The organism is Dendronalium sp. ChiSLP03b, assembly GCF_034531165.2.
Lineage (GTDB): Bacteria > Cyanobacteriota > Cyanobacteriia > Cyanobacteriales > Nostocaceae > Dendronalium > Dendronalium minutum.
The window spans coordinates 57,672-114,901 of record NZ_JAVRBR020000119.1 but is presented as its reverse complement, the minus strand read 5'-3'; the positions used below and the strand labels follow the sequence as shown (position 1 = coordinate 114,901).

57 protein-coding genes, 1 other RNA gene and 2 pseudogenes (2 of these 60 cut by a window edge) are annotated in these 57,230 nt (G+C 42.3%); 29 read left to right on the top strand and 31 right to left on the bottom strand.

What is annotated here, in order from left to right; genetic code table 11:
• Positions 1-240, bottom strand: the 5' portion of a protein-coding gene (locus RMY31_RS26925) for a HAMP domain-containing sensor histidine kinase (RefSeq protein ID WP_322664333.1). It extends 1,041 nt beyond the left edge of the window; only the first 240 of its 1,281 coding nucleotides appear in the window; it begins with the start codon at positions 238-240; its stop codon lies beyond the left edge, outside the window.
• 8 nt (positions 241-248) lie between these two features.
• Positions 249-935, bottom strand: a complete 687-nt coding sequence (locus tag RMY31_RS26920; RefSeq protein WP_322664315.1) for a response regulator transcription factor — start codon at positions 933-935, stop codon at positions 249-251.
• 68 nt (positions 936-1,003) lie between these two features.
• On the opposite strand from RMY31_RS26920, the gene RMY31_RS26915 reads away from it, so the two are divergent.
• Positions 1,004-1,399: a hypothetical protein gene (locus tag RMY31_RS26915; RefSeq protein WP_322664313.1), complete on the top strand. Its 396-nt coding sequence runs from the start codon at positions 1,004-1,006 to the stop codon at positions 1,397-1,399.
• A gap of 205 nt (positions 1,400-1,604) precedes the next feature.
• Positions 1,605-2,741, top strand: a complete 1,137-nt coding sequence (locus RMY31_RS26910; RefSeq protein WP_409878544.1) for a sulfate ABC transporter substrate-binding protein — start codon at positions 1,605-1,607, stop codon at positions 2,739-2,741.
• 274 nt (positions 2,742-3,015) lie between these two features.
• Here the strand turns inward: RMY31_RS26910 and RMY31_RS26905 are convergent, their stop codons facing one another.
• The 3 genes from RMY31_RS26905 to ndhI form a co-directional block, all read right to left on the bottom strand.
• Positions 3,016-4,200 (bottom strand): NAD(P)H-quinone oxidoreductase subunit H, encoded by a 1,185-nt coding sequence (locus RMY31_RS26905; protein WP_322664312.1) that lies wholly within the window; start codon positions 4,198-4,200, stop codon positions 3,016-3,018.
• Between the two features lie 14 nt (positions 4,201-4,214).
• The gene (locus tag RMY31_RS26900) at positions 4,215-4,832 is read right to left on the bottom strand and encodes a DUF4142 domain-containing protein (protein WP_322664310.1); all 618 of its coding nucleotides are present in this window, start codon (positions 4,830-4,832) and stop codon (positions 4,215-4,217) included.
• Positions 4,833-4,910: 78 nt separating this feature from the next.
• On the bottom strand, positions 4,911-5,510 hold the full coding sequence (gene ndhI / locus RMY31_RS26895; RefSeq protein WP_322664308.1) for an NAD(P)H-quinone oxidoreductase subunit I: 600 nt from the start codon (positions 5,508-5,510) through the stop codon (positions 4,911-4,913).
• 263 nt (positions 5,511-5,773) lie between these two features.
• Here ndhI and RMY31_RS26890 point away from each other — a divergent pair, with 263 nt between their 5' ends.
• The 3 genes from RMY31_RS26890 to RMY31_RS26880 all read left to right on the top strand — a co-directional run bounded on the left by RMY31_RS26890 (position 5,774) and on the right by RMY31_RS26880 (position 7,114).
• The gene (locus tag RMY31_RS26890) at positions 5,774-6,019 is read left to right on the top strand and encodes a hypothetical protein (RefSeq protein WP_322664305.1); all 246 of its coding nucleotides are present in this window, start codon (positions 5,774-5,776) and stop codon (positions 6,017-6,019) included.
• Positions 6,000-6,275, top strand: coding sequence for a hypothetical protein (locus RMY31_RS26885; RefSeq protein WP_322664303.1), 276 nt, complete (start codon positions 6,000-6,002; stop codon positions 6,273-6,275). The genes RMY31_RS26890 and RMY31_RS26885 overlap by 20 nt, the downstream gene beginning before the upstream one ends.
• 422 nt (positions 6,276-6,697) lie before the next feature.
• Positions 6,698-7,114, top strand: a complete 417-nt coding sequence (locus tag RMY31_RS26880; protein WP_322664301.1) for a hypothetical protein — start codon at positions 6,698-6,700, stop codon at positions 7,112-7,114.
• A 312-nt stretch (positions 7,115-7,426) separates the two neighbouring features.
• Here the strand turns inward: RMY31_RS26880 and RMY31_RS26875 are convergent, their stop codons facing one another.
• The gene (locus RMY31_RS26875; RefSeq protein WP_322664299.1) at positions 7,427-7,834 is read right to left on the bottom strand and encodes a universal stress protein; all 408 of its coding nucleotides are present in this window, start codon (positions 7,832-7,834) and stop codon (positions 7,427-7,429) included.
• 90 nt (positions 7,835-7,924) lie between these two features.
• Here RMY31_RS26875 and RMY31_RS26870 point away from each other — a divergent pair, with 90 nt between their 5' ends.
• From RMY31_RS26870 to RMY31_RS26845, 6 genes are all read left to right on the top strand, one after another.
• Positions 7,925-9,127, top strand: a complete 1,203-nt coding sequence (locus RMY31_RS26870) for a phosphoglycerate kinase (RefSeq protein WP_322664297.1) — start codon at positions 7,925-7,927, stop codon at positions 9,125-9,127.
• A 131-nt stretch (positions 9,128-9,258) separates the two neighbouring features.
• A complete protein-coding gene (locus RMY31_RS26865; protein WP_322664295.1) occupies positions 9,259-9,903 on the top strand; it encodes an NUDIX hydrolase in 645 nt (214 codons plus the stop codon).
• Between the two features lie 232 nt (positions 9,904-10,135).
• Positions 10,136-11,017: a TauD/TfdA family dioxygenase gene (locus tag RMY31_RS26860; protein ID WP_322664293.1), complete on the top strand. Its 882-nt coding sequence runs from the start codon at positions 10,136-10,138 to the stop codon at positions 11,015-11,017.
• A 654-nt stretch (positions 11,018-11,671) separates the two neighbouring features.
• The gene (locus RMY31_RS26855) at positions 11,672-13,984 is read left to right on the top strand and encodes an alpha-glucosidase (protein WP_322664292.1); all 2,313 of its coding nucleotides are present in this window, start codon (positions 11,672-11,674) and stop codon (positions 13,982-13,984) included.
• Positions 13,985-14,372: 388 nt separating this feature from the next.
• Positions 14,373-14,951: a CAP domain-containing protein gene (locus tag RMY31_RS26850; protein ID WP_322660156.1), complete on the top strand. Its 579-nt coding sequence runs from the start codon at positions 14,373-14,375 to the stop codon at positions 14,949-14,951.
• A gap of 131 nt (positions 14,952-15,082) precedes the next feature.
• Positions 15,083-15,712 (top strand): ribonuclease H-like domain-containing protein, encoded by a 630-nt coding sequence (locus RMY31_RS26845; RefSeq protein WP_322660158.1) that lies wholly within the window; start codon positions 15,083-15,085, stop codon positions 15,710-15,712.
• A 355-nt stretch (positions 15,713-16,067) separates the two neighbouring features.
• Here the strand turns inward: RMY31_RS26845 and RMY31_RS26840 are convergent.
• A pseudogene (locus RMY31_RS26840) lies at positions 16,068-16,514 on the bottom strand (rhodanese-like domain-containing protein); the annotation flags it as partial.
• A gap of 220 nt (positions 16,515-16,734) precedes the next feature.
• Positions 16,735-19,152, bottom strand: a complete 2,418-nt coding sequence (locus tag RMY31_RS26835; RefSeq protein ID WP_322660160.1) for an NACHT domain-containing NTPase — start codon at positions 19,150-19,152, stop codon at positions 16,735-16,737.
• Positions 19,153-19,786: 634 nt separating this feature from the next.
• Here RMY31_RS26835 and RMY31_RS26830 point away from each other — a divergent pair.
• From RMY31_RS26830 to pstS, 4 genes are all read left to right on the top strand, one after another.
• Positions 19,787-20,503: a response regulator transcription factor gene (locus tag RMY31_RS26830; RefSeq protein ID WP_322660162.1), complete on the top strand. Its 717-nt coding sequence runs from the start codon at positions 19,787-19,789 to the stop codon at positions 20,501-20,503.
• A gap of 203 nt (positions 20,504-20,706) precedes the next feature.
• Complete coding sequence (locus RMY31_RS26825; RefSeq protein ID WP_322660163.1) at positions 20,707-21,447, top strand: cytochrome c biogenesis protein CcdA; 741 nt, start codon at positions 20,707-20,709, stop codon at positions 21,445-21,447.
• Between the two features lie 3 nt (positions 21,448-21,450).
• Positions 21,451-22,854 carry a cytochrome c biogenesis protein gene (locus RMY31_RS26820; protein WP_322660165.1) on the top strand — a complete coding sequence of 468 codons (1,404 nt, stop codon included), beginning with the start codon at positions 21,451-21,453 and terminating at the stop codon, positions 22,852-22,854.
• A 68-nt stretch (positions 22,855-22,922) separates the two neighbouring features.
• On the top strand, positions 22,923-23,972 hold the full coding sequence (gene pstS / locus RMY31_RS26815) for a phosphate ABC transporter substrate-binding protein PstS (protein WP_322660166.1): 1,050 nt from the start codon (positions 22,923-22,925) through the stop codon (positions 23,970-23,972).
• A 148-nt stretch (positions 23,973-24,120) separates the two neighbouring features.
• Here pstS and queF read toward each other — a convergent pair whose 3' ends face one another.
• The 5 genes from queF to RMY31_RS26790 all read right to left on the bottom strand — a co-directional run bounded on the left by queF (position 24,121) and on the right by RMY31_RS26790 (position 25,978).
• Positions 24,121-24,534 carry a preQ(1) synthase gene (gene queF / locus RMY31_RS26810; protein ID WP_322660168.1) on the bottom strand — a complete coding sequence of 138 codons (414 nt, stop codon included), beginning with the start codon at positions 24,532-24,534 and terminating at the stop codon, positions 24,121-24,123.
• Between the two features lie 83 nt (positions 24,535-24,617).
• Positions 24,618-25,013: a hypothetical protein gene (locus tag RMY31_RS26805; RefSeq protein ID WP_322660170.1), complete on the bottom strand. Its 396-nt coding sequence runs from the start codon at positions 25,011-25,013 to the stop codon at positions 24,618-24,620.
• A 157-nt stretch (positions 25,014-25,170) separates the two neighbouring features.
• On the bottom strand, positions 25,171-25,554 hold the full coding sequence (locus RMY31_RS26800; RefSeq protein WP_322660172.1) for a phasin family protein: 384 nt from the start codon (positions 25,552-25,554) through the stop codon (positions 25,171-25,173).
• A 25-nt stretch (positions 25,555-25,579) separates the two neighbouring features.
• Positions 25,580-25,676, bottom strand: an RNA gene (gene ffs, locus RMY31_RS26795) — signal recognition particle sRNA small type.
• A 35-nt stretch (positions 25,677-25,711) separates the two neighbouring features.
• Positions 25,712-25,978: a YciI family protein gene (locus RMY31_RS26790; protein ID WP_322660174.1), complete on the bottom strand. Its 267-nt coding sequence runs from the start codon at positions 25,976-25,978 to the stop codon at positions 25,712-25,714.
• 173 nt (positions 25,979-26,151) lie between these two features.
• Between RMY31_RS26790 and RMY31_RS26785 the strand changes: the two genes are divergently transcribed.
• A complete protein-coding gene (locus tag RMY31_RS26785; RefSeq protein ID WP_322660175.1) occupies positions 26,152-26,700 on the top strand; it encodes a 2'-5' RNA ligase family protein in 549 nt (182 codons plus the stop codon).
• A gap of 52 nt (positions 26,701-26,752) precedes the next feature.
• Here RMY31_RS26785 and RMY31_RS26780 read toward each other — a convergent pair whose 3' ends face one another.
• Positions 26,753-26,959 (bottom strand): hypothetical protein, encoded by a 207-nt coding sequence (locus tag RMY31_RS26780; RefSeq protein WP_322660177.1) that lies wholly within the window; start codon positions 26,957-26,959, stop codon positions 26,753-26,755.
• A 168-nt stretch (positions 26,960-27,127) separates the two neighbouring features.
• Here RMY31_RS26780 and RMY31_RS26775 point away from each other — a divergent pair, with 168 nt between their 5' ends.
• Positions 27,128-31,198, top strand: a complete 4,071-nt coding sequence (locus RMY31_RS26775; RefSeq protein WP_409878535.1) for an NB-ARC domain-containing protein — start codon at positions 27,128-27,130, stop codon at positions 31,196-31,198.
• A 55-nt stretch (positions 31,199-31,253) separates the two neighbouring features.
• On the opposite strand, the gene RMY31_RS26770 is transcribed toward RMY31_RS26775, so the two are convergent.
• Both RMY31_RS26770 and RMY31_RS26765 read right to left on the bottom strand, forming a co-directional pair.
• On the bottom strand, positions 31,254-31,481 hold the full coding sequence (locus RMY31_RS26770) for an AbrB/MazE/SpoVT family DNA-binding domain-containing protein (RefSeq protein WP_322659764.1): 228 nt from the start codon (positions 31,479-31,481) through the stop codon (positions 31,254-31,256).
• Between the two features lie 53 nt (positions 31,482-31,534).
• On the bottom strand, positions 31,535-31,903 hold the full coding sequence (locus RMY31_RS26765) for a hypothetical protein (protein ID WP_322659766.1): 369 nt from the start codon (positions 31,901-31,903) through the stop codon (positions 31,535-31,537).
• A gap of 31 nt (positions 31,904-31,934) precedes the next feature.
• Between RMY31_RS26765 and RMY31_RS26760 the strand changes: the two genes are divergently transcribed.
• From RMY31_RS26760 to RMY31_RS26745, 4 genes are all read left to right on the top strand, one after another.
• Positions 31,935-32,183, top strand: coding sequence for a type II toxin-antitoxin system Phd/YefM family antitoxin (locus RMY31_RS26760; RefSeq protein ID WP_322659768.1), 249 nt, complete (start codon positions 31,935-31,937; stop codon positions 32,181-32,183).
• Between the two features lie 2 nt (positions 32,184-32,185).
• Entirely contained in the window at positions 32,186-32,344 is a 159-nt protein-coding gene (locus tag RMY31_RS26755) for a PIN domain-containing protein (protein ID WP_409878534.1), read from the top strand.
• Positions 32,345-32,529: 185 nt separating this feature from the next.
• The gene (locus RMY31_RS26750; RefSeq protein ID WP_322659770.1) at positions 32,530-32,733 is read left to right on the top strand and encodes a type II toxin-antitoxin system VapC family toxin; all 204 of its coding nucleotides are present in this window, start codon (positions 32,530-32,532) and stop codon (positions 32,731-32,733) included.
• 754 nt (positions 32,734-33,487) lie between these two features.
• Entirely contained in the window at positions 33,488-33,883 is a 396-nt protein-coding gene (locus tag RMY31_RS26745) for a hypothetical protein (RefSeq protein WP_322659772.1), read from the top strand.
• Between the two features lie 127 nt (positions 33,884-34,010).
• On the opposite strand, the gene RMY31_RS26740 is transcribed toward RMY31_RS26745, so the two are convergent.
• Positions 34,011-34,283 (bottom strand): ferredoxin-thioredoxin reductase variable chain, encoded by a 273-nt coding sequence (locus RMY31_RS26740; RefSeq protein WP_322659774.1) that lies wholly within the window; start codon positions 34,281-34,283, stop codon positions 34,011-34,013.
• Between the two features lie 543 nt (positions 34,284-34,826).
• Complete coding sequence (locus RMY31_RS26735; RefSeq protein WP_322659776.1) at positions 34,827-36,827, bottom strand: protein phosphatase 2C domain-containing protein; 2,001 nt, start codon at positions 36,825-36,827, stop codon at positions 34,827-34,829.
• A gap of 233 nt (positions 36,828-37,060) precedes the next feature.
• Here RMY31_RS26735 and RMY31_RS26730 point away from each other — a divergent pair, with 233 nt between their 5' ends.
• The gene (locus tag RMY31_RS26730; RefSeq protein ID WP_322659779.1) at positions 37,061-37,492 is read left to right on the top strand and encodes an NfeD family protein; all 432 of its coding nucleotides are present in this window, start codon (positions 37,061-37,063) and stop codon (positions 37,490-37,492) included.
• Between the two features lie 142 nt (positions 37,493-37,634).
• On the top strand, positions 37,635-38,639 hold the full coding sequence (locus tag RMY31_RS26725) for an SPFH domain-containing protein (RefSeq protein WP_322659781.1): 1,005 nt from the start codon (positions 37,635-37,637) through the stop codon (positions 38,637-38,639).
• Between the two features lie 224 nt (positions 38,640-38,863).
• Here RMY31_RS26725 and RMY31_RS26720 read toward each other — a convergent pair whose 3' ends face one another.
• The 5 genes from RMY31_RS26720 to RMY31_RS26700 all read right to left on the bottom strand — a co-directional run bounded on the left by RMY31_RS26720 (position 38,864) and on the right by RMY31_RS26700 (position 45,268).
• Complete coding sequence (locus RMY31_RS26720) at positions 38,864-39,268, bottom strand: Fur family transcriptional regulator (RefSeq protein WP_322659783.1); 405 nt, start codon at positions 39,266-39,268, stop codon at positions 38,864-38,866.
• A 175-nt stretch (positions 39,269-39,443) separates the two neighbouring features.
• Entirely contained in the window at positions 39,444-40,034 is a 591-nt protein-coding gene (locus RMY31_RS26715) for a Crp/Fnr family transcriptional regulator (protein WP_322659784.1), read from the bottom strand.
• Between the two features lie 163 nt (positions 40,035-40,197).
• Positions 40,198-42,045, bottom strand: a complete 1,848-nt coding sequence (locus RMY31_RS26710; RefSeq protein ID WP_322659787.1) for a tetratricopeptide repeat protein — start codon at positions 42,043-42,045, stop codon at positions 40,198-40,200.
• Between the two features lie 142 nt (positions 42,046-42,187).
• Positions 42,188-44,590, bottom strand: a complete 2,403-nt coding sequence (locus tag RMY31_RS26705; RefSeq protein ID WP_322659790.1) for a filamentous hemagglutinin N-terminal domain-containing protein — start codon at positions 44,588-44,590, stop codon at positions 42,188-42,190.
• A gap of 357 nt (positions 44,591-44,947) precedes the next feature.
• Positions 44,948-45,268 carry a hypothetical protein gene (locus RMY31_RS26700; RefSeq protein WP_322659792.1) on the bottom strand — a complete coding sequence of 107 codons (321 nt, stop codon included), beginning with the start codon at positions 45,266-45,268 and terminating at the stop codon, positions 44,948-44,950.
• Positions 45,269-46,194: 926 nt separating this feature from the next.
• On the opposite strand from RMY31_RS26700, the gene RMY31_RS26695 reads away from it, so the two are divergent.
• On the top strand, positions 46,195-48,780 hold the full coding sequence (locus RMY31_RS26695) for a GAF domain-containing protein (RefSeq protein WP_322659794.1): 2,586 nt from the start codon (positions 46,195-46,197) through the stop codon (positions 48,778-48,780).
• Positions 48,781-48,928: 148 nt separating this feature from the next.
• Positions 48,929-49,612 (top strand): hypothetical protein, encoded by a 684-nt coding sequence (locus RMY31_RS26690; RefSeq protein WP_322659796.1) that lies wholly within the window; start codon positions 48,929-48,931, stop codon positions 49,610-49,612.
• Positions 49,613-49,642: 30 nt separating this feature from the next.
• Here RMY31_RS26690 and RMY31_RS26685 read toward each other — a convergent pair whose 3' ends face one another.
• Positions 49,643-50,233, bottom strand: coding sequence for a DUF2808 domain-containing protein (locus RMY31_RS26685; protein ID WP_322659798.1), 591 nt, complete (start codon positions 50,231-50,233; stop codon positions 49,643-49,645).
• Between the two features lie 292 nt (positions 50,234-50,525).
• Here RMY31_RS26685 and RMY31_RS26680 point away from each other — a divergent pair, with 292 nt between their 5' ends.
• Positions 50,526-51,017 (top strand): DUF4149 domain-containing protein, encoded by a 492-nt coding sequence (locus RMY31_RS26680; protein ID WP_322659800.1) that lies wholly within the window; start codon positions 50,526-50,528, stop codon positions 51,015-51,017.
• Positions 51,018-51,101: 84 nt separating this feature from the next.
• Here the strand turns inward: RMY31_RS26680 and RMY31_RS26675 are convergent, their stop codons facing one another.
• From RMY31_RS26675 to RMY31_RS26665, 3 genes are all read right to left on the bottom strand, one after another.
• A complete protein-coding gene (locus RMY31_RS26675; RefSeq protein ID WP_322659802.1) occupies positions 51,102-51,404 on the bottom strand; it encodes a TMEM165/GDT1 family protein in 303 nt (100 codons plus the stop codon).
• A 51-nt stretch (positions 51,405-51,455) separates the two neighbouring features.
• Complete coding sequence (locus tag RMY31_RS26670; RefSeq protein WP_322659803.1) at positions 51,456-51,887, bottom strand: TMEM165/GDT1 family protein; 432 nt, start codon at positions 51,885-51,887, stop codon at positions 51,456-51,458.
• 94 nt (positions 51,888-51,981) lie between these two features.
• Entirely contained in the window at positions 51,982-52,332 is a 351-nt protein-coding gene (locus RMY31_RS26665; RefSeq protein ID WP_322659804.1) for a YkgJ family cysteine cluster protein, read from the bottom strand.
• Between the two features lie 127 nt (positions 52,333-52,459).
• Here RMY31_RS26665 and psb30 point away from each other — a divergent pair, with 127 nt between their 5' ends.
• Entirely contained in the window at positions 52,460-52,594 is a 135-nt protein-coding gene (gene psb30, locus RMY31_RS26660) for a photosystem II reaction center protein Ycf12/Psb30 (protein ID WP_322659806.1), read from the top strand.
• 140 nt (positions 52,595-52,734) lie between these two features.
• On the opposite strand, the gene RMY31_RS26655 is transcribed toward psb30, so the two are convergent.
• Together RMY31_RS26655 and RMY31_RS26650 are read right to left on the bottom strand one after the other, a co-directional pair.
• Complete coding sequence (locus RMY31_RS26655; RefSeq protein ID WP_322659895.1) at positions 52,735-54,921, bottom strand: single-stranded-DNA-specific exonuclease RecJ; 2,187 nt, start codon at positions 54,919-54,921, stop codon at positions 52,735-52,737.
• Positions 54,922-55,066: 145 nt separating this feature from the next.
• Positions 55,067-55,492 carry a hypothetical protein gene (locus tag RMY31_RS26650; protein ID WP_322659808.1) on the bottom strand — a complete coding sequence of 142 codons (426 nt, stop codon included), beginning with the start codon at positions 55,490-55,492 and terminating at the stop codon, positions 55,067-55,069.
• Positions 55,493-55,819: 327 nt separating this feature from the next.
• On the opposite strand from RMY31_RS26650, the gene RMY31_RS26645 reads away from it, so the two are divergent.
• The gene (locus RMY31_RS26645) at positions 55,820-56,506 is read left to right on the top strand and encodes a hypothetical protein (RefSeq protein ID WP_322659810.1); all 687 of its coding nucleotides are present in this window, start codon (positions 55,820-55,822) and stop codon (positions 56,504-56,506) included.
• Between the two features lie 75 nt (positions 56,507-56,581).
• Positions 56,582-56,725: a hypothetical protein gene (locus RMY31_RS26640; protein WP_322659812.1), complete on the top strand. Its 144-nt coding sequence runs from the start codon at positions 56,582-56,584 to the stop codon at positions 56,723-56,725.
• Between the two features lie 26 nt (positions 56,726-56,751).
• Here the strand turns inward: RMY31_RS26640 and RMY31_RS26635 are convergent.
• A pseudogene (locus RMY31_RS26635) lies at positions 56,752-56,918 on the bottom strand (Crp/Fnr family transcriptional regulator); the annotation flags it as partial.
• A 39-nt stretch (positions 56,919-56,957) separates the two neighbouring features.
• A protein-coding gene (locus RMY31_RS26630) for an amidase (RefSeq protein ID WP_322659814.1) crosses the window boundary here: on the bottom strand, positions 56,958-57,230 show its final stretch. The gene runs 1,125 nt beyond the window's last position; only the last 273 of its 1,398 coding nucleotides appear in the window; its start codon lies off the right edge, out of view; its stop codon occupies positions 56,958-56,960.

Here is a 57,230-nt window from a genome sequence, read left to right as displayed (position 1 = left end):
AGGTAAAGCTTCACCACCCAAAATCGGCACATCTTCCAAGCTAATGCGTTGCTGTTCTTGGTAAAGTCCATCTTCAACGCCAGCTGCCATCAGCCGACTTGTATTGTAAAGTTCTCGATCAAATGCCCGTAATTGCTCTTTAACTTCTAAAAAATAAAGTATTACTGCAAAAATCACCAGAATACTACCCATTGAGAGCGTAAACCAGCGAGCTAAATTACGCCGACTGCGGCTGAACATGATAGGAATTAGCGATCGCATGATTCCGGGACAATCAATCGATATCCCATACCATAAACGGTTTGTAGCCAATCTTCTGCTTTTACCATCTGTAGCCGCTGCCGAACTCGATGCACTAACATCGTTATTGCTTTACTATCTGGCTGTGTATTCCATTCCCAAAGTGCTTGTTCGATTTGGTCGTGGCTGAGTACTTGCTTAGGATGTCGCAAGAAATATTCTAGTAACTGAAACTCTCGACCCGACAACTGGACTGTAACTTCCTGGCGCTGTAACGTGAGAGTATTGAGATGAAGCTGTAAATCGGCTAATTCTAGCGTGTCACCTTGCCAGAGCGGTGCGCGCCTTCCCAATGCTCGCACTCTTGCTAACAGTTCGAGCAAATTAAAGGGTTTAACCAGATAGTCATCAGCACCAACATCTAAAGCAGACACTTTATCTAAAATCGTATCCTTGGCTGTGAGAATCAATACCGGAGCCGTTTTTCCTGCTTGGCGATACTGTTGACACAAACTAATACCACTAACTTTAGGCAACATCCAGTCTAAAATCAACAGGTCATAGTCTCTGTCTGTCATTAACCAATGAGCTGTTTCACCATCTTCGACACCATCTACAACATGTCCGACTTTCGAGAGCGCACCATGTAGTGGTTGTAATTGAGTGAGATCGTCTTCTACAAGTAAGATTCTCATTCATCATATTGCTGTACTTTACTTTCTATTTTCCTATGATGAATTCATAATCAAGCTTTCTCAATGTTATGTCTCGACCCCGTTGGCTGCAATTTCTGATTAACTTAGGATTAGAGTTCTGGCTGCCATTACCTTTAATCGGACTGTTTTTTTGGTTGAGTACGGGTTTGATCGCGCATCAAGTATTAAGCTATACCTACGATACAACCGCTCAAATCCACGCCGACTCCAAACATCAAATTCAGTTCTCAGTTTCGCTGGCTGTCATGTCTATTGAAGCCCTAATTGAGCGCAGAGATAAGTTGACTGAAGTCAAAGTTTACACTGCTGATTCGGTTTTAAAGCAGATGGAGTTTGAGTTCCCTGTGACTGAATTTGCTCAAGTTGATGCTGCGATCGCTCAAGCTTTAGGATTACCAGTAACAGCAGTTAAGCAGTTAATACGTTATCGCATCGAAAACTGACCTCACAAACGCAGAGGGGCAGAGGGCAGAAGGGAAGAATTTGTTTTCTCTGTGCCAAAAAAAGTCTCAAGCCTAGATAGAGATGCAATGTCTAAAACTTGTTTAAATTTAGGTTAATAAAAAATTAAGTATTTTTAGCTACTACCTTATAATATCTTTAAACTACAGTAACTTGCTCGTTTTACCGCATTTTAAGGAGAAAATTTTGACAAACAAGCGGCAGTATGCATACGCATTCAAAAAATACATAACTAAACAAGTTGGCACTTATATTGTTCAAGCTTTACAAGCTATAAAGCAGCGATGGTTTATATCTCTATTTTTAGTTGGAGTAATTTTAAGTGTAGCGATCGCTGCCTGTTCTTCAGGCAATGTTGATAATGCTGGTAAGACTAGCGCCGCTTCTGGAGGCGATGTCAACCTAACTTTTGTTTCCTTCTCTGTTACCAACACTGCATACGATCGCATTATTCCCAAATTTGTAGAAAAGTGGCAGAAAGAACATAACCAAAAAATCGTTTTTAAGCAAAGTTATGATGGGTCTGGCGCTCAAACCTTAAATGTAATTGATGGTTTAGAAGCTGATGTAGTACACCTGTCACTTGCTCTTGACATTAATAAACTTGTCCAGACAGGTTTTATTCAACCGGGGTGGGAAAAAGAAGCCCCAAATAATGCAATTGTTACCCAATCGGTGGGTGCGATCGCCACTCGTCAGGGGAATCCCAAAAATATTAAAACTTGGGCAGATTTAACACGAGATGGGGTGAACGTACTGACAGCTAACCCGAAAACATCTGGTGGCGCGCGCTGGAACTTCTTATGTCTGTGGGGTTCCGTAACCAAAACTGGTGGAAACGAAAATCAAGCATTAGACTTTACCTCGAAAGTTTATAAAAATGCACCTGTGTTGCCTAAAACCGCTAGGAATGCCACCGACCTATTCTTTAAAGAAGGTCAAGGCGATGCCTTACTCAACTATGAAAACGAGATGATTCTATCAGCAGCACAAGACAGTGGGACATTTTCCTATATCGTCCCTGATGTAAATATCTCCATTGATAACCCTGTTGCTGTTGTAGACAAAAATGTTGATAAACACGGTACTCGCCAAGTTGCAGAAGAATTTATCAAATTTCTTTACACCCCAGAAGTACAACGAGAGTTTGCCAAAATAGGATTTCGTAGCGTTGATACCACGATTGCCAAAGAATTGGAAAGCAATTTACCTAAAATTAAAACCCTCTTCAAAGCTCAAGATTTAGGAGGATGGGACGAAATTCAGAAAAAATTCTTTAATGAAGGCGCTATCTTTGACAAAATTCAAGCTAAGAAATCTTAAAATTTCAGGAAGGTTTTTGGATATCAGTTTAAGAAAAAGGCAGGAATAATCCCCATAAATAAATGATAAAAGCGATGCCTATGGCGGGCTTCGCCTACGCAGTTTCATATAGGCGCTGGCTACAAGAAATTCCGGCGTTGCATAACAGTGGGATGGATTGGGGTAAGCAGGGGGAGAATTTTAGAAGTTGCTAAATCATCCCGCAACTATGCAACGCCGAAATTCCTAGCCACAGGCATCAATTACCAAGATTGTATGGTCAATTATGTCTAAATTAGCGATCGACTGAACCCATAATCACGTCAATGCTACCTAAAATTGCCACAATGTCGGCGACTTTCACTCCTTGGAGCAGGTAGGGTAAGATTTGCAAGTTAGTGAAATCAGCAGTGCGAATTTTCCAACGCCAAGGAAAGATGTTATCATCCCCAATTAGATAAATGCCTAACTCGCCTTTGCCACTTTCGACACGGACGTAATTTTCTCCTTGAGGAATTTTGAAGGTAGGAGCAACTTTCTTACCAATGTACTGGTAATCAAATGCATCCCATTCTGATTTGCGTCCGCCTGCCATACGTTTGGCTTCTAAATTTTCGTAAGGGCCGCCAGGTAGCCCTTTGAGTGCTTGGCGGATAATTTTCACTGACTCTCGCATCTCGCGCATCCGTACAAAGTAACGGGCCAGGATATCACCGCCTGTTTCCCAGCAAACTTCCCAATCAAAATCGTCGTAGCATTCGTAGCGATCAACCTTCCGCAAGTCCCAAATCACTCTAGAACCGCGTAGCATTGGTCCGGAAAGACCCCAGTTAATCGCTTCGTCCCGGCCAATGACCCCAATACCCTCAGTTCGCGCCCGAAATATTGGGTTATCAGTCAATAAGCGGTCGTATTCATTGATTTTGTTGGGAAAGTAATCACAAAACTCTTCGCACTTAGTTACCCAGCCGTAGGGCAAATCGGCCGCCACCCCGCCAACGCGAAAGTAGTTATTATTTACCATGCGGTAGCCTGAAGCCGCTTCCCACAAGTCATAAATCATCTCCCGTTCCCGGAAAATGTAGAAAAAGGGAGTTTGGACACCTAAATCTGCGGCAAACGGCCCCAACCACAGCAGGTGGTTGGCAATGCGATTGAGTTCTAGCATAATGACGCGGATGTAGCTGGCCCGTTTCGGAATTGGGATACCAGCTAACTGTTCCACAGCGTTAACTGTGACAGCTTCATTAAACATTCCTTCGGCATAGTCCCAGCGGCTGACATAGGGGACATACATGAGGGTGGTGCGGTTTTCCGCAATTTTTTCCATACCCCGATGCAGGTAGCCAAGCACTGGTTCGCAGTCGATGACATCTTCGCCATCCAATGTGACAATCAACCTCAAAACACCGTGCATTGAGGGATGATGAGGACCCATGTTAATTATCATGGGTTCCGTTCTAGTTTCAACTCTTGGCATAAATCACTGTCTCCTTATCGTTGAGTGGGTGGCGTTGAAATGCGATCGCTACTCATTTGCAAGTGTTTCTGTGCTATTGGTATATTTTTGGCAGCAAATCTTCGTAGGTCTGGATCTTGACCAAGTTGTGATTGACGGCGCTGGACAGCCAAGTATTCCATATGCAAGTTCATACCAGCTTCGTTTTTGTATGCTTGGTCAAAACTTGAGCCAGAAAGTTGTGATAGCTTTGCTATTAGGGCTTGATACTTAGGCCCCACATCAGTAGGCGGTGTAATTCCTTTTCGGGTAGCCAACTGTATTAGTTGTTGGTTCACAGGTGTATGCTCCCGGATCATTTGCTGGGCATACTGCCTAACGTTATTGTTTTTAGACTTTTGTAGTGCCAGTTGTGCCAATTGTACTTCTGCTGTTCCCCCCCAGCTAGCTTCTAACACATACAGTCTGTCAAGGTCACTGATATTAGTTTGCTGATTTCTCAGCCCTGGAGTAGGTGTATTATTTGGTGTTATTTGAGCATTTGCTTTTTGATTGAGGTGAGAATAGCTAGTAAATGCGATCGCGGCACTAAGCCCAACAATTCCTATCAAATTGGTAAACTTTTTAGTAAGGCTACGATATTGTGAATTCATTTTATTAATCTCTTGATTGAAACGATGACTGATGACTGGAACTTGAAGCGAGAGTATTTATTTTTTAGAGTTCTCTTATTAATTACGCTCATCATCTTCTTGAGCTTGCTTCAAAATCTCAGATGGAAACCGACCTACTCGATCGGAACCAGGAGGAAGTCCGTGAGGGTCTAACACATCTTTAGATAGATACACCAATTCTCGTAGCGGTGTCACCATTGGATCGTCGGTAACTTTATAAGGTACTCTTCCCAGCGCCACATTGTCGTAGTTTAACTCGTGGCGATCGTATGTAGAAAGGTCATATTCTTCAGTAAATGACAGACAGTTTGTCGGGCAAAACTCCACACAATTACCACAGAAAATACAAACTCCAAAGTCAATACTGTAATGTTTGAGTTGTTTCTTCCTCACTTCTTTATTAAATTCCCAATCTACGACCGGGAGATTAATTGGACAGACTCGAACACAAACTTCACAAGAGATACACTTATCAAATTCAAAATGAATCCGCCCTCGAAAGCGTTCAGAGGGAATGAGTTTTTCGTAAGGATATTGCACAGTAATTGGACGACGACCCATGTGATCGAAAGTAACCGCCAGTCCTTGTCCTATATATCGACCTGCTTGAAAGGTGCGTTTGGCATAATCCTCAACTTGTTTGAGAAAGTTAAACATGAGTACACTACTCTTAGCTAACAGTGCTACTAATCAGCACGGTAATAGCTGTTGTTAGCAGTAACTTCCGTCAAACGAAAGGCTTCATAATTAAGTTTAATTGTGAGTTAAAATACAAACTTTTTACAATAATCCTCAATTTCCCTCACCGCAAATGCGCTGATAGTGCCATTGCCCGTCTTAATAAATTCCGCATAAACACGGTTACGCTAACTTGTGGTTCCGATCAAAACTGCCATTATCCAGTTTATTAGGGTGCATTTATGACTAACCCTGCAATGCCAGCGATCCGAGTTAACCAAGAGAGGGCAAAACAGGTATCTCTTGAGTGGGAGCGAGCTTCATACAGTGAACTCAGTGCTTATTGTTTGCGTATTTTAAGGGAGATAGGATGTCCTGATACTGAACTCCCAGAGAACTTACGGAGTCGCGATCAACAGCTAAACTTTATCACAGGCTTTGCATCTTATGCTTTTGGGGAGGTACTAAATGTCCAAAGCGTTAATTGAAGATATCTTGGATGACTCAGAATGGGCACAAGAGACTGCTTTACCTGCAACAGATAACGATTTGTTGATTTTAACCGAAAAATTTTTAGGATTTGAAATCCCCCCAAACGTTTTTTTGCAAGCTATATCTATTGCTGCTTACGACTGTGCAGCCGCTTTTCGCTACACCGATAACTATTTGGCTGTACTCAAAACTAAAAATAAGCGCAAAAATTTACTTTTGATAGAGTCTTACCGTGGTTTTGAAAATAATTAAAGTGCATTCACACCGCATACCTCGCCCCTCAACAAGTCTTGTCAGAGGGGCTTTGTTTTTGAGGACAAGAGTCAGTAGAGACGCGATTAATCGCGTTTGTTGTCAGTAGTTAGGAGTCAGAGTTTTATCACCCCCTCTAATCTTCTGCGGTCTTTATAGGCAGTTTTCAACCGAATACATAAGTCTGCAACATAGCTAGAAGCGCTCTGAATTGCCTAGAGGCTATTTAGAACGCTTAAAATGCTTAAGTGTATGTTGTGAAGTGACACTATAAAAGCTGTCACGTACGAGCAGCAGATATATGCTTAAAGTACTAGGCTTAAATTAGGAAAATTGAAGTACTTTTGCTACACTCTGATAGTTAAAACTATTAGAGTGTAGTATTTTTTATAGCATATTTAAGAACTGCTTTTGGTGAAATATTGGCAGGATGTCAGGCGATCGCACTCGAGCTTCATATCTCTGATGGAGCTTTTCGCACTCGCCTAAGTGGAATTTACCGGAAGTTTAGTATCAGTGGTAACGGACCAGTTAAATCTAACCGATTATTTCGCTTGCTCACCCAGGAATATCAAAAAGTTAGCCCTCTATCTTCGCAAAGTTTTAATACTTCAGTGGCTAACTTAGACGTATTAGTGCAAAAGGTGCGTCAACAACGTCACGAAAAAATCCAAGACCAGTGCGGCACTATGAGGATGCTGGACATTGCCAAATCAATTAAATTGACGGATATCTACACTGATGTCAACATCTTGGAAAATATACCTAGCCAGCAATGGAGAGAAATTCCAGACTTGCCCTCTAATTTTGGCGAAGGTATCGAGCAAGAATTTCGTTAAATGGTATGACAATGACAATATTGAGTTTGTGCTATTTGCCAACGAAACCCTTGCAATAGATGCAGAGCAAATTATAGCTAAGTATAATCAAGTATAATCTACAATTACTTGATGCTTTTCAGATTGTCATAGCTTTAGCAGTAGGCTGTGGAGCTTTTTTAACCAATGACGTTACATTCAGGGCGATCGCCAAATTGCAAGTATTAGAATTAAATGAATTTATACTCCTGAGCGAGTAAAAATAGTCAAAGCCATTCTAGGCGTGCGTTAATGAAGTAACGCACCCTAAAATTTTCTCAGCACTCAGTACTACTAAGGCACAATCAACACTGGACAAGGGGAAAGGTTAATCACGCGGGTAGTAACACTATCAGTTGCTCCCTCTTCAGTTAAACCCAGTCCCCGACAACCCATAATGATTAAATCTGCCCCGATTTCATCAGCGACATCGCAGATGGTAAATGCTGGTTTCCCTTGCCTCTCCAAGACTTCAGCTTGAATCCCTTGCTGAGAAAATAGAGAACGGGCATTTTCCAGCAGTTTGGCAACTACCTCTGGTGACACCATGGGATCTCCACTAGGTGCATCTGGAGGTGGTTCTTCCACTACAGATAGCAGCACCAAGCGGCTACTATACTTTTGGACAACGTTGGCAACTACATCAGCAGCTTCCCGCGCTTCCCGGCTTTGATCGATTGGAAATAACACTGTCTTGAACATCTCTCTCACCTCCGCACCCCTGACTCCGGTAAAATCTGGATGGTTCTACTTTCAAAACAATAACAAAAAGGCAATCAGGAGGGTCTGGCTGTGTCCAAAAAAACTTTAGCAAGTTTATCTGCTGCCGATATATCTGGTAAACGCGCTTTGGTGCGGGTTGACTTTAATGTGCCTGTGGATGACCAAGGTAACATCACTGACGATACTCGGATTCGCGCTGCTCTGCCAACCATCCAAGATTTGACGCAGAAGGGAGCTAAGGTAATTCTAGCAAGCCATTTTGGTCGTCCCAAGGGTGTGGATGACAAATTGCGCCTGACTCCGGTTGCTAAGCGTCTCTCTGAGTTGTTGGGGCAGGAAGTCATTAAAACTGATGACTCTATTGGCGATGAAGTTGCTGCCAAAGTGGGGGCGTTGCAAAATGGCCAAGTGCTGCTATTAGAAAATGTCCGCTTTTACAAAGAAGAAGAGAAAAACGACCCAGAATTTGCGAAAAAATTGGCAGCTAATGCTGATTTTTACGTAAATGACGCTTTTGGCACCGCACACCGCGCCCATGCTTCTACTGAAGGTGTGACTAAATTCCTGAGTCCTTCTGTGGCTGGATATTTGGTTGAGAAGGAATTGCAGTATCTGCAAAGCGCAATTGAAAATCCTCAACGTCCATTGGCGGCAATTATTGGCGGTTCTAAAGTCTCCAGTAAGATTGGCGTGATTGAAACACTGTTAGAGAAGTGCGACAAGCTAATTATCGGCGGTGGGATGATTTTCACATTCTACAAAGCCCGTGGTTTGAATGTCGGTAAGTCTCTGGTGGAAGAAGACAAGCTAGAACTGGCGAAGTCTTTGGAAGCTAAGGCTAAGGAACGCGGTGTTACCTTCTTGCTACCCACAGATATTGTTTCGGCAGATAAATTTGCTCCCGATGCCAATGCCACCACTGTCAGCATCGAGAATATCCCTGATGATGGTATGGGTTTGGATATTGGCCCAGACTCTGTAAAAGTATTCCAAGAAGCCCTTGGAGATACCAAAACAGTGATTTGGAACGGGCCGATGGGTGTGTTTGAGTTTGATAAGTTTGCCGTTGGTACGGAAGCGATCGCCCGCACCCTGGCCGAAATCGGTAAAACTGGCACAACCACAATCATCGGCGGCGGCGACTCTGTGGCGGCTGTGGAAAAAGTCGGTTTAGCCGAACAAATGAGCCACATCTCCACAGGCGGCGGCGCTAGCTTGGAGTTACTCGAAGGCAAGGTACTACCCGGTATCGCAGCTTTAGACGAAGCGTAAGTAGGGACTGAGGACTGGGGACAAATCAGTGCTGAGCAATGAGTACCGAGTTTCGAGTGGGGAATTTCACTCATAACTCAGAACTGCCTAATACCCAATCCTCAATCCTAGCCCCGATCTGAAAGAAATATATGCAACCTAAATGGTTGGAATGGACGCAAAAGTTACAAGCGATGTCTGACGACAAGCTGCTTCGCATCTACGCACAAAATGGTCTGACTTATTCTGAAGGGCCTTTTGATATCGAACGCTACAAACAATTGCGGGCGATTGCAGCCGAAATTATGGCAACTTACGCTAACGTCGAACACAGCTATATCCTTGATTTATTTGCCCGTGAAATAGGATATGCAACTCCTAAAGTAGATGTGCGGGGTGCAGTGTTTCGCGATGATACTATTTTGTTAGTCAAGGAACGATCTGACGGTTACTGGACTTTACCTGGTGGATGGGCTGATGTTGGCGAGTCGCCCAGTGAAGTAGTTGTGAAAGAAGTATTTGAAGAATCGGGCTATCAGACACGTGCTATCAAATTACTAGCAGTTTATGACAGAAATAGACAGGGACATCCACCATTTCCGTTTTATGTCTATAAGCTGTTTTTTCAGTGCGAACTGATCGGCGGTTCTCCCTCATCAAGTATTGAAACCGAGGAAGTGGGTTTCTTCTCTGAAAATGCACTACCAGAACTTTCTCTAGGACGTGTGACATCCGCGCAAATCACCCGACTTTTCCAGTATTACCGCAATCCAGATTTAGCGACAGATTTTGATTAGGGCTGACTTGAAAAAGCAAGGGAAGAAATGTTTCATTCGTTCTAGTGTACGCAGTTCATGACGGCGACTTCGCTATTTATAAATCTGCTTTTATAGCAAGACTGAACTGATGAGATAACCTAGGTACGACATATTTCAACTTGCCATCATTCTTAAGTGAGATACTACTTAACCACTTTAATATCTACACTAATTTACTATACTTGTTTGCTCCAAAACTAATTGTGTATAAATGACTCCAATTACTCAAGATAAATTAATCCAGCATCACCCAAGACTGGGAGTTGAAGTACTACAAGGTTGCAATCTTACTTGTCTTACAGACATACAGTTACGTGAATTCAAAGAATCACTTTGGGAACACGGTGTTGTCGTAGTCAGACAGCAACACCTGAGTGCAAAACAGTTGGAAGAATTTGCTAGACAGACCTTTGGTAATCTTATGTTTGGTGGCTATTCCAAGACATTAGATCCCGATATCAGTCCAGACCTACAAAGCCAACATGTGAGTATTTTGGGTAATCCTAAGGGGCTTGGTCAAGAACCAGTGGGTAAATATGCCTGTGAATGGCATCATGATAAAGACCGCATCCCACGCATAGAGGGGCTAGATATGAATGCACTATATGTTGTGATGCTCTATGGCGTGGAAATGCCTGGGGAAGATATAGATGGGCAACCTCACACTACTGAATTCCTCGACATGCTAGAAGCGTACAATAACCTAGATCCTCAACATCAGCAGCAGCTAGAGCAGATTTCGATGTATCATATGCCACCAATATTCTCCAAGCAAGGTGATGTAGTAGCAGATATTCCGATGAAAGTGCATCCAATTGTGTCCACTCACAAAGTCACTGGTAAAAAGGGATTATACCTAGGTTCGGACACGGCAATTCCTATTGGTATGGAGGATAGACCAGAAGAAGCAAAACATTTCTGGCTGGATTTATTTCAGACTGTTCTGGACAGCACACCAGTCTACTCCCATGTTTGGCATCCAGGAGATATTGTTTTTTGGGACAACTCACAGGTGATGCACAGAGGTATACCTTATGATGCGACGAAGTATCAGCGGATTGCACTGCGTTTAGGGGTCGTGGCCAATCAATAAATTTAGGGGTAATCCTTAACAATCCGATTAATGTCTGAGAAGGGATAGTATTTCTGTTTGTGTGTTAACAGACCGCCATACTGGTAGATTGTTGTGTTTTGAGTCTGGTCAAAACTATAAGATTCAATCTATTTGGACTGAATACTAAAGAGACTGACATACAGCATTCCCAACCCTATGAGGCAGAAAACAAGTTTGTTCGGGAATCTGCACAATCGCAACTCATGAAGGAAGTTTTGAGGATGGGGACAGTGCGCCTACCTTAAGATTGCCCAATCTATAGGAAATACTATCTGTGCTGTTATTTGGAAACAGAAGTAATATCGTGTCCGGTTAAACACTTATCATTAAGACTACAGAGGGGCAGAGGGGAAGGGTTTTTGTGGCTCTTCTGCATAGATTCGGGAATTATACTAATTAGCCGGACTTGATATAACAAGTCTGCCATCATGCCAAGTCTGAAACTTTTGCTACTGAATAGCTATATCCCACATGCCGCACTCGGAAGTGTCATATTAAAAATGCTAGTCAATTCTGGGGCGATTTTTCGAGGAGTTAGGCGATTTTAGATTTGTATCAGACTATTAAATGCACATAGATTAGATGTGCTTGGTGGTTATATTAAATACAAATTAGTTGTAATTTACAGAACTGATGAAAGCTTCTTGGCAATCTTTGTACCCAGTTACGTATCCGCAATACACTATTGCTTGTAACGGTTGGGCGCTGAAGCGGCTGTTGAGACTCCTAACTGAACCGCTGAAAAAGCTGAGCCGTTGGAAATTGATTTCGCCTGGTAATATTTCGACTTCTGTACCCAGTCAAAGCTTTCAATTGGGAGAATTTACGATTGATTGGCAAGGTAGCAATACAAAACAGCCCTGTTTAAGGATTATCCATCAAAGTAACCAAGCAAAAGTAATATGGCAGACATCCCCCGGTCATAGCTTTGTCAGTGGGGGTGATGTGAGCCTAACTATCACTGAAGAACGAGGTTCTATAGAAATTGACGAACAAAAACAAGCAGAGTTTAGCGATCAAATTGTTGACGGGATTAAGCAAGAAGACGATACCTTGATAATTTATGGTCGTCTCCAAAATCGCCAAAATACTAGCGAGCAACCCCAATATGTCTTAACATTGCGAACTGTTGGGCCAAAGGAACTTGATTTTCAACTGCAAATTGGCAATGGGAATGTGAATGAGACACAGTTGCAATTCATAACCTCCCCAGACGAACACTTTTACGGTTTTGGAGAGCAATTTTCTCAAATCGACTGCAAAGGACAGTGGATACCAATCGTTTGCGAGGAGGGGGGAATTGGTCGTGGCGATCGCGGTCCGAAAACTCTGAATCTCCTAGGTGTCGCTGGTAATAGATTTTCGAGTTATGCACCTATCCCCTACTTTGTAACCAACAAGGGGCGATCGATATTTCTGAATAACACTGAACCCTCAATTTTCAACTTGCGCGATCCGCAGATTGCAACTATCCGGGTTTCATCTAGTTGTATGCAAGGGCGAATGCTTTGCGGCGAGACACCCCTAGATATTATTGAACTTTACACCAACTATGTGGGAAGGATGTCACCGCTTCCCGATTGGTTAAATGATGGGGCAGTGGTGGGTATGCAAGGAGGTACGCAGTTAGTCCGGCAAGTCTGGTCGCAGTTGCGCGAACTCGACACCCCCATTGCGGCATTTTGGCTGCAAGATTGGGTCGGTCAACGCCGCACAATCGCGGGAAAACAGTTGTGGTGGAACTGGCAACTCGACGAAAGCACCTATCCAGGTTGGCAGCAGTTGGTAAGTGACTTGGCAGAGGCAGAAATTGCAGTTGGAGTATATGTCAACCCTTTTCTAGTCGATCGCCCGCACAAATCCAACTCACAACAGCGTAATCTCTACACAGAAGCCTTACAAAAAGGCTTTGTGGTCAAGAAAAATCAAGCCGAACCATACCTGATCGAAAGTACCGATTTCTCCGCAGCTTTGCTCGATCTGACTAATCCAGATGCTTGCAAATGGTTTAAAAATGTCCTCAAGGAGGAAGTGCTAGGCAAAGGCGCTAAATTTTGGATGGCTGACTTTGCAGAAGCAGCACCGTTTGAAGGAATTTATGCTAGCGATGAATCTGGGCTACTTTATCACAACCAATATCCGGTTGATTGGGTAACACTGAACCGAGAAGCGATTCAAGAAGCAGGTAGGGAAGGAGATGCTTGGTTCTTCAATCGAGCCGGATTTTTGAAAACTCCATCTCAAAGCACATGTATGTGGTTAGGAGATCAGAACACTACTTGGGGTATGAATGATGGCATAGCCAGTGCTGTCAAAGGTGCAATCAGTGGTGGCTTCTCTGGGTTAAGTATCAACCACAGTGATATTGGTGGCTATACAAGTATTGCTAACCCGATTCTGGAAGCCATCGGTGTCGGGTTTAGGCGATCGCGGGAACTACTCTATCGCTGGATGGAACTGAATGCTTTCACGCCCGTATTCCGCACCCATGAAGGCAATCAGCCAGATAAGAACGTTCAATTTTATACAGATAAAGATACCCTCACAACTTTCAGTCACTGGGCGAAAGTCTATGCAGCACTGGCTGGATATCGCCAGCAGTTGATGGCAGAAGCCTCAGGGAAAGGATATCCTATGCTTCGGCATCTGATTCTGCATTACCCTGACGATCCGAATGTTTACAAACTTGAAGAACAGTTTCTCTTAGGTAGTGAGTTCTTAATAGCACCAGTACTGAAGCTGGGTAAAAAGAGCGTAAACGTATATTTTCCGGCTGGCGAGTGGGTTCACTTGTGGAGTGGTAAGACCTACAGCATGACAATAGGTATACGACAAAACGTAGCCGCTCCCCTCGGACAACCTGCTGTCTTTTATCGCCAAGGGTCTAAAGCAGCTGAATCAGTTGTGAAGACTCTGAAGGCAAAAAATCTACTCAATGCGCCGTAGGAGGCGGAGGGGCAGGGGGAGCCTCACAAGTGTAGGTTTTTAATCAAGCAATGAGTAATGACTATAAAACTAACGCTCTAATCATCATTTCTTCTACCCCTACACCCTTACACCCCCACACCCTTACACCCTAAAACCAGGGTTTTAGGAACAAAACGTAAAAAACCTACACCTGTCAGAGTGGCTCCCCTTGGGAGAAGACTCGCGCTTCGCTACGCTATGGCAACTTCTCTCCGCAGTGCTGGACTCACCGTACTGGCTCATAACTGACAAAAGATGTGCCAAAATGACATAAATTTATAAATCTTCAATAGTATCCTGTTATATATTCTAAGAACTAGAAGGTAGAGTATAGGTCTAATTAAGTATATACATCGCGTAATTCTCCATGTCCCGACAACCTGCTTTTGGCATAGCTTTAAGTATGCTTGTCCTTGCTAGTGGATTAATGACTAGTCCAATACCGGGTCACAGTTCTACAAAACAAACCACTGACAATCAACCGTTGTCAATTTCTTCAAGTCAGATTGCTACATCGATTACTTTTGAAACTACTGCGTTGGAGAAATCAGTTTTTGACCAAATTAATCGGTATCGGGCTGCTAAAAAACTGCCTAAGTTAAAACTAAATCCAACTATTTCTCGGCAGGCAAGGATTCATAGTCAAAACATGGCTAGGGGTAAAGTCCCATTTAGTCATCAAGGGTTTGAACGGCGAGTTACAGCTATTCCCCTGCGCTTCAACAGTGCAGCAGAAAATGTCGCTTTTAATCAGGGATATAGCAATCCTGCTAGCGAAGCAGTTACTGGTTGGCTTGATAGTCCCGGACATCTGAAGAATATTAAAGGCAATTACAACCTGACTGGGATTGGTGTTGCCGCCAATAAGCAAGGAGAAGTATATCTGACGCAAATTTTTCTCCACAGTGGTACTACTGGTAGTACCACTGCACGAATTAAAAATTAAAATTTGCACAATAATAATGTAGTGTTTAACAAATAGAATTCAGAAGTCAGCAGCCAACAGACAACAGAAAAATATTTATTCTGACTTCTGGCTTCTGCTCATAAGACACTACATTTATTTTTAAGTGATTCATGACATTACAAGATTTTCAGGTTGGCGATCGCGACCTTAGTGATGCTGCCCTCTGTGATTATTTAAAATCTGAAGCGATCGCTGTCGATACTGAAACAATGGGATTGTTACCCCAACGCGATCGCTTGTGTCTCGTCCAGCTATGCAACCCAGAGGGTAAAGTAACAGCGATTCGCATAGCTAAAGGTCAAAAAGATGCCCCAAACCTCAAAAAACTGCTAGAAGCAGCGAATGTCCTTAAGGTATTTCATTTTGCTCGTTTTGACGTTGCTACTTTACGCTACAACCTAGGGATTAGAGTTCAGCCAATTTTTTGCACCAAGATTGCTAGTAAATTAGCCCGGACTTACACCAATCGCCACGGACTCAAAGATGTAGTGCAAGAACTCGAACAAGTAGAACTAGATAAAAGCGCTCAAAGTTCTGATTGGGGAAACGCTGCTAATTTAACTGAAGCACAACTAAGCTACGCCGCCAATGATGTACGCTACTTACTGAGCGTGCGCCAGAAGCTTATAAAAATGCTCAAACGTGAAGATCGTTGGGAACTTGCTCAAGAGTGCTTTCAAGTTCTACCAACGATAGTTTCCTTAGATATATTGCAATTCAAGGATTTATTTGAACATTGAGGGTATTTGTCACTTGTTAGTTGTGAGTCAGCGTGGTCTTGGGGGTTTTCCCCATGAACAACTGACGTTAGCGCAGCGTTAGCGAGTCTTTGAGCGTCACCCGTTCGCCGTTAGGCGTTCCCGCAGGGTAGGGTCAGTTGTTAATTGTTATTGACTGCTGACTAGTGACAATCACTAAATATTATTGTCGATTTTCATTAAAGTCTTTAACACCCTCTTTCAAATTATCACCTGCTTTTTCCAGGTTTTCTTTGGCTTCAGAAACTGCTTCACCTGCACGATTTTTGGCTTCAGAAGCTGCTTCGCCTGCACGATTTTTGGCTTCAGCAATGTCCTTTTTGATAGAAGTACCAGGCTTTGGCTGATTTCCTAAGTGATCTTTAACTCGATCGACTACATTGTAGTCATCCGCGCCTGCGGGAGTTCTAGATTCAACAATCCCTTCTGTTGGCCCGCCAATTGCCTTCCATGCAGCTAGACCGCCTTTGAGTTCTGATACATGCACAAACCCAGCGGAACGGAGCGATTGTGCAGCTTGAGATGTTTGTTCTTCAGTTGCCCCATAAACGTAAATGTCACGGCTTTTATCTATAGTTGATGAGGCTCTGTCTACCAAGTCATCTGTTGGCATTGGCATCGCTCCCATGATATGACCGTCGTTATAGGTTTCGCGATCGCGCACATCAAGTATTGTAAAAGCTGGTTCGCCCCATTCCAAACGAGATTTAAGCACATGAGCATCAGATTGTGCTTCTATTGGGGGCTGTTGAGGAATGATCCCGCCGAGGTTATTGCTATTCATAACTCTTCCTAAATTGAATTGCATTATTAGCAATTTAACGGACTCTACTATTTATATTTATCTTTCTATGGGATGAATACTTTTAAAGTATCTCTTATGATAGATTGCTTCATTATCAGATTTTATGCCACTTAAGCAATAACCCAAAAAACATACTTTTATCACTCTATTTATATATATTTTAAAATTACAATTTTGCTCTGAAAAAATGTTTGATTTTTTAGTTTTGAATATCAGCGATCGCCAATAACAATGCTTCCTCAATCTCCTGCCGTGCCAAGGGAGTTACATTTGCAGCCCTATTGAGACAATCTACTAATAATTTGTTGGCTTCATAATATTGTTGGAGCAACTCTATTTGCTGTTGATTGAACTGCCAATCATGACCAATATTCCGATGTTTAATTAACAAAGATCGCAATTTCTCACCCCAAACTTTACCGTTGGCTTGCCACCAGCAGCGAAATTGCTTAGGATAGCTTTCTATAGGGGGTAATTGTTTTTTAAGTTTTTGCATATCTTTTTTGAATTCAGGTTCCAAAACAAGGTTTAGAGCCTCATCAAAAGCAATACTTAGGGCATGAGCATGGTCTAAAACAAGAGCATCATTGAGCGTCAGATCGACAGCAAAATCAAGCTCACCAGCACATGTAAGAGTACTAGTTAGGAACTCGTCAAGAGCAAGGTCAGAGTTAAAAGCGATGTTGCCAACAAGGGCATACTCAAGCTCATAGCTAGGAGTATGAACAAAGGCATGATGTTGACGGTAAAAACTATCCTCATCTTCTGTTGTTAAAGATGCTGTGCGAACGACATGGGCGAATAAATATTCCGCAGGAGTACGCCTAACGCAAACTAAGTAAAAAGCACGAACAGCCGCTGCTTTGTAGCTGGTAGAGACTGAAATCGATTTATGACGTAACCAAATTAAAAAATCCTGTATTTTATTATCCTTAGCTACTAGCAAGTCAATCTTGCGTTTCATTAAACCTAGGATTTCATTCGCATTAGGTAACATACTAACGGTCAGCAAAAATATATTGTGCCAGTGTGCTTCTGTTATATGAGTGACTAAACTTTTACAACCTTGGTCTTGGGATTCAACTATATTTTTAGCAACAAAATACTCATGCAATGCCAGATGGGAGAAAGAGTAAATTCCTCGTGCCCGTTCTACCAATAAACCCTCTTGCACCTCAATTAGTTGTAGTGCTACTTCACTAACTTCTTGGAATTGAATTGAATCTATACTTAGATTAAGTAATGTGCCTATATAGTTAGTAATTAGTTGCTGAATTTTTTCTTGCGTAAAAAAGTAATTCCCTTGCTCAAAAGTGATAGCAGCAATTTGAGAGAGTAGCTTTTTTTTGCTATGTACAGTCAAATGACAGGGAAATGTCTGTCGTTTTACACCTTTTCTTTCGTCCCATCTTACCAGCAAAATATTTAGTATTTGCTCGTATAGCTTGGTTAAATTAGATGGAAATTCAGCTTTTCCGTGGAATACTAAGCAAATTAGATGTAGCAAGATTGGTGTGGTAGCTAATTCTCTGATTTGCTGATTTTCTGGAAGATTTAGCTGATGAATAAATAAATTTCCTGTGGCTTCTCCATCTTCTCTGGATTTATGAGCAACTGCAACAAACCATTTTTTTACAAAAGCTTCGACTTGTTCGTAGTTAAAATCTGCAACTTCAACTTCAGTAAATCCTTGAAATCTGTACTGTTGAGCAGCAATTCGAGAACTAATAACAAACTGATTTTTGTAGTAAACTTGGGTGAATCTGCGTATTTCTCTGGTAACTCGTTCTGCATTGTCTGATGGCACTTCATCTAACCCATCTAGTAAAATTAACGCTTTGCCCTCAGTCAGTATAGTTGCAGTCGATTCTTCTTCAACACCACAACTGAGAAACTCTTGGCTGATATATTTCAATAAATTAAATTGATTATTTTCTTTGGCATCTTCAGCAAATTCTTTCAATCTGACGAAAATTGCTATGTGCTGCGGCTGAAAATCACCTTTGTTACAAGCGATCGCCAAATATTGTAAAAATGTAGTCTTACCCGATCCTGGCTTACCCAGCACCATCAGCTTCGAGTAACGCGATACAGCTTCTAATCCTGGTAACTTTCTCTGATGGCTGTCTTCTGCAAGTTGTTTAAAGTTAGACTCATGGTTTAAGTCTTGCATTAGGTCGGAAATTTCTAGCCATTGCTGACACGTTAATTCCTCTAAGACGTTGACATTGGTGTAAATATCAAGTACAGAAATTGCCTGAGCAATGTCTAACATTTGCAAAGTGCCGCATTGATCTGGGATTTTGTCTTGGCGCTGTTGGCGAATTTTTCGCACCAATGTATCAAAGTCAACACCATTAGGCTGTACTTTATTAGTTGCCTCAGATACCATATCTTCAGGTAAGCCAGCAACTTTTTGCCAGGATAACCCTAATTGTTGGCAAATTTGCACAAAACAACTGCGGGATACTGACTCACCCGCAAAAAACTTAGACACTGGTTGGCGTGTGATACCTAAAGCTGCTGCTAACTTATATTGACTTAGGGTTTTGTCAGTTAAAGCTGTTTTTGCTGCTTTGATGCCTTCTGGTGATGCTCTCAGTCCTTGACTCGTCATACCTCAGTTGAAATTCTAAAATTTCATACAATATCTTTATATACATAGGTGAATACACTCTAGACGAATACTCTTAGCCTCCCAAAAGAGGCTTCTCCGTCGAGTAGATTTCGAGTAAGGTATTGTGCAGGAGTTATAATTAGGGCGTTCTGTGCGTTTGTTATGACACAGTTGTTTTAAGTTTGTTAGCCTCAACTGGGTAGAGCTCAGCGCAGGCTATTTGTTGTTAAGGGGATACACCTATAAAGTTAAACTTTTCTTAAGTTCAAAGATTTACAATTATACCATTAAATACTAAAAACATACCAAAGTTATACGAAAGTTATACATATGGTATGCATTATAATAGCTGAATTTTTTATAAATTTCATAGAAAATTTAAATGTAGCTAAGTACTACAGTGGCAATGTCTGGAGAAAAGCTGCTTCAAGTCTACGTACTCAACCGAGGTAGACAGGAATCAACATTCCCAATTCCCAAGAAGTATATGCAGCTATAGATTCCTCTAGTACAGCTTTCTCATTAGCCGGACTGTAAAGTGGAAGCCTTTGGCAACACCTACGCTGAAGGCTAGGCTAACGTAGAGTAGCTATACGGACAGTAAATTGCCGGATAAACAATAGGCTAGAAGGTTATGGTGATGGTTCCCGCTACAAGTGCCAAAATTCTGGTTGTTGATGACGATTTTGGCGTTCGCAATTTGATTTATCGCTATTTAGGTCGAAAATATCAAATAGAGTCTGCCGCAGATGGTAAAACAGCACTATCGTTGTTCGATCGCTTCAATCCTGCTTTAGTAATTTTGGATTGGAATTTGCCAGACACCAGTGGTTATCAGCTTTGTCAGGAAATGCAGAGTCGTACTAATGTCTTGGTAATGATATTGAGTGGGCGGACTGCCGAAACTGATAAAATTAGCATTCTGGCGGCAGGTGCCGATGATTTCATGACTAAGCCGTTTAGCCTAGCAGAAGTTGAAGTCAGAGTACAAGCCCTTTTAAGACGCATACGCAGCATTAACCCTTCTCCTACACAGCGCCTCGTTTTCAAACAGCTAGCAATTAACCCAGATGGTCGAGAGGTGACACTTAATGATAAGCCTCTCACTTTAACAGCTTTGGAATTCAATATTTTACATTTTCTGGCGAGTCATCCAGGTCAGGCATGGAGTCGTCCCCAGCTCATCCAAAAAATCTGGGGTTGCGACTATGTGGGAGATGGACGAGTAGTTGATGTGCATATCGGTCAGCTTCGCAAAAAGATGGAAGCTGATACTAGCGTACCTGAGTTTATTAAAACTGTTCGAGGCTACGGTTACAAGTTTGAATTGCCGGAATCAACTACAGTTTAAACCTTTGACATCAGGATTACTTGATAAAAGTATTTACTTAGATGCGAAAGTTACTTATAAAAGCGATCGCTCAAATCTTAGCTTAACTTTCCCGCAATAGTGCGGCGTTGGCGGGGTAAGCTTGGGAGGAAATTCAAGAGCGTAGATATAATAAAATACGCTAAAATGCAAGCAGAGTAAGCATTCCCGCTCATAAATTCCTCATGCTTGAGAACCTGCAAACCCGACTTTATCAATTAGAACAATTTGCCAATACCCTGGTTTCTTACCAACTGACGCACCTGAGCTTGCTTAGTATTGGCATAATTTTTACAGCTGGCTTACTTACTAGCTTGACACCATGTATGCTTTCCATGCTCCCAATTACTATTGGCTACATCGGTGGTTATGAAGCAAAAACCCGCCTAGAAGCAGCAGCTCAATCAACATGGTTTGCTTTAGGATTAGCAACTACACTAGCAGGATTAGGCATTACGGCAGCTTTTGTGGGAAAAGTCTACGGTCAGGTGGGAATTGGTTTGCCGATTATCGTCAGCATCATCGCTATTCTCATGGGGCTGAACTTACTAGAAGCGTTGCCCTTGCAATTTCCATCCCTAGGCGAAACGAATTGGATTTCACAAGATTTACCAAAAGCAGTGCGTTCCTATGCAATTGGGCTAACTTTTGGTTTAGTTGCATCCCCTTGTAGCACGCCTGTTTTAGCCAGCTTACTAGGTTGGGTTGCCAATACACAAGACTTAATTTTAGGCGCTGTTTTGCTACTGTCGTATACAGCAGGATATGTCGCACCATTAATTTTGGCAGGTACTTTTACTGCTGGAATTAAAAAACTGCTAGAGTTGCGTCGCTGGTCTGGTTGGATTAACCCAGTTAGCGGGGCACTGTTGGTAGGATTCGGTGTATTTTCCTTAGTTTCGCGGATTCCTTTGGGAAGCTTTTAATCAATGACAACAGAAAATTCAGCGTCTACAGAATCAAGTTGGTCGTCAGTACCTGGACGATTCTTGCGGCGGGAGTTTTTGCCTGTACTGACAAACTTACGATTAGCGATCGCACTACTACTATTAATCGCTCTTTTCAGCGTCAGTGGTACTGTAATTGAGCAAGGTCAATCACCAGCATTTTACCAAGCAAATTACCCAGAACATCCCGCCTTATTTGGTTTCCTAACTTGGAAAGTAATTCAGGTAGTTGGGTTAGACCATGTATACCGTACTTGGTGGTTTTTGGCGTTACTCATCTTATTTGGTACTAGCCTGAGCGCTTGTACCTTCACTCGTCAGTTACCAGCCCTAAAAGCTGCCCGTCGCTGGAAATATTATGAAGAACCCAGGCAATTTCAAAAATTAGCTTTGAGTGCAGAACTAGAGACTGGTTCTATAAATTCCTTAAAAGAAATATTACAGAAGCGCCGTTATAAAGTTTTTCAAGAAAAAGACGGTATTCTCTACGCCCGTAAAGGAATAGTCGGACGCATCGGACCAATCGTAGTTCATGTGGGCATCGTCGCTATTCTACTGGGGGGAATATGGGGAGCGATGACTGGATTTGTTGCCCAAGAAATGATTACTAGTGGCGATACATTTCAGGTGAAAAATATTATAGATGCTGGGCCTTGGGCAAATGCTCAACATTTGAAAGATTGGTCTGTAAAAGTCAATCGTTTTTGGATTGACTATACTCCAACTGGTGGAATTGACCAATTTTATTCAGATATGTCTGTCTTGAATAATCAAGGACAGGAAGTAGACCACAAAAAGATTTTTGTTAACCAGCCCTTGCGTTATCGGGGCGTAACTTTCTATCAAACTGATTGGGGAATCGCTGCTGTTCGCATTCAATTCAACAACAGCCCCGTTTTCCAACTACCAATGGCATCATTGGATACCAAAGGTAGAGGACGTATCTGGGGAAGTTGGATTCCCACTAAACCGGATTTGAGTGCAGGTGTCTCCCTGATAGCCAAAGACTTGCAAGGCATGGTGTTAATTTACGATTCCACGGGCAAGCTGGTTGACACTGTGCGTAAGGGAATGTCTACCCAAGTGAATGGCGTGACGCTGAAAATTATAGATGTTATTGGTAGTACTGGCTTACAAATTAAATCCGACCCAGGTATACCTTTGGTTTACTCAGGATTTGCCGTGCTGATGCTGGGTACGGTGATGAGTTACTTTTCCCATTCACAAATTTGGGCATTGCAAAAAGGCGATAAATTCTATGTCGGTGGCAAAACCAATCGTGCCCAGGTTGCTTTTGAACGGGAAGTTTTGGAGATTTTGGAGCAACTGACTTTTCAGCCAGAGGGTGACGCAGTGCTGAATGCTGAGTTAGGGGTTAGGAGTTAGGAGAAGGACTGCCTCACCACAACGCACTGCCTCCTCATCTCTCCCTACCCCTCTGCTTTCTAGTTAATATGTCTGTTCAACTTTCATCTAAGCACCAAGCTTACCTTCTACCCGTAATCGTTCTCTCGCTGAGTGTTGCTTCCTGCACTATCGGTAATAAAAACCGCGAACATATTTCTCTAGTTGGTGCTGGGGCAAGTTTTCCTGCGCCTTTATACCAGCGCTGGCTTTTAGATTACAACCGGAAAAATCCTAATGTGGAAATTAACTATCAATCGATAGGCAGTGGCGCTGGAGTGCAACATTTCATCAACGGTACTGTAGACTTTGCAGCCAGTGATGTAGCAATTACAAAACAACAAGCAGCTCAAATCAAACGGGGAGCGATCGCTTTGCCCATAACTGCTGGTTCCATAGTGCTGGCTTACAACCTTGATGTGCCAAATGGTCTGAGGCTAACACGCCAAGTCTACAAAGATATTTTCTTAGGAAAAATTACGAACTGGAATAATCCTAAAATAGCTGTAGCTAATCCGGGGTTAAACTTGCCTAATTTACCGATTGTGGTCGTACATCGAACTGATGGTAGTGGCACCACAAGCGTTATGACACAACACCTCAGTGCTATCAGTCCGGAATGGAAAAGCAAAGTTGGAGCGGGGAAAGCTGTAGCATGGCCCGTGGGAATTGGTGCCAAGGGCAACGAAGGCGTTACCGCCCAGCTTCAACAAATTCCAGGAGCTATTGGCTATGTAGAATATGTCTACGCTACACGCAATAAACTATCTGTGGCTGCTTTAGAAAATAAATCTGGTAAGTACATCATACCAACACCAGAATCAGCAGCCAGAACCTTGGAAGCGGTTCAATTGCCCCCTGATAACTTGATTGCTTTTATTACCGATCCTATGGGCGCTCAGTCCTATCCTATTGTTACTTACACTTGGCTTTTAACTTATGAGCAATATCAAGACCCGGTTAAAGCCCAAGCGTTGAAAAACTTTATTGACTGGGCTTTGACTGAGGGACAAAAGTCCAGTTTGGAACTGGGATATCTTCCCTTATCTAAAAAAGTTGTAGTTCAAGTGCAGTCTGCGGTAAATAAAATTGCAAAATAACTAGAGACTGGGGATAAGAAAGCAGGGGAGTCAGGGGAAATAAAACTACTACTTCTGCCTAGAGTGACAAAAGAAAGATAACTCCTAACTCTTGTACAGACGCGATTAATCGCGTCTCTACTCTTAACTCAGCACTTTTTAAATGAGCTTACTTCTGATGCTGCACTTCTATAACGGTATGAACGTTACCACGAGGAGTAAAATCTGCTTTGACAGTAATTTCTAAAGGGTCACAAGCTGCAACAAAATCATCCAGAATTTGATTGGCAGATTCTTCGTGGGAAATATAGCGATCGCGGTAACTGTTAATGTAAAGTTTAAGCGCCTTCAATTCCACTACACGCTCATTAGGAATATAGGTAATATAAATTGTGGCAAAGTCAGGATAGCCAGAAAACGGGCATTTACAAGTAAATTCCGGCAAAGTAATGTTGATATCGTATCGCTTTCCCACACGCGGATTCGGAAATGTGATTAGTTCTCCTTCCGCAATCTCGCGTTCGCCATACTTAATTTCTTGGCTTGGCTGAGATGTAATTTCTGGTAATTTGTCAGTTGTCATTTGTCAGTTATCAGTTGTTAGAAGGCAATAGTTCAGTGGTTATTCTCCGCGTCTTTGCGTCCCCGCGTCCCCGCGTCCCTCATCTACTCCTGCTCCCAGTCTGGACAATTCTCATCATCCCATCCATGAGGATGCATGGCACAAACTAACAAATTACCACCATACACATGACCGTGGTAGTTACTGCAACCCCTACAAGCAGCATTTTGTTCTGGCGTAGGTTCAACTGAATAGGGAAAACCAGGATCTACATCTGCCACGATGTCTTCTAATTCCCAATAAACTTCTAAAATTGGTTCAGTAAAATCCTGTATGTACTGGTCAACTTCGATAACAATGCTATTTTGTAATTGTTCAGTAAATTCTTCTGTTAGCTCACAAAAGCTGTCTACCATTTCACTCATTCCCAGAAGGAAGCGCTCTACTTCATCAGCCACTGTTTCTACAATTTCCATCAAATCTTTTTGCCATTGTTCCATAAAATTAACGCCCTTACTGGCTACAAACAGGACGCTTAGTGCTACCTAAACTGAAGCACTAGAGTACACCCTAGGCAATGTATATTATAAAGTTTCTGTGTAGAACCCTATGCCAAAATGCTTTTTACTGCTAACACCTAAGATAAAAAGTTGCCTTTTACCTATCGTTTTGCAGTCGTTTTAACTCTTCTTGCAACTCTAGTACTTGATCGCGCAATTGATCTACATTTTCAGTAGAGGCTTGTTTTACTGTTGGCTCTTCATCTTCCTCTAAGATTTCGATGCGACGAGGTTCAGAAGGAGGTGTTTTTTCAGGCGTTTCGCTAGGTGCTTGCTGCTGTTGAGCTTGCTTCATCATGTCCTCGACGAAGCGGCGAGCTTCTTCTGTGTTCATTTCGCCCTTTGCCACCATTTCATCTGCCAGTTTTTGGACTTGCGATCGCAGTTCTGCTAATTTTCCTCCCGCTTTCTCACCCGCGTAAGAAGCCAAGCCTACACCGAGGTAAAAAGCTTTTTGAACAATATCTCCAAAACCAGGCATTGCCGCTGAACGCTCCTAAAAATAGGGCGACCCGGAGACTACGCCTACCACAAGCATCCCGTATTGCTGCTACCTTCCGGTTCTGACAAGATTTAGGCGTTGCAGTCGCATAGATCCAGGTCTATTAACAGCATAACATCAAATTTCCGTAAGTGAGTTATTCGGCTACAATTTTCCATTCATAAATTTGATAGGTGACGCAGCCATTTTGCACCAAAGGATCGAGAGCCACAATTGCCTCTGCCTCATCCTTTGAGGCTGCCTCAAACAGCAGCATACCGCCTCTTTGTTCTGCCCAATAGCCTGTCCGTGCTTTGTGTCCTTTGGCAATCAACTCTTTAACGTAAGCTTTATGGGCGGGTACGTGTTGGTCAAAGGTGGGTTTATCGACTTTACCTTCTTCAATTTTGACAAACCAAGGCATTTTGCTAGCAACCTCAAATGGGGAGTGGGGGACGCGGGAGAGTGGGGACGCGGGGAGTGGGCGACGTGGGGACAAGGGAGAGATTTTTATGCTTTGTTATGAACGATAATTTATGAAGGAGTGTATTGTAAATATAGTTGTAGTATTTAACTCTTGTTTCGTAACTCTTTGGAATGAGCCTTTTTTTTATTGCCTTATTACCGCCACAGGACATTCAAGAGTACGCCAACCAAATCAAGCAGTACTTTGCTGAGAACTATGCTAGTCGCCACGCGCAAAAGTCTCCGCCACACGTTACGCTACAACCGCCTTTTAAATGGGTAGATAATAATTTGTCAGTCCTAGAAGCATCTTTGAGAGAGTTTGCTAAGGAACAAAAGTCAGTACCTATGACACTTAGCGGGTTTGCTGCCTTTCCTCCCCGTGTCATATATATAGATGTGGTGAAAACTCCCGAACTGTTGAACTTGCAAGCAGACTTAATGAATCAGGTGGAAGCCAACTTAGGAATTGTGGATGAAGTTGGTAAAAAGCGTCCTTTTGCACCTCACATGACAGTTGCATTTCGGGATTTGACAAGGCAGAACTTTAAAGCTGCTTGGCCGGAGTTTGAAAATCGGCAGTTGTATTTTGAGTTTACGGCTGACAAGTTAACGTTATTGATTCACGACGGTAAGCGCTGGAATATTAAATCGGAGTTTGCTTTTGTAGCTGATGAGTAATGATGGAGCGATCGCCCTAAACTAAAAGAGCTAAAAGAGCGATCGCATCTTTTTAGAATCCTTTTTTCTGCTTTTTGTTCTGCAAGCTGCGAATTTTGACCAGCACTGGAATATATTGTTGAATCATCCAAGTTAACGCTTCAAGGCTGGAGTTGCCTTGGTCAATGCGGATTTTAGCTTGGAAGCCAATTAAGCAGATTTGCAGCGTTAGCAATAAAGCAATAGTTTTGCCGAGAACATCTTGACGCTTGCCTTGCATTTGTTTGTACCCCAAAGAGTTGATATATACAGGTTCTCTTTGGGGTTGTGTCCCTAGGCAAATACCCTAATCTCGGTGAAAATGCTTTAAAATCTGGATTTAATAAGTCTGGGGTGGTAATTTCAAATTGGGGTAGCCCCAAACTTTTTGGTTAATTTTTTAAATGCAATGCCGCGAACTACTTACGGCCCTCAAATTCAAAAGCGAGTCAAGCGTCTATTAGAGGCGTTGCTTGGTTTTGCTGATGGGGAATTTGAGGACGGTGGCTTTAAAATTCAGCACGACTGGAAAGAAGAAGACAGCGCTAACCCTAAGCTGACTGTGCGGACAACGTTAGTAACTTTAGAGTTGCTGACACAAAAAGACAAGTATCCTGGCAAGTTAACTAAAGCGCAAATTCGAGAAGCGCTGAATTTGCTGAAGGATTTCTTGAAGATTCTGGAAGATAACCGCCTGCAAACCAAGGGTGTTGAGGATTGGCATTTTACACTCAAGCTATGGTCAAAAGATAGGGAAAAGAATTTAAAACGGTTTGATGAGATATGGGAAAGCAAAAGACCAAAGAAATCGAAATTAAATAACCCCTCTCCAAACCTCTCCCCCACAGGGAGAGAGGCTTTGAATGTTCCCCCTTCCATCGTAGGGAAGGGGGTTAGGGGGTTAGGTCACATACAAATATTTCAAGCACCACCCTTACCTCAACACTTTGTAGAACGCCCAGAGTACAGCGATGATTTAAAGACTCGTCTCCTTAACTGTTCATCATCTGATAGTCGCACTTTGGTAATTACTGCTATTCACGGGTTGGGTTCTGTGGGCAAATCTACTTTAGCGGCGGCTTTGGCCCATGACAAAGAAATACAAACTCGTTTTTGTGATGGTATTCTTTGGGCAACATTAGGTCAACAACCCGACGTGCTTTCTTTACTTAGTGGCTGGGTGCAGGCATTAGGAGACTATAGCTTTAAACCTACCAGTACAGAAGCAACTTCCTTGCATTTGCGGACTTTGCTTTATGACAAAGCTGTGCTGCTGGTGGTGGATGATGCTTGGAATACAAAAGATGCACAAGCGTTTAATGTTGGGGGTGCGCGTTGTCAGGTTTTGGTAACTACCCGTGAAGGGGTAATTGCCCATGCTCTGGGAGCTAGGCTTTATAATCTGGATGTGATGACAGCAACCCAGGCGATGGAACTGCTGACCAAAAGATTAGGACGTGACATCATAGGTGCAGAACGTCAGTCAGCAAAGAAGTTAGCCAAAGCTGTTGGATATCTGCCTTTGGCACTAGAATTGGCAGCAGTTCAGGTTGCAAGTGGTACATCTTCTTGGACAAGATTCTTACAAGACCTTCAGCAAGAGATTGCCCGATTAAAAACATTTAACCTTGCTGGAGCCAGAGATGCTACTGATGAAGCCAGCTTAAAACGCCTCAGCCTCACTGCATCATTAAATCTGAGTATCAAGCCATTACCAGAAGAGGAAAGACAAAATTTTACTTGGCTTGGGGTGTTACCTGAAGATGTCAGCATTACTCCCCAAATGGTAGCAACACTTTGGGATATGGATGATGAGCGCGATGCTTCTGAGACATTGCAATACCTGTGGAATAAATCCCTACTATTGCCGGGAATCCCTTTAGCAGATGGTACACACACCTATCGTTTACATGACTTATTTCACGACTTGGCATGTAACTTGTTAACTGTTCCCTCTGTGCCAAAGCGCCCAGGAGATTTGGCTGGGTTGGGTTTAAACCTTGCTAATGCTCATGCTGCTTTTTTGGAGAAGTATCGGCAGAAAACCCAGAATGGATTATGGCATACTCTGCTTGATGATGGTTACATTCATCAACGTTTAGTTTGGCATTTGGAAAAGGGTGGACAGTTTGAAGAGATTCACCAGTTATTGGGGGAAGAGTCACAAACAGCAAACAATGGCTGGTTTGAAGCACGAGAAAAATTAGGACAAGCTGGGGGTTACATAACAGATATTTCTCGTGCTTGGAAATTAACAGAGGCGAATTGGACTGAATCAACACTGCCTCAGGTTGTGAGTTTGCAGTGTCGGTATGCTTTAATTACAGCATCCCTGAATAGTTTGGCGGCTAATGTACCACTAAAACTGCTAATTGCTTTAGTCAAAAACAATTTTTGGACTGCTGAACAAGGACTAGCTTACGCCCTGCAAAACCCAAAACCGCAGGAGAAAGCCAACTCGCTGACAGAACTAGTCAATTATTTGCCACCAAATCTTCAAGAACTAGCACTGCAAAAAGCCCTTGCTGCTGCCAGAAAGATTCAGGATGAGTATTTTTGTGCCTATGCCTTAAGTGCTTTAGCCGAGAAACTACCACAAGTTTTGCCAGAAGCCCTTGCTGCTGCTAGAGAAATTCAGGATGAGTTTCGCACCCATGCCTTGAGTGCGTTAGCTAAGAAACTGCCACCAGAGTTGTTGCCAGAAGCCCTTGCTGCTGCCAGAGAAATTCAGAATGAGAGCGATCGCGCCTATGCCTTGAGTGCCTTAGCTGAGAAACTACCACAAGTTTTGCCAGAAGCCCTTGCTGCTGCCAGAGAAATTCAGAATGAGAGCAATCGCACCAGAGCCTTGAGTGCCTTAGCTGAGAAACTGCCACAAGTTTTGCCAGAAGCCCTTGCTGCTGCCAGAAAGATTCAGGATGAGAGCAATCGCACCTATGCCTTGAGTGCCTTAGCTGAGAAACTGCCACAAGTTTTGCCAGAAGCCCTTGCTGCTGCCAGAGAAATTCAGAATGAGAGCAATCGCGCCCATGCCTTGAGTGCCTTAGCTGAGAAACTGCCACAAGTTTTGCCAGAAGCCCTTGCTGCTGCCAGAAAGATTCAGGATGAGAGCAATCGCGCCCATGCCTTGAGTGCCTTAGCTGAGAAACTGCCACCAGAGTTGTTGCCAGAAGCCCTTGCTGCTGCCAGAGAGATTCAGGATGAGAGCAATCGCGCCAAAGCCTTGAGTGCCTTAGCTGAGAAACTGTCACCAGAGTTGTTGCCAGAAGCCCTTGCTGCTGCCAGAAAGATTCAGGATGAGTATTTTTGTGCCAAAGCCTTGAGTGCCTTAGCTGAGAAACTACCACAAGTTTTGCCAGAAGCCCTTGCTGCTGCCAGAGAGATTCAGGATGAGTATTATCGTGCCCATACCTTGAGTGCCTTAGCTGAGAGACTGCCACCAGAGTTGTTGCCAGAAGCCCTTGCTGCTGCCAGAAAGATTCAGGATGAGAGCAATCGCGCCCATGCCTTGAGTGCCTTAGCTGAGAAACTACCACAAGTTTTGCCAGAAGCCCTTGCTGCTGCCAGAGAGATTCAGAATGAGAACTATCGCGCCAAAGCCTTGAGTGCCTTAGCTGAGAGACTGCCACCAGAGTTGTTGCCAGAAGCCCTTGCTGCTGCTAGAAAGATTCAGGATGAGAGCAATCGCGCCCATGCCTTGAGTGCCTTAGCTGAGAAACTACCACAAGTTTTGCCAGAAGCCCTTGCTGCTGCTAGAAAGATTCAGAATGAGTATTATCGTGCCCATACCTTGAGTGCCTTAGCTGAGAAACTGTCACCAGAGTTGTTGCCAGAAGCCCTTGCTGCTGCCAGAGAAATTCAGAATGAGAGCGATCGCGCCTATGCCTTGAGTGCTTTAGCTGATAAACTACCACAAATTTTGCCAGAAGCCCTTACTGCTGCCAAGCAGATTCAGGATGAGTATTTTCGTGCCAGAGCCTTGAGTGCCTTAGCTGAGAAACTGCGACAACAATTTTTTTTAAAAGCTTTTGCTGCTGCCAGAGAGATTCAGAATGAGAGCAATCGCGCCCATGTCTTGAGTGCCTTAACTGAGAAACTGTCACCAGAGTTGTTGCCAGAAGCCCTTGCTGCTGCCAAGCAGATTCAGAATGAGAGCAATCGCGCCCATGTCTTGAGTGCTTTAACTGAGAAACTGCCACCAGATTTGTTGCCAGAAGCCCTTGCTGCTGCCAAGCAGATTCAGAATGAGAGCGATCGCGCCCATGTCTTGAGTGCCTTAGCTTTTGGACTTTCACAAATACCATCTGCGGAACTTTTCCCCCTCTGGCAAGATACACTTGATAAACTATCTCTTCACACTCGCCCTGATTTGCTGCAAGATATCAAGGCATTATTTCCAGTTATCTTTGCGTTAGGAGGTGAAGCAGCAACGGCAGAAATTGCCCGTGCGATTCAGGATGTGACGCGATGGTGGCGGTGAGTTATCAGTTAACAGTTATCAGTTATCAGATGTTGGTATCAAGCAGGTATTACATTTACAAACTCTCTCTAGTGTCGATGAGTGGCTGATCTCTAGTAGTCATGAAATCATCGGAGAAATTGTCTAGACTCTCGATGAGCGATCGCCAGGGGTTATCTTTGGCAATGAGAACAATAGCGTTACCAATTTTTTTGATATAAACTTCTGTACCAGTGATTTGAAAATCTTCGGGCAAAATAACAACTTGGTGAGTGCCATCAGTGCTGAGTTTGGCTATGTTCATAATATTACTTTATCCATGTACAATCGAATTTGGCTCATGAGAGCTTTTGAGTTTTATTTTGACCAGTTAGCAAGATATTCATCTAAAGCCATTGACTTACCATCTTTATACTCAGTGCGAACTGCTTGAATTTCTGAGAGTGTTTCTGCATCATCTTCGTACAATGCTTCTTCGGCTTCAAAAATTTGTTGCTCTATTAGCTCTTGAAGTTGACGTTTTTCTGTCAAATCAAGAGAAGATATTGCTTCTGCTAAAACTTCCAAGGAGAGTTGTAGTTTAACAATAGCTGGCATTTTTCTCCTAGTGGGTGTATTTTTTTCGCACTTTGACACCATTATGTTGATTTTAACGGCTACTGGGTATTGAGAAAACTCTTTCCCGGCTCCTTCTACAAGCTGCGATCGCCCATCCGGTGTTATCATAAAGAATATTAAGAAGTAATTACCAAGGCAGATGACTATTACTGTCAACGTTGCTCAAGCAACTGCCAAATTTAGCGAACTTCTCAATCAAGTATTGCTCGGTGAGGAAGTCGTGATTGCTGAACAGGGAATTCCAGTTGCACGTCTAGTTGCCCTTACAAATACCAGTTCTCCTCGCATTCCAGGCTTAGATAAGGGTAAAGTTTTTATTGCACCAGATTTCAACGAGCCTTTACCAGAAGAAATCTTGAGTGATTTTGAAAGTTCTAACTTCGTTTAGTAATGAGAGCTTTATTGGATACCCATGTATTTATTTGGTGGGTAACAGATGACTCTCAATTATCTGCAAACGCTCGTGATGTAATTACCGATTCAAGTAACATCCTATTTTTAAGTGTGGTAAGTGCCTGGGAAATTATCATCAAAAATAAATTAACGTGAGTTCGACGGATTTAAAAACCCCTCTCCAAACCTCTCCCCTAAAAAGGAGAGAGGCTTTAAAAGCTTGATTCTTTCGTTCAAAAGTAAAAAGATTTCTGCCCCTCTCCGCGTCGGAGAGGGGTTGGGGAGAGGTTCATCGAACTCACGTTAAATTAGGGAAACTGACTTTACCCGAACCTGTAGAATTGTATATCCCAAGTCGTCTGGCAATCAATCGCTTTGAAAGTTTACCTATTCAAATGAACCATGTTTTGCAAGTTGCCAGTTTACCAGATGTCCACCGAGATCCATTCGATCGGATTTTGATTGCCCAAAGCCAAGTAGAGAATTTGCCAATTGTGACAATAGACCAGCAAATTACACAGTATCTTGTTCAAACTATATGGTGATAGCGATCGCCTTTCTAAAAACTGCGATCGCCCATGCATCCGGTGTTATCGTCAAAAATATTAGGATTCCTCACCAACATCGCGATATTCATCCTTAGCATCGCAACATTCATAATTAATATTGCAATCTTCATCATGAACATTGCAATTTTACTTATCTATATCGCAATATTTATCCTTAACATCACAACATTTATAAGCAATATGACGATATTCATCATCAACATCGCGATTTTATTTATCAGTACCGCAATATTCATTCTTAACATCGTGATGTCTGCCATTAATACCGTTTATTTATGAAGCTGCAACATATTTTACCCCCCGGCTAACGCCGTCCCCCCTTACCAAGGCTACGGTGTACACACAAGTCTTTTAAGCTTGCCCTACAACGCTGCGATCCCCCCTAACCCCCCTTGAAAAGGGGGGGAATTAGAATCAAAGTCCCCCCTTTTTAAGGGGGATTTAGGGGGATCGAAACACAGTTTGCACTCAGCACCCAGATGTGTGTACACCGTAGCTTACCAAGGGGGGACTACAGGGAGGTTTATAGAGCGCATCTTCATACAGATATTGGTATAACATTCAAGCGATCGCCAATAAAACCAAGTACAAAATGCTAATTAAGAGAAATTACCCAGGATTATTCGCCAATCTTGTTTAAATCGATACAATTATTTGCTAATCTTACTGCACTATAAAACAGCTTTATTAGGTCAAAATAGTTCTTAATCCTACTTTAAGGAATATATTTATGCCTCGTCAAAAACGCACATCCCGTGTTATGGAAAAAGCTGAATTTAGATCCGCTGGACTGAAAGCAATTGATTTAAATATGGATTTTGGTGATAATTGCAATTTGCAAAACCTGACTCAATCAATTGAGCAGTTACGCACTATGATTGATGCTTATAACACCGCTCTAGCTGCGATTGACTCTTCTAAAACTAAGATTGATGAGATGGAAAAAAGCTTGAGCAATCTTTCAGACAAGTTGCTGAGGGGAGTTGCTTTCAAGTATGGCAGAAACAGCAACGAATATGAAATAGCGGGTGGCGTTCGTGAGAGCGAACGTATACGCAAAAGTAGATTGACCCGCTTGAAAGCTAGTACAGAGCAAACATTAGATGATAGTGCTAAAACTGCCTAGTAGGGATGAGGGGGACAAGGGGGACAAGGGAGACAGGGGAGGAATAATAACTCCTGACTCTTGTACAGACGCGATTAATTGCGTGACTCTTGTACAGACGCGATTAATCGCGTCTGTACTCCTGTAATTAAATTATTTCTAATTCGCTCTCACGCAAGTGAGCTTTAAACTTTTTATTAAACTGAACCACAATGGGAAAGTTAGCGCTTACAGGTCTATCATGCCATTGGGTAGCTAGATTGATGACTTCACCTTCTATACCTTTGATGTCAAAAGCCTGATTTCGATGCTCAGGATGATGGTAAACCACTACCGATTCTTTAACGCGGACGCGATCGCCAATTTTCATAACAACATTTACACCTAGCTTTTGTTGTTCCACAAGCATCTCTACAGCCATCCCTCACTGAACTTGCTTTTTTGAAAAATCGACTGTTGCCAACAGTCATTTTTATACTTTTAACCTTTACAGAGATTCTGTTTCGAGCCTTTATACCAGCTACACAAACAAAGCCTGCCCGTGCAGGCTGTGATAGTGGTTAGTTAGCGACATCAGAGTCATTTTGTACTTTTGCAAGAGACAACGCAGGATGAAAGTCTCTTTGCTGCCAAAAGGTTATGTGGGAAGACCTTAGTTTTGCCTAGTTTTTTAGGGCAATAAAGAAATTTTACCCAGCTACAACTTCCGTTTAGCGGCAGATACGTAGGCAGTAAACCTACCTACTTTTACCTCCTGAATGCACTTGTTCACTCCCACAGGTGTATCAGAGGTGCTTTCTCAAGGATGGGTAAGCTAACGAGCAAGGGAAGACACCCTTGGCTCTTTTTGTCCTTTTTAACGACAAATCCAATTCTACAACAAAAAGATATTCTATTCCTATATGCTGTGCCCAACGGCAGTACTGATTACGCAGGCTATATCAATTTAGTTAATGAAGATAAATTACTTGCGCTGCGGACACAGTTGCTGCATTCTTTGGGGAAGTTGTCCACACATCTTTTGAAATGTTTGCGGATTAAGTTGCCACCAAGCAAATAATCCTAGACTGGTTCCCCCCACCAGCAATACTAATAATCCTCCAAGCAGCACTAAAGGTTTACCCCGACTTGGTTTTTTCACAGGAGTCGGCGTTGGTTCCTCTGTTAGATCCAAATCCAGCAGCGCTTGAGAACTTTCTGCCATGGAAGCTTGTTCTAATTGTGGTAGTTCTGGTTCTGGTTCTTCTGGTTCTGGTAGTTCTGTTTCTGGTAGTTCTGGTTCTGGTAGTTCTGGTTCTGGTTCTTCTACTTTTAAAATCTCTACTAGCGGCTGTGCGGGAGTAACAGGCACTAAGTATGCTGGCGAGACACGGCAAAGACTCAGAACCACAGATGTATTATCGTGACCATTTTTCTGGTTTGCCAAACTAATCAAATCCCGAACAGCATCTTCAATTGAGAGTTTGCCTGTTAACACTGGCATTACGTAATCCTGCCATGATTGTTCCACCCAGTTATTATCACTTAAACCATCAGAACACAGCAGTAGTATGCCATCTTCTTCTATGATGAATCGCTGAATCAAAAGACGCATAAATTCAGCATCTTTTGTACCCAATGCTTGGGTAAGGGCAGTAGCATCGGGTCTTTGCAGTGCTTTGCGATACAGACTACGGGCAAAGCGGACTTCTCGTGTTGCCACATCATCATCCATTGTCAGTAGCTGGCAGTAGTGGCGAGTTATCCAGTAAGCACGGCTATCGCCAATATTAGCCAAGTAAAGTTCATGAGTATTTTCTAACTGTCGCCCAGAAGTCGTTTGTACTTGTTGGGGAATCTGTACTGCCATGACAAGGGTAGTTGCCATGCGTTCTCTGCCTTGGCGTTTCTGTTCGTCATTGCGGGAGCAAATGACATTATTTACCACCCGCAAGCTTGCTTCTATTTGTTCCTGCAACAACTTTGGTGATACAAGTTCCGTCTGTTCTGCTACCTCTGCTAATAAAGCACGCATTTGCAATTTCAGTGACTGCACTGCTAATTGACTGGCAACCTCACCGCCTTGGTGTCCGCCAATGCCATCACAAACAATCGACAAACGCGGCTGTAATCGATCGTCTAAGTCAGTAGAAGTCAAAGGATAGCAAGTGTCTTCATTTTGTGTTAGTGCTGGGCCTGTATCTGTTGCCCCTGCCACCTCTATATCTAATGGCAATTCTGCCGCCGATAAAAGTAGTAAGGCATTGAGTTGAGTGGCAATGGTCTCTAACTCTACCTCAGCACTACACATCTGCTGAACTATGTTCTCTAACTCGTGCGCTATTGATGTTTTTGCAGATGCTACCCAAGGCTGCCAAGATTGACCTAACTGCTGTAAAGAAACTGTATGCGATGTCTCTGCAAGTTCCAACAGCCGCACGCACCAACCTTGCACTCGCAAGTTATCGCGTAATAGCAAACTTTGGGCAACTCCCAATTCTAATAGGGGTTGCCAAAGTTGGAGAATTTGCCATAGCCAGTAGACTTGTCGTACCGCAGTTGCTTGTTGCCACGCATCAGCAATGGTTGGGTAAATTCCTGTTTCATCTATTGGGACATTTTCCAGCAACAGAATATCACTATCAGTTGCATCTTCCATATCAGAGCGAGCAAACCCGTAGGCTTGGGGTAGATGCCAATGCTCTTGATATAGCTTTAGATATGGAGTAACTACTTGTGGCAACTCTTCAGGTGCGTTAGGTGACAGTCCTGGTTGAGTATCTAGCCAAACCTGATGCGTAATTACCTCATACCTATCTGCTACTTTTGTTCTTGGTGGAATTTTGGCTGCCAATGAGCCACTAGCCCAGAGATAACGATGAACTAGGGGAGTTTGACAACTTGCACAAATGCCGTCACCCATTGAATTAATAGGATTATGACAGTCAGAATTTATGCAATAAATTATCCGCTGAGTAGAAATCATGAAAGTATAAATTTAAAAAATAAATCAACTCGTGAATTTCAATTAAATTTAGCGGTCAACAACTTGAAGGCTAGAATAGACTGGATTTGTGTACCCCTGGCTACAATTTGTTACTGAAATTAATTAAAGTTGCTTGTAAAAAAACAAGCTTTACTTTCTGTAAACATTTAGTGACTGGGTGTATCTAAATCTCAGAAATGCGTTTATGTAAATGTAGTGTCTAGGATGGCGCTATGCCAAGTTCTACCTTAATTTGGCTCATGGCAGGAGCAGTTCTGTGTTTAACGGAACTGTTATTACCATCGGCTTTTGTTGCTTTCATGATGGGAATCAGTGCCTTTGTAGTGGCGCTGCTGTCTCTAGTGGGTTTAAGTATATGGCTACAAGTTACTATTTGGCTATTGCTTTCCACAGTTCTGGTTGTGCTTTCTCGGCGGTTTTTGCAACCACGACGACGCAACTCTAAAATTCAGGATGCAATTATAGCTGAAACCTTAATAGAAATTCCTGCTGGGCAGACAGGGCGGGTGCTATATGAGGGAAATTCTTGGCGAGCAAAGTGTGACGATGAAAAACTCAGCATAGCACCCCATCAAAGAGTGTATGTGGTCAGAAGAGAAGGCACCACCTTAATTGTGGTGCCAGAAAACATTCTTAATCATTAGGAGTAGAGACGCGATTAATCGCGTCTGTACAAGAGTCAGGAGTTTTATTTCTTCTGCTTTCCCTATTTCCTCATCCGCCTCATCTCCCACATTTCCCTCATCTATTTTCAAGTTTTAATACTCAAATATCAGGAGACGTACAATGGAACAGATATTTTTACTTATTTTTTTAGCCCTTGGTGGTTCTGCTGTGGCAGGTTCTGTTAAAGTCGTCAGTCAGGGCAATGAAGTTTTAGTGGAAAGATTGGGTAGTTTTAACAAAAAATTGGAACCAGGGTTAAGCTTTGTGCTTCCTTTCCTCGATAAAATCGTCTATCGAGAAACTATCCGCGAAAAAGTTTTAGATATTCCTCCCCAAAAATGCATCACCCGTGACAACGTGGGTATTGAGGTGGATGCTGTAGTTTACTGGCGCATCGTGGATATGGAAAAGGCCTGGTATAAGGTAGAAAATCTCCAGTCGGCAATGGTGAACTTGGTACTTACTCAAATTCGCTCGGAAATGGGGCAACTAGAGTTGGATCAAACCTTTACCGCCCGTTCCCAAATTAATGAACTTTTATTACAAGATTTAGACATTGCCACCGATCCTTGGGGCGTGAAAGTCACACGGGTAGAACTGCGAGATATTATCCCCTCTCAAGCAGTGCGGGAGTCTATGGAATTACAAATGTCGGCGGAACGACGCAGACGAGCAGCTATTTTAACATCCGAGGGCGATCGCGAAGCTGCTGTCAATAGTGCTAGAGGTAAAGCCGATGCTCAAATTTTGGATGCTGAAGCCCGTCAAAAAGCCGTAATTTTGCAGGCAGAAGCGGAACAAAAAGCGATCGTTTTGAAAGCTCAAGCTGAACGTCAGCAGCAAGTTCTCAAAGCCCAAGCCATTGCTGAGTCAGCGGAACTGATTGCCCAAAAAATGAACAGTAGTCCCGGTGTCCACAAAGCAGTGGAAGTTCTATTTGCCTTGGGCTATTTAGATATGGGCGCAACAATTGGTAAAAGCGATAGCAGCAAGGTCTTATTTATAGATCCGCGCACTATCCCTGCTGCTTTCGAGGGTATGCGCTCTATTATCTCAGATGGTCAGGTTGATTCTAACGAGTTGTTTTCTGGGCAAATAACAGGAGCCAACAATCGTACTAGTTGATGAGATTGGGGGATGAGGGAGACGCAAAGACACGGGGACGCGGAGATGGGGCAACGCGGAGAGAAGTTGCGTGTAGGGTTTCCCCCTTGAGCAAACTTCGGAGGACACAGAGAAATTATTTAAAAATTCTCTCCTCTGCACGCCAGTTGCTTCAAGTCGGCAGAGCCGCCCAACGCACTGGCTTCCCTCTGCCCCTCTGCCTCTCTGCCCCTCCGCCCCTCTGCCTATTCACCAATCTCAGCAGTTTGATTTATCTGGCATTGACCGCACAAACCAAAAAACTCAAGGGTGTGATAAAAAATTTTAAACTTATGGCTGGACTGTAACTGATCTTCTAAATCGTGGACAGGGCATTGATGAATTGGAATGGAGGTACCGCATTGCAGGCAAGTTAAGTGGTGTTTGTCTTGCTGCGCTAGGCTATAAAGAGCTTCACCGTTAGCCAAAGTCCGCAGTTGCACCATACCTTCCAGTTTTAAAGCTTCTAAGGAGCGGTAAACTGTCGCTAGTCCCATACTCTGATTGCAATTACGTAGTTCGACGTAAATATCCTGGGCAGAAATGCCCTGTTTGATAGTTTTCAACAGGTTTAAAATACGCTCTTGACTGCGGGTGCGTATGACTCTCATAGACAATTGCTTAAATTTGCCACTGTAAGGGAAGCTGTTATATGGCTAACTAATAAATTAACTGTAACGGCTCCATAATCTTATTTTTACTCAGTTGGAGCAGAAAGTCATAGCATGGCGATCGCAGCATTCAACAAAAGCCTGTGTGCAACAAGTATCTAAATTTAGCCACAATCTAAATTTCATAGTACCAAATGTCTTCTTCTTTCAGCACAATTCGATGTAGAGATAAACGGTTTATTAAGCCTTCTTGCTCAAATTGCCCCAAGACACGAGTAATTGTCACGCGAGTGGAACCCAGCATCTCAGCTAAATCTTCATGAGTGAGACGCATATCTATTAAACGTCCTTTTTCAACTTCCGAACCAAACTTTTTCGATAACCATGCCAGTAGCTTAATAAGCATGGTATCCACTTTTTTATAACTCCGAATGACCATTAATTCTTCAGCCTGCTGGATGTGGGCAAGTAGAGTCTCTGTCGGTTGATGCCAATCTTCTAGTGGTAAGACTGTCGCTTCCACTTTCGTCAGACATTCCATCTGATATGGTTCTAATTTTGACAAAGCTTTGCCCACAATATCTCCGCAGCCCCACAATCCTAAAGCAACGGTTGTACCATCTTCTAAATAAGTAAAAGTCCGAACAAAACCTGTTTCAATCTTCCAAAGACTATTTTGGTACTCTGGAAGAAATGACCGACGTGTAAAAAGCTGTTTAGTGTTTGTACTGGCTTGGTTAGTAAAGCTTGAGTATAAAGACACCATGGTATATAATACAGTTTTACGATAGACTAACCGTAGTATATATATATTAGGTAATAAAAGCCTATAGGAACTCAAAGAAATAAATTATATTGCGCCCTTGGTTGTTAACAGTCAACTGTTAGCAATTGCCTAGTGGTATTTTTTGATTTGAAAGTCCCCAAGATTATTGTTGAAGTTCGGCGATCGCATCCATAACTTGTTGATAATACTGGAGATTTCCTTCTAAATAATAGATATCAGCAGATTTTTGGAAATCGGTAATTGCTCCTTGATAGTCCTCCAAACTGCGGAGAATATCAGCCCGCAGGATGTAGGCTAAAGCCCAATGAGGCTGAAGTTGCAAAGCTTGGTCTAAATCTGTCAGCGCTCCTTGTAAGTCTCCTAATAGAGAAAGGGTACGACCCCGATTGTACCAGTCTTCAGCAAAGCTAGGGTTGATAGCAATTGCCCGATCGTAATCTTCAATTGCCCCTTGATAGTCTTGCAGGACATAGCGAGCATTGGCGCGATCGCTATAAAATGCTGCAACTTGGGGATTTATTTGCAATGCTTGGGTGTAGTCTGCAACTGCACCCTGATAATCTTCTTGTGCATAACGCAGCGAACCTCGGTTATAGTAAGCTTCTACTAAATTGGGATTAATCTGTAAAGCTTTGTTGTAATCTGCCATCGCTCCTTGTTGTGTTCCCAAAAGGCGACGGGCATTACCCCGATTACAGTAAGCTTGGGAAAAGTCAGGAAATAGCTCTATTGCTTGAGTGTAATCTTTTACTGCCCCATGATAGTTTTGCAGGACTTCGCGGGCAACACCTCGGCCGTATAAAGCTTCTACTAAATCGGGATTAATCTGCAATGCTCGATCGTAATCTTCAGTAGCTTGTTGATAATCTCCCAGTTGGCGATGAGCAGTAGCGCGATCGCAGTATCCTTCAGCTAGATCGGGATTGAGTTCCAAAAGTCGATTGCTATCTGCAATAGCTTGTTGATAATCTCCCAGTTGACGATAAACATTAGCCCGGAAACCGTAAACTAAAGCTAAATTAGGATTTTGCTGCAATGCTAGGCTAAAGTCTTCAATAGCTCCCTGATAGTCTCCTATATTTTCTCGCACCAGACCCCGCTCGCAGTACGCTTGTGCATCATCAGGATTCAGCTTCAGAGCTAAGTTAAAGTCCTCAATTGCTGTTTGATAGTCTTTCAAGTAAGCACGAACAAGACCCCGATTGTAGTACGCTAACGCAAAATTGGGGTAAATTTCTAAAGTGCGATTGTAATCCTCAATTGCGCCTTGGTAATCTTGTAGCGTATAGCGGGTATTACCTCGGTTGTGGTAAGCCTCTGCCAAGTCAGGATTTAACTGTAATGCCCGGTCATAATCGGCGATTGCTTGCTGATATGCTCCTAAAGTATGGTAAGCACTACCACGACTGCTGTAGGTCGCGGCAGAATAAGGATGCCACTGTAAAGCTTGCTGAAAATCTGCGATCGCTTTTTGATTATCTCCGCGTTCGCTACGCTCAACACCTCGATAATGAAATGCCTTGGCAATATCAAAGTGTATATAATTGGCTAACTCAGTACTCAGCTCTATTGTTTGGTGATAATCTGCGATCGCGTTGTTATAGTCTCCTAAGAGAAAGTAAGCATTACCTCGACTGTGGTACGATTGTGCGAACTGAGGATTGAGTTGTAACGCCTGATGATGATCGGCGATTGCTCCTTCGTAATCTTCTAAAAAGTAACGAGCATTGGCTCGATTGTAGTAGGCTTCAGCAAAATCAGGATTGATTTCTATGACTCGCTCAAAGTCAGCGAGCGCTCCTTGATAATCTTTGAGTTCAGCGAGAATCAAACCTCGGTTATAGTAGGCTTCTATGTAGTCATAATTGAGCTTGATTGCCTGCGTATAATCTGCGTAGATGCAAAGCAGCTTGTCGTCAGACATCGCTCCTTGATAGTCCCCTTGCAGACTTTTGTTTAATCCCTGGTTAAAAAAATCATCAGCATTCATCTAATTTCTTTGAGTTGAGATACTCCCGTTCCCAATTGTAGGCCTGTTGTATTTTTTGAAAAGTGCTATTAGATGGCTGAAAGCTGACAAACTGTTGTACTGCGATCGCTTGGTAGCTTATACAGACTCCTAAGATCGCAGTTTAAGAGGGCGATCGACCCACACTACAATTAGTTGATTTCTGCCAGGAATCATGGAATGTGACAGTAGGTGCATTAGCGGTGAGTACAACTTCCCCTTTAGCATTTATTGCCCATCCTGTAGCTTCTACAATACTTGTTGGGGTGGAGTTAGTCAGATTTTTGCCCACAGTGACACTAGAAGAAGTTTCTCTAATGTCGGGAGTAATCCAATCTGCTAGAACAGCATCAGCGTTAAGCGTTTCGGTGGGACTAGGAGGTAAGCCGCCACGTCCAGTAACGGTAAAACTGTTTTGCTTTCGTCGTGCGATCGCTTGACATACTTGAGCTAGTTTAGGCTCAACTGGTTGAGTTGGTAAATTGATGAATTCTGGGCTAAGTTCAATATCGGGGGTATTGATTTCAATAGTGCCGTTTACTCCACGCTCGGAACTGGCAGTGATATCACTTGTGAATCGGTTGTTTATTTTGCGAGGTTGCGTGCCGAAAACACGAAAAGCATCAATCTGGATGTTGCCACCGTTGCCTTTATAAGCATTAGCACTGATGTCGCTATCTTCATCAGGAACAGCAACTATGAAGCCATTAGGGGTATTAATAGTAATATTGCCACCATTTCCACCACCACTAGCATCAGTGCCTGCCGTAGTAGAAATTTGACTACGATTGCGTAACAGTAACAAATTCCGTAATTCTAACGTAATATCACCACCATTACCTGACTTAGTTGTGGCGAGTAGTTGTCCTCCTCTATCCAAATGAATCTCATAAGCTGTAATTTTCAAGTTGCCTGCATTCGCTGATGCTCCTTCAGCACTCACAGTGACTTGAGCCTCATCTACAATCAACTGCCGTGTAGTAAGCGATAAAGAACCTGCATTTCCGCCACCTCGACTCCGAACATACAAGCCACTGGGAAAACCATTTGGTGCTTTTCCACTCAGTTCCACATCAGAAGCTTTTATAGTCAGGCTTCCACCATTGCCACTACTATTTACCGTAGTACCAGCTGCTACTACCGAGCCATCCCGAACAATCAATGTAGGGGTGACGATGGTTAAGGAACCTGCATAGCCCCTATCTTCAGTCTGAGCAAACAAGCCATTAGGACGATTAAAAGCTGAAGACCCACTTAGTTTTACAACCTCTGAGGCGGTCACTTCTAAATTTCCCCCTCGACCTTTACCCTTTCGCGCACTAGCTGCTACGTTTGCCCCATTCTCAACAATTAATCGTCCCGTTTCAACGGTCAAGCTGCCTGCCGAACCTCCACTATAAGTCTCAGCAAATAAAGCGCTGGGATTACCTGCTTTCAACTTACCCTTGGGTATTTCTCCGCTCACTTTTACAGAGTCAGTTGCCCTTACTACTACACTTCCTCCGTCACCCGTCGCATTCTCACGAACAGAAGCTTTTACTTGCGAGCCATTTTGAAGAGTTAACTGCTCTGCTTGGATGGAGATTCCCCTGCCGTTTTGACTCCCCAGAGTGTCTGCGAAAACTTGTGACGCATCATTAAGCGCGATCCGTTTTCCCTGTAGCTGAATATAACCGCCGCCCTCACCACTAACATCAATTCGAGCTTGATTTATAAACGATACATCTGCTAAAGCTACGTCATTAGGAAAGCTCAAGGGGGGGTTATTATTACCTAGATTTAGTCCTATTGTTCCTGTTCCAAATAAACCTCCCAATGCGATCTGACCATTGGGTGCTAGTAGATTATTACGCTCTAGGCTGACGTTGCCACCATCTAGAGTAACGTTGCCACCTACCAACGCCAGAGTTTTACCTGTTGGGACTTCTAGTGTCCCCTGTAGATTAATATCTTTGCCAATTTTCTCAAATTGCAAACCAAGCGGTACGCTTACCGTCAGTAGGGGTGATTGGGGAGTAGTTGCACTAAAAACAGTGCGATCGCTAAACTTGATGCTGCTAGCTGTACTAGCCACAAACGAACCACCTACTTGAAGTGTGGCTTTTTGTCCAAAAATGATTCCATTGGGATTAATCAAAAATAAATTAGCATTAGAACCAACAGAAGTCTCAAGCTTGCCTAAAATTTCCGAGTGGTTACTACCCGTCACTCTGACTAGAATATTTTGTATATTGTTGGGACTCAAGAAAATAGCTGAGCGTCCTTCTTGAACGTTGAATTCCTGAAAACTATGGAACAAATTGTTGCCGCGAGTTGCACCGCCCGTCAGCGCTTCAGCCGGGTTATTAAGGTAGTTTTCGATAACTTGAGAGTTTTCAGTTCCTAAATTTGTATCAGGAGTAATGAGACTTTGGGCAAAGGCAGAATTTGTAAAACAAGAGGCAATGCCGAGGGCTAATGCTCCAGCAGTTGCGAAAGAACCTGCTAAACTTAGTCGCAAAGAGCAACCTTTACCGCTTTGAGTCATTTCAAAATCTGCCTCTTATTTAAAACTACTAAGTTGCATTCACAAAGAACTGAGTTCATCACTACTTGTGACAAAACCGCATCTCCACCTCTCTAGACCAGTAGCAGACTGAAATTTAGCAACTATAGGACTTATATTTGATTTTTGCGAAGCGAAGTACAATTCAAAGAGCTTTTTTCCTGTTGCCTTTCGAGTGACGCTCCTTGTCTGGTGGGTTCGCTACACTTAGCTTGCTTCCCCATAGAGGTACGTCGCTAAAGCTGCGTTAACAGCAGTTGCTCATGGAGGAAAATCCCAAGTAGAGCAACTGGCGTTCAGAATTGGGAAGTAAAACAGGCTTTATTCTTGCTACCAGACTTAGGTTGTGTACTCTACTAATTTGAAATCTGCTGTATCAACCTTGTAGATTACCTGGAATGACCTAGAGAAGTCGTCGGAGTGAGCAAATGGTTCTTGGGGCTGATTGGGCTTTGGTTGTAAAGAGGTAGAAGGCTTTTGTTCAGACTCATCAGGAGTCGATAGGTCTTGAGATGGATTAGGGATTGGTGGTGCTGAAGGAGATGGTCTTTTTTTTCTTCGGAAGATTACAGGCCAGTCATTACCCGTATCGGTGGCCAAGATAGCTCCCTCAATCTTATCTAAAGCAGATACTAATCTTAATACCCAAAATTGAATCATATATCAATTTACCTCTTCCAAAAAATCGGAATTGAGTCAAAAATTTGGTAATCAATTGCGGCAAATTCACAAAACCAATCAGCACATTAAAAATCAGGAGACTTTCTCGATCGGAATTTTGTGTATCCGTTTATATGTACGGCTTTAATCTAAGTTTTATGCAGCGGTCGAAAATTTGTTACACAACTTTATATAACATTTATTAGGTAAATGAAGTACATGGGTATGGGCGTTCTCAAGAGCGTTCCCAAAAGGTATGTTGTATCCTACGCCCTTAGAAAAATCTATACTGCCCCAAGTTTGAATCTGTTATTTGTTAATTAAGCACGATTTTTTGGGAATTATGTATAGCAGTACTCTTAGGAGCATAGCCATTAAAGTAGGTAATGGCTATGATGTGGGGTAATATCTGCAAATCTAACGAGGGCAGCTTAGCTATCGCTAGTGCATCTATATAGTCACTTATTTTGCCTACAATATCGCATCAAGCTATGTGATTGATGCTCCTGACAAACAACTCGATATAATTTCATATATCTGTTGCTATTCTTTAGAAACTTTTGATTTGGGTGTATGGATTGAACTAAGTTTAAGTTATGGCACTTCAGTTGAAAGTAGCTACAAATGGAAAGATGGGGAGAATGATTGATAGTTGTAATTTATTGAATTAGTATTATCCCTTAATTTTCGTTTGATTACAGGTATATAACATGGCAATAACACTGACTATATTTGTCTATCATTGTGACCCCTCAAGCAAACTATGGATTGAGAAAGACAAGTAGTAAAGCAGGATGACGCTAGCTTAACAAGCGATTACACTGTGGTTAGTGTCAATCGGCTGTTGCTAAAAACAACACTTAGATAAATTTAATGACATTGTTAATTATTTCTAACATCTAAACCTGCTATATCAAAAATTACCTATGTCAGTGCATAAACGTAGTTTTGGCGAGACCGCTGATTTGATTATTAGTGTTAATAACCAAGAAAGTCGCCACTTGCAACCAAATTCTGCCCCTATGGGCGCTCTTGCCAGAAGAAAGGGAACTATCTCTACGTTTCTTGCTCCCCTGACTCAGGACACGTTTAAACAGGTTGTCACGGAAGTTGAGCAAAAATTACAGATTGTTCATCAAACTCTGTCAATGTTAGATTCTCATGGGTTTGAGACAATATTGCAAGAAATGTTGCACTCGATCACCTTAAAAACTGGAGAATTATTAGGAGCAGACCGGACAACTATATTTTTATTAGATGAAGAAAAACAAGAACTTTGGTCAATTGTAGCTGAGGGAGAAGGCGATCGCTCTCCAGAAATTCGCGTCCCAGCAGATAAAGGCATTGCTGGTGAGGTTGCCACTTTTAAAGAAGTAATTAATATTCCCTTTGATTTTTATAACGATCCGCGTTCAGTATTTGCTCAACAACAAGAAAAAAGAACTGGCTACCGCACTTACACAATGCTAGCTTTGCCGCTACTGAATGAACAAGGGCGATTAGTAGCAGTGGTGCAATTACTCAATAAATTAAAACCGCTCCCCAATCCAGAGGCTCCCCTCTCAGAGCGCATTGATACTATAGGCTTTACCGCAGTTGATGAACAATTATTTCAGGAATTTGCGCCTTCAATTCGCTTGATTTTGGAGTCGTCGCGCTCCTTTTATATGGCCACTCAAAAACAAAGAGCGGTAGCAGCGTTGATGAAGGCAATTAAGTCTTTAAGTCAAAGCAGTCTTGACTTAGAAGATACTCTCAAGCGAGTGATGGATGAAGCCAAGGAACTAATGAATGCCGATCGCAGTACCCTATGGCTCATAGACCGCGACAGCCATGAATTGTGGACGAAAATCACTCAAGACGATGGTTCAACTAAAGAGTTACGAGTACCGATAGGTAGGGGTTTTGCTGGCATTGTTGCTGCATCTGGTAAAAAACTAAATATTCCTTTTGACTTATACGAACATGCTGACTCGGAAACTGCCAAACAACTTGACCAGCAAAATGGCTATCGCACCTGTAGTTTACTTTGTATGCCAGTATTTAACGCCGACCAAGAATTGATTGGCGTTACCCAACTAGTAAATAAAAAAAAATCAGTGGATTGTCCTCATTACGATCCGGCTAGTTGGCCTAAAGCTCCCGAATGTTTCCAAGCTAGTTTTGACCGCAATGATGAAGAGTTCATGGAAGCTTTCAATATCCAAGCGGGGGTAGCATTGCAAAATGCCCAGTTGTTTGCCACCGTTAAGCAACAAGAGCAAATGCAGCGGGATATTTTGCGTAGTCTTTCCAATGGTGTAATTTCCACTGATAAAGCCGGGTCAATTATCGCTGCCAATGAAAGTGCTAAACGCTTGCTAGGGTTAGAAACAGAAGACCGTTTAGAAGGTAAATTAATTAGTGATGCGATCGCTATTAAAGAAGGCAACTTTAGTAAATGGTTTCAGAATGCTTTACATGGAACTGACTTGAAATGCCGCCAGCAATATTACCCAGACCGCACACTAGTAAGTAGTGGTCCAGAACAGCATAGTATTAATTTATCAATTAACTCAATTGCTGATGCCAGCGATCAACAGCAAGTTCGTGGCGCACTAGTTGTCATGGAAGATATTAGTGATGAGAAGCGCCTCAAGAGTACGATGTATCGCTACATGACTCAGGAACTAGCAGAAGAATTATTGAAATTGGATGACGCTAAACTAGGAGGCGATCGCAAAGAAGTTTCGATTTTATTTTCTGATATTCGCGGCTACACCACTTTAACAGAAAACCTAGAAGCTGAAGAAGTGGTGAGTATGTTAAATGAATATTTTGAATCGATGGTAGAAGCAGTCTTTAAACATAAAGGTACGCTAGATAAGTACATCGGTGATGCTATCATGGCTGTTTTTGGCTCTCCTCTACCATTAGAAGAACACGCTTGGATGGCAGTACAAACATCTCTAGAAATGCGCCATCGCTTATTTGAATTTAATCAACGTCGTTACGCGGCTAATAAACCTAGAATTAATATCGGCATTGGCATCAATTCCGACACTGTAATTAGTGGCAATATTGGCTCTAGTAAGCGGATGGAATTCACTGCTATTGGTGATGGTGTTAACCTTGGTTCTCGACTGGAAAGTGTCAGTAAACAGTACGGTTGCGACATTATTATCAGTCAGAACACTTTTCAACCCTGCCAAGAAAATATTTGGGCTAGAGAACTAGATTATATTCGCGTCAAAGGTAGAAATGAGCCAGTATCTATATACGAACTTGTAGGTTTGCGTTCCGATCCAATTCAAAGCGAAAAACTGCAAGTAATTGAGCATTATCACAAAGGACGCGAGTATTACCTCAAACGCGATTTTAATCATGCCAGAGCCGAATTTGCCCAAGTTTTAGCAGCTGATAATCAAGACAAAGCTGCAATGTTACATCTTTTACGTTGTCAGCATTGGTTGCAATCACCCCCAACAGAATTTGATTGGGATGATGGTGTCTGGACATTCAATGAGAAATAAAATCATGTCATTTCCCCAGCGAATGCTTTTCACCCAAGGCAGCGGGTGGACTGCATAAGGCTTGTAGCTAATTGTCAAAGATATTGTCATTAACAGAATTTATGAAAATGGAAGATAAAGGTTATAACATCGTGGTCTGATTATAAATATGAGTATAAAAAATATTAATCTCTCAGTCTTTTTTGTTAAAAAACTAATAATAGTTTTGGCATGTCTGGTGATTACAGGTACTTCATTTGCATCGGAATCTTCTAAATGTCAAGTAGTAGGGAATTTGTTTTGGCGAAAAAATGTATGGCAAGAAAATCAGTTTAATTCTTTGCCAATAGATATAATTCGTTCACCTAAAATAATAAATCGTGTCCTTCAAGAATTAAATTCAAATAGTATTCATAGTCAATCTATCTCGTCACAAGATCTAATTAACAATCTAAAGATTGAAACTATTGCAAATACAGATGTGTTAAAGATTTCATATTCACATTCAAATTTGAATTTAGCTGCAAAAGTTGTTAATAGTGTAATGAACCACTATCTTGAAGAAGATTTACTACAATTTCAACAGCAAGCAGCAGTATCAAAAAAAGTAATTGAAAATAATTTAGCTATAAAAATAAAAGAAATAAGGATTGCCGAACAAGTACTTCAAAAGTTATGCGAATCGAGACATACAAACCAAGAAGAAATCTCTCAATATCAAAATAATTTAAAGAATCTTAATACCGAATATGAAAATTTATTGATTAGGTTGCAGGAAATAAGTGTTGCAGAAAAGCAATCGAGAGGAAATGCTCGAATTATCTCTTTAGCAAGTTCCGATTGTAATAAATAATTGGCTTACTCTAAGCTCGACCTTTCACTGTTAACGCCAGAAGTCTCTAAACAACCAAGGTGAACTAAAGCCAAAGCCCCGACTGTAGAAATGCAACCGTCCAAAACCTAGGAATTGACCGTGAGATTTTTCACCTGGGGGAAAAGCTGTCACTCCAAATAAATAAACACCTGCAATTGTGGGATTTTGTAATGGCTTCAAACCAATGGTGATGGTTTTACCTGGAGATATCGCTGGGTCGAATGTTAGCGATAGTGTTTGTGTTTTGCGATCGCTTGTCGCATCTTTTAATCCTAATTTCTGTCCTTTGCGGGAGCGGTTACCTTCAAATGCGAAACTGTCCTTCAGGTCAAAGCGAACGTAGTCTGCTCCTTCACGCTGGTTAATTGTTATCCTTTGCAATGGTTCGCCCGCATTCTCTGGTAGGCTGACGGTAAAATAATATGTTGCACCCCATACATAAACATCGTTGTAGGTAGTTACTGCTTTAATAAGGCGCGGTGGTTGGGCGAAATATACTGTGCCATCTTGCAACTGAATTGCTTGACTTGGCTGCAAAGCATATCCTTCCATCATAGCTATAGTTGCGATCGCTGTGCCCAATAAAATTTTCAGGCGCATTGCTCTACCTAGATGACTGAATTAGATAATATAACAGTTTTGAATCGGGTTGAACATACATAATTTATCGGGTTACATATCTGTGTACCCCTAAAACTATTACTAAACATTACAATTGATTTTGATAATTTAAATATTTTACAAAAAAATTAATATTTAGTATAAATACATCGAAAAAATAACAATCATTACTTTTTGAGTTTGCAATTGTGTTTGTAAAAGATAATTGATATGTGTTGTCAAAATACTCTTGAAGTTACAAACTAAAAATACGACACAAGCAATTATCCTTATGAATACTCTTTCTACAGTTGAATTCAAGCGACCAATTTGGCAAACTGCTGTCATGTTTGCTTTGGGTTTTTGGCTAAGTGCTAGCGTGGTTTTAGATTGGGTAATTATGCCTAGTCTTTACTTTTCTGGTATGATGAGTCAAACAGGTTTTAGTACAGCAGGCTATGTGATTTTTTGGAATTTTAATCGCATAGAATTATTATCTGCCGCTGTAGTATTGACTGGCGTACTAGCTTTAAGAAAAACCCAATCTCGCTGGCATATTAGCGGCATTGTATTATCGATAATGCTCCTGGTCATAGCTCTGCTAGATACTTATTTCTTAACTCCGCACATGTCCGCTGTTGGAACTCATCTGAACCTTTTTGAAGCAGCATCTGCAATTCCAGCGCAAATGAATTTATTACACGGCAGTTATTTTGTACTAGAAGTAGTCAAATTAATAGCAGGTGGTGCCCTGTTAAACTGGTGCTGGCGGCAACAAGTTTAGGCAGAATAGGCAAGTTTAACAACGAGAATGCCGACTTTTAAATCTATTAGGAAGACGCAAAAAAGAACTTTGCGTCTTTCTTTGTTACGGTGTTTCTTCAGAATCGGGTGATGCGTCATTGTTAAATAAAAGCAGGCGTGCAGCGAGGATGGCAAATCCGACAGCAGCGATCGCTTTCAATATACGTGTAGGTAAAAATTCTGCTACGGCTCCTCCTGCTAATGCTCCCAAAAGGCTGGTGAGCAGCAGTGCGCTTGCTGTGCCGAAAAATACTGCGCGTGGAGATTGACAACGGCCTGAAAGCGCGATCGCAGCTAACTGACTTTTATCACCTAATTCTGACAAAAAAACTGTAACGAAGCTCAGACCTAAAAGATGCCAGTCCATAAGATTAAGGGGAGTGGGGAGATGAGGAGGACGCGGGGACAAGGAGAATAACTACTGACTAATAAATACATCCCAAAACAGCATTAAAGAGATTAACAGCAACATTACCCCTGCTGATTTTTCTACGGTTTTTGGGCTGAGTCTACTGGCTATCCAACTACCTAAAAGCACTCCTAATAAGCTTGTGGTTACTAATGCAGCCGCAGAACCTAAAAATACTACCCACGGCGAATGAGATTCCGCACTCATTAATAGGGTGGATAACTGAGTTTTGTCTCCAATCTCTGCGAGAAAGATGGTAATGAAGGTAGTGCCAAAAATTACCAAACCGGATTCCTGCTTTTTTTGACTATCAGCAACTAGAGGCTGAAGTGGCTCAATAATTGCAGTAGTTAAGTTAGATTCTAGGCTGTCTTCTAGTTCTGGTTGATATTCAGTCTGAGATGTGCCAGAAAGGCTCACAGGTGCGGAGTCAAGTTTCACAGGCAGTAGTTTTATTGCTAGAGAGCTTTCATATTCTTCTCATTTTCTCAGATTTTCGTAATAAATTGCAACCCTGTTGCATAAAACGGCATCTTTACAGACCAACAGCTTGGTTGAAGCGCAAGATTTCCAGACTGCGATCGCCATATACTGCTTCTATCTGTTGGCGACAGCAGTCAATGGCAAAATCGTTGAGTTCTTCAGGCTCAATCCCATACATATCTTGAAATGTTTCTGTTTCCACACGACAGAAACGCGGACGATTGGGGTAGATGCGGCATTCTCTGCTGGTATGGTCGAAGTTAACGCACCATCCACCTTCCCCTACCATGCTGAGATACTGTTCTAATTCTGCTGGTGAAAGATACTCATCCAAATCTGGACGCTCTGATGGGTCAAGATGACAGCAGGCTCCACATTGCTTTATACATTGCCAGTTTGCCATTTCATGTCTTTTCCTATAATTTTGTTAAGTAAATTAAATGTAACAGCCGATCCCCAGATATGATCGATTGCGGGCTTTGCAATTGAGTTATTAAATTTTTAAACCAGTTGGGAGGATAAGAGGAAAAATGTTAGACGGTATAATTAGCGCTTTCACCAGCATCAATTGGGAAGTTATTTTCCAACTACTATCTGTGGCACTAATCGTTCTTGCTGGCCCAGCGGTAATCTTTGTGCTGGCATTTCGCAACGGCAACCTGTAAGAGTGCTAAGTCACCGAAGTTTGCTCGGAGGGAGACTACGCCACTTCCTTCAAGTCGGCAAAGCCGCCCACCGGAGTGGCTCCTCCTTGCAACTTCTCGCTGAGTGCTGAGTGAAAAAAAGTGAGAATTTACTTGAAAACTCACAACTCAGGACTCAGCACTGACAATGCCTGAAGCGCAGCTTGAATGATGCTGTCATATTGCGATTGGGTGATATCAACCTCTATAGCTTCTTCACGATGAGTGCCCAGTAAACCGATTGTACGTCCTGGGTGCATAACTAAGACTTTGCCTTCAGAATTTTTAATTCTCAATTCTGGTAAAAAATCTTTTTGATAGATCCCACAACTATAATGTCGCTGCTTATACTGAAAGGTGGTTCTTAACGGTTTAGGTGGCGATGCGTAAAATAAGTGAGATTGAGGGAGCAGTTTGGGATAAATTGACTGCTCTTCTTTGTCATTATTTGGGAGTCTGACACCTTGTAACTCTAACTCAATGGAGGTGTCACCGTTAAAGTAATTTTCTCGCAGCTTATAAGCAACATCCACACGCGACGGTAGGGGGAAGTAGTCGCGCCAACGCCAAGCGATCGCTTTGATTTTATACTGTTGCTCATTGATAGTTTGGCTAAGTGTTAGCTTGATGTGACCTTTGCCAACGATTTGTTGCTCAACAACTTGGACATTAGGTGTCCAAAATACGGGATCGGGGTTATCGATACCGCAGGGATGGAGAGTATTTAGCTGTTGGTAAAGTTGCCGATCGATTTGATTAAGATTAGCTTCAGCATCAATTTTGAGTAGCGGCTTGAGGTGTTGGGGTTCTAGACAGTGGTTAGCGAATTCACACAAACGCGATCGCAACGCTGGTAAATTTTCTGCTGGTAAAGAAAATCCTCCAGCAGCTTTATGTCCACCAAATTTGCCAAGCAAGTCCTGACAATATTCCAAAGCTGCAAACACATAAAACTCAGGAATTCCCCGTGCTGAACCGCGAATATGTCCATCATCTTCATAAGTGCCAATGAATACGGGGACACCGTAGCGTTCTAGCAAGCGAGAGGCGACGATACCAATAACGCCGTGATGCCAATTCGGTTGGACAACTACTAATACTTTGTCTTGCTGTAAAGTGGTGATAAATTCTGTTTCTACATAGGCAATCGCTTCTTGTTCAATTTGCTCGCACATTTGCTGGCGAGTAGTATTTATTTGTTCGCACTGCATTGCTCTTTCTAGTGCGATTCCCATATCATCCGTAGTCAGCAATTCAATCACAGTTTGGGGATTACCAATCCGACCAATAGCATTAATGCGCGGCCCTAAGCGAAACCCAATATCCTCCGGCTTCAGCGATTTTGGATTTGAAGAGTTAGGAGTTAGGAGTGAAGAGTTAGCAATCTTGAACTCTTTCTCCCCCTCTCCCCCCGCTTCCCCTGCTCCCCTTACTCTCTCACTTCCCCTCGCCTGTACGCCAGCTACCTGAATCAACGCTTGGACTCCAGGTAAGTGGGATTTAGGTAAATGCTTTAAACCGCGTTTTACCCAGCGGCGGTTTACACCTGTTAAGGGAGCTAAATCTGCGATCGTTCCTAATGTAAATAGTGCTAGCATCGGCTGGATTAAGCCTTTAGTCTCGCCTAGTTGTTGTGCTAAACACACTGCCAGGATATAGGCAACACCAACACCAGCAACACCCCGATATGGTGAAGATTCTGCTATCAGTTTGGGGTTGAGGATGGCGTTAGCTGGTGGTAATTTTTGGGGAATGTCGTGGTGATCGGTGACTATTACTTTTAGTCCGAGTTCTCTAGCTCTGGCAATTGGTTCAAATGCGGAAATGCCATTGTCTACAGTTAGAATCAGTCCCACACCTTCGCCGTGGAATTCTTCGATGATGCGCTTGTTAATCCCGTAGCCTTCGTGCATCCGACTGGGGATAGCGTAATCCACCTTAGCTCCTAAAGTGCGGAGACTACGCAATAGTAGAGCAGTGCTAGTCATACCATCAGCATCGTAATCGCCGCAGATAGCTATTTTTTCTTGGGAAGCGATCGCATTTTGCAACAACTCCACACTCATCGCCAAATCCGGGAATTCCTCTAACGGCGAAGGCAAGACTAAAGACTCTGGATCTAAAAATGCTTGTGCTTGTTCTGGTGTTTCGATACCCCGATTAATCAACAACTGGCTGACAATAGGTGAGAGGTTTATTAAACCCGCCAGATATTGAGCAAATTCTGTTTTCTGTGGGTAAATTTGCCAGCGCTGATTTGGTAAGCGCCTCCGAGGTTTTGAGATTTCCGATACAGGTTTATCCAGCACAATACAAGTTAGGAGAGACGCGATGCCAGTTGCTACAACGGGGAGCCACTCCGTTGGGCGGCTTTGCCGACTTGAAGGAAGTGGCGTGGCAACCCCCGCAACGCACTGGCTCATTAATCGCGTCTGTACAGGAGTTAGGAGAATTTTAAAATATGTTCACTCTACCATCATCCATAATATACAACGAGCGATCGCCAGGTGAACGCCAAGTTGGACGAAGTTCTACCCGCAATGTGCCAAAGTTGGGTTTCGAGATATTTGCTTGTAGTGCTAAACCCGCTTCGTTCCAAAATATCAGAGATGTATTTGGCTCAGTACCTTCAATTTGTTCCATCTGTAATTCCTGTCCGGCGTTCAGGGGAATTGGGTTAGTACTGGAGGGTTTTTGGAGTTGGATCGGATTTGGTGTCTTATTTACTACTTGAACTTTGATACGTTGTCCTGGTTTAAATTGGATTGGGCCTTGACCGCATTTAGAGGCACAAGTTCCAGCTAGACTTATGTTGGAGTTATTGCTTGATACTAATAAAACGGTTGCAGCGACTAAAGCAACTGGCAGAAGTTTAAACATAATACATAGCCTCATTAGTAGTAATAAATATTACTCTAATAAGTCAGTGTTAAGCCTCAGCAGATTTTCCCGAATTAGAAATGTTAACGATAACTCATAACCACTACGAATGAGTTGGGGAATTCAACCTAGGTATCTGCTGAGTTCCCATTATCCTGAATCTCTAGTCTTTGATTATGCAGCCGATACCCTATAAATAATTCTGGAGATTGCCATCAAGACAGATAAACAATTATCTATGCGGTGAAATTACTGAAAACATCAAAAAAATAATGGGGTATTATATGTCTCAACTGATACGTGTAAAAAATTAATTTATCCGATAAAATGATGTCTAATTTTTTTAATTTTTATTCACATCCTTATAATTCCAATATAGCTAAAGGTATTTATATTTTAGACCAATATGTTAGACAAGATATTTGCGATGGTTACATCGTAAGTGAGCCAGATTATATATCTACGCTTATAAGTTATATAAGGCTGTTTTTGCGTAGTAATCAACTTGTGAAAAATATGTATACCTTCCAATCTTTAGACTCTAAAACCTTAGCTAAGAGTTCAGAACAAATCTTTGGGTGTGATGCACTTATATTAATCCGTGCTGGTAATCGGGCTAAAATTTGTATGTTTGAGGCTAAATTCCCAAGATTGAAATCTAATGGAAGTTGGGATAGTTATCAGAAAAGTAGTAACAAATCCCACTTTCACGATCAATTAACAAGACAACACGAGTGGTCATCATCGGCAACTATATGGGAACTATTTATTAATGATTATATTCCTGGATATTCATTAAAGGGATTCGACAAATATGGTTCAACTTGTATATGGCATCAAGATGCCTATAAATATAGCAAAGATGATATCGATAACAAACCTCCTTTCTATATTCGTGAAAATAGACAATCCGATCTTTGGGATAACGATCACCTCCAAGAATGTATAAAAAACTTACCTGATAACTCTTTAAATTTAGAAGATATTCTCAATTCCGTATTACTGGGTAAATAAGGAAAAGCAATTATAGTTAAGAATGATTTCATTAGTCTAGAATCTTCAGAAAATCAACAATCTATAGAAATACCTGTGACAACAGATTTAATAAGAGAAAATCAATTTAAAATATTAGAAAAAACTGGAATTAGCTTTTTTTTATTTATTGAAACTGAAAATATTTTATTTGATACAAATGTAGAGGGGGACTTAAATACAGATGAGATTCCTTTTTGATAAACATCTAAATATTTAACTGAGTTTTTGTGCAATTGCTGAATCCGAGTGTTAAAAACCATTAGCATCTTGTGGGAATCTCAGGATTCTGTTGAATAGCTTTTAGTAAAGCGTCACACTGGAGAGTGATAATTTCACAATCAGATTCAGCAGTTACAGTTGCAGACAAAATGCCATTGCCTAACAAGACAGGTGTAGTAGTGAAATTTGTTTTAGGGATGCCTGCATAGCATTATGTGGCAAAGCCTGGGCGATGTTGAATCCAAGGATTAGCGGCTTCTAGTTGGGCTGCTAGGCTGATGAGGGTGGCTTCAGCAGCAGGCTTACCAACTAGCTGCACGCTGATGGGTAAACCCTTACTATCAAAACCAACAGGGAGTGCGATCGCCGGCAGTCCGGTGGCATTAGCCGGTGGACAAGGAGCAACCCAGTTAATAATATTTTGGAATGTCTCTTCTGGACTCAGGGAAGCCCATTCCCCAACACGGATTGGTGAATGGAGATA

Coding starts and splice junctions, on each gene's coding strand:
- RMY31_RS26920 (WP_322664315.1), bottom strand. CDS start 935: ATGAGAATCTTACTTGTAGAAGACGATCTCACTCAATTACAACCACTA.
- RMY31_RS26915 (WP_322664313.1), top strand. CDS start 1,004: ATGTCTCGACCCCGTTGGCTGCAATTTCTGATTAACTTAGGATTAGAG.
- RMY31_RS26905 (WP_322664312.1), bottom strand. CDS start 4,200: ATGCCAAGAGTTGAAACTAGAACGGAACCCATGATAATTAACATGGGT.
- RMY31_RS26900 (WP_322664310.1), bottom strand. CDS start 4,832: ATGAATTCACAATATCGTAGCCTTACTAAAAAGTTTACCAATTTGATA.
- ndhI (WP_322664308.1), bottom strand. CDS start 5,510: ATGTTTAACTTTCTCAAACAAGTTGAGGATTATGCCAAACGCACCTTT.
- RMY31_RS26890 (WP_322664305.1), top strand. CDS start 5,774: ATGACTAACCCTGCAATGCCAGCGATCCGAGTTAACCAAGAGAGGGCA.
- RMY31_RS26885 (WP_322664303.1), top strand. CDS start 6,000: ATGTCCAAAGCGTTAATTGAAGATATCTTGGATGACTCAGAATGGGCA.
- RMY31_RS26875 (WP_322664299.1), bottom strand. CDS start 7,834: ATGTTCAAGACAGTGTTATTTCCAATCGATCAAAGCCGGGAAGCGCGG.
- RMY31_RS26865 (WP_322664295.1), top strand. CDS start 9,259: ATGCAACCTAAATGGTTGGAATGGACGCAAAAGTTACAAGCGATGTCT.
- RMY31_RS26860 (WP_322664293.1), top strand. CDS start 10,136: ATGACTCCAATTACTCAAGATAAATTAATCCAGCATCACCCAAGACTG.
- RMY31_RS26855 (WP_322664292.1), top strand. CDS start 11,672: ATGAAAGCTTCTTGGCAATCTTTGTACCCAGTTACGTATCCGCAATAC.
- RMY31_RS26850 (WP_322660156.1), top strand. CDS start 14,373: ATGTCCCGACAACCTGCTTTTGGCATAGCTTTAAGTATGCTTGTCCTT.
- RMY31_RS26845 (WP_322660158.1), top strand. CDS start 15,083: ATGACATTACAAGATTTTCAGGTTGGCGATCGCGACCTTAGTGATGCT.
- RMY31_RS26835 (WP_322660160.1), bottom strand. CDS start 19,152: ATGACGAGTCAAGGACTGAGAGCATCACCAGAAGGCATCAAAGCAGCA.
- RMY31_RS26830 (WP_322660162.1), top strand. CDS start 19,787: ATGGTGATGGTTCCCGCTACAAGTGCCAAAATTCTGGTTGTTGATGAC.
- RMY31_RS26825 (WP_322660163.1), top strand. CDS start 20,707: ATGCTTGAGAACCTGCAAACCCGACTTTATCAATTAGAACAATTTGCC.
- RMY31_RS26820 (WP_322660165.1), top strand. CDS start 21,451: ATGACAACAGAAAATTCAGCGTCTACAGAATCAAGTTGGTCGTCAGTA.
- pstS (WP_322660166.1), top strand. CDS start 22,923: ATGTCTGTTCAACTTTCATCTAAGCACCAAGCTTACCTTCTACCCGTA.
- queF (WP_322660168.1), bottom strand. CDS start 24,534: ATGACAACTGACAAATTACCAGAAATTACATCTCAGCCAAGCCAAGAA.
- RMY31_RS26805 (WP_322660170.1), bottom strand. CDS start 25,013: ATGGAACAATGGCAAAAAGATTTGATGGAAATTGTAGAAACAGTGGCT.
- RMY31_RS26800 (WP_322660172.1), bottom strand. CDS start 25,554: ATGCCTGGTTTTGGAGATATTGTTCAAAAAGCTTTTTACCTCGGTGTA.
- RMY31_RS26790 (WP_322660174.1), bottom strand. CDS start 25,978: ATGCCTTGGTTTGTCAAAATTGAAGAAGGTAAAGTCGATAAACCCACC.
- RMY31_RS26785 (WP_322660175.1), top strand. CDS start 26,152: ATGAGCCTTTTTTTTATTGCCTTATTACCGCCACAGGACATTCAAGAG.
- RMY31_RS26780 (WP_322660177.1), bottom strand. CDS start 26,959: ATGCAAGGCAAGCGTCAAGATGTTCTCGGCAAAACTATTGCTTTATTG.
- RMY31_RS26775 (WP_409878535.1), top strand. CDS start 27,128: ATGCCGCGAACTACTTACGGCCCTCAAATTCAAAAGCGAGTCAAGCGT.
- RMY31_RS26770 (WP_322659764.1), bottom strand. CDS start 31,481: ATGAACATAGCCAAACTCAGCACTGATGGCACTCACCAAGTTGTTATT.
- RMY31_RS26765 (WP_322659766.1), bottom strand. CDS start 31,903: ATGATAACACCGGATGGGCGATCGCAGCTTGTAGAAGGAGCCGGGAAA.
- RMY31_RS26760 (WP_322659768.1), top strand. CDS start 31,935: ATGACTATTACTGTCAACGTTGCTCAAGCAACTGCCAAATTTAGCGAA.
- RMY31_RS26755 (WP_409878534.1), top strand. CDS start 32,186: ATGAGAGCTTTATTGGATACCCATGTATTTATTTGGTGGGTAACAGAT.
- RMY31_RS26745 (WP_322659772.1), top strand. CDS start 33,488: ATGCCTCGTCAAAAACGCACATCCCGTGTTATGGAAAAAGCTGAATTT.
- RMY31_RS26740 (WP_322659774.1), bottom strand. CDS start 34,283: ATGGCTGTAGAGATGCTTGTGGAACAACAAAAGCTAGGTGTAAATGTT.
- RMY31_RS26735 (WP_322659776.1), bottom strand. CDS start 36,827: ATGATTTCTACTCAGCGGATAATTTATTGCATAAATTCTGACTGTCAT.
- RMY31_RS26730 (WP_322659779.1), top strand. CDS start 37,061: ATGCCAAGTTCTACCTTAATTTGGCTCATGGCAGGAGCAGTTCTGTGT.
- RMY31_RS26725 (WP_322659781.1), top strand. CDS start 37,635: ATGGAACAGATATTTTTACTTATTTTTTTAGCCCTTGGTGGTTCTGCT.
- RMY31_RS26720 (WP_322659783.1), bottom strand. CDS start 39,268: ATGAGAGTCATACGCACCCGCAGTCAAGAGCGTATTTTAAACCTGTTG.
- RMY31_RS26715 (WP_322659784.1), bottom strand. CDS start 40,034: ATGGTGTCTTTATACTCAAGCTTTACTAACCAAGCCAGTACAAACACT.
- RMY31_RS26710 (WP_322659787.1), bottom strand. CDS start 42,045: ATGAATGCTGATGATTTTTTTAACCAGGGATTAAACAAAAGTCTGCAA.
- RMY31_RS26705 (WP_322659790.1), bottom strand. CDS start 44,590: ATGACTCAAAGCGGTAAAGGTTGCTCTTTGCGACTAAGTTTAGCAGGT.
- RMY31_RS26700 (WP_322659792.1), bottom strand. CDS start 45,268: ATGATTCAATTTTGGGTATTAAGATTAGTATCTGCTTTAGATAAGATT.
- RMY31_RS26695 (WP_322659794.1), top strand. CDS start 46,195: ATGTCAGTGCATAAACGTAGTTTTGGCGAGACCGCTGATTTGATTATT.
- RMY31_RS26690 (WP_322659796.1), top strand. CDS start 48,929: ATGAGTATAAAAAATATTAATCTCTCAGTCTTTTTTGTTAAAAAACTA.
- RMY31_RS26685 (WP_322659798.1), bottom strand. CDS start 50,233: ATGCGCCTGAAAATTTTATTGGGCACAGCGATCGCAACTATAGCTATG.
- RMY31_RS26680 (WP_322659800.1), top strand. CDS start 50,526: ATGAATACTCTTTCTACAGTTGAATTCAAGCGACCAATTTGGCAAACT.
- RMY31_RS26675 (WP_322659802.1), bottom strand. CDS start 51,404: ATGGACTGGCATCTTTTAGGTCTGAGCTTCGTTACAGTTTTTTTGTCA.
- RMY31_RS26665 (WP_322659804.1), bottom strand. CDS start 52,332: ATGGCAAACTGGCAATGTATAAAGCAATGTGGAGCCTGCTGTCATCTT.
- psb30 (WP_322659806.1), top strand. CDS start 52,460: ATGTTAGACGGTATAATTAGCGCTTTCACCAGCATCAATTGGGAAGTT.
- RMY31_RS26650 (WP_322659808.1), bottom strand. CDS start 55,492: ATGTTTAAACTTCTGCCAGTTGCTTTAGTCGCTGCAACCGTTTTATTA.
- RMY31_RS26645 (WP_322659810.1), top strand. CDS start 55,820: ATGATGTCTAATTTTTTTAATTTTTATTCACATCCTTATAATTCCAAT.